This is a genomic window from Natronorubrum sulfidifaciens JCM 14089, from assembly GCF_000337735.1.
In the GTDB taxonomy this organism is placed as follows: domain Archaea; phylum Halobacteriota; class Halobacteria; order Halobacteriales; family Natrialbaceae; genus Natronorubrum; species Natronorubrum sulfidifaciens.
Genome location: NZ_AOHX01000025.1, coordinates 277,595 through 332,595 on the forward strand (window position 1 = coordinate 277,595; position 55,001 = coordinate 332,595).

Here is a 55,001-nt window from a genome sequence, read left to right on the forward strand (position 1 = left end):
CCTGTGCCGACCTCGAGGACGAGTTGGTCGTCGTCAGCGGGCAGTCGTTCACAGACTGCCTCGGCGAGTAGCTGTGAGTCCTCCGCTGGCTGATACACATCCGTCTCGATTTCTCGCTGCTCTCTGAGTGTCATTAGTCGTCCTCCGGAGTCATCTCGTGGTGTGGCTCTCGGCTCTTCTCGTGGTCGTCGGGCGAACGCTCGCCCGTCGCTCGCGCCCCGTCATCGGCGACCTGAAAGCCACCGGTTTCGGCCCGCCCGGACAGTTCACGCTGTGGGTAGGGGATCTTGATCCCTTCGTCGTCAAACGCCGTCTTGATGGCGTGAATCGCGGCCGTCCGCGCCTGTGCCTGTCGTCTGGCGCTTGGGTTGTCGATCCAGAATCGGACGCCAAGCACGACCGCCGAATCGGCGAACTCCTTGGTGACGACCTGTGGCGACGGGCCGTTCAGCGACTCCTCGAGGGCGGAGACCTCCGCGTTCGCGATTTCGGCGGCTCGTTCGACGTCGGCCGTGTAGTCGACGCCGACGTCGATCTCGACCCGGAGTCGGCCCCGTTTCGAGCGGTTCATCACCATACTCGAGGAGATGAGGTCGTTGGGGATCATGATGTACTCGCCGTCGAACGACTGCACGCGCGTGTTGACGATCGAAATGTCGGTGACGATCCCCTCGTGGTCTTCGACCTCGATCCAATCGCCGATCTCGAACGGCCGATCGAACATCAACACGAAGCCGGCGATCACCGTGCCAAGAGTCTGGCGCGCGGCCATACCGACGACGATACCGAGAAACCCGGCCCCGACGAGCAGGCCACCGAGATCTTCGACCCAGACACCGAGGATGACGACGAGCGCCACCGACCAGATGATGACCTGTGAGATCCGATGGGTGACTTCGCGCTGGTGGGCCGTGACGGCCGACGCGGAGCCGAGGAACTCATTCAACACTCGTTTGACAAACCGCGTGATGATGAACGTCCCAATGAGGAGGATAAACGTCACGACCGCCTGAACGATAATCCCCTCACCGAGCCCGAGTTCTTCCGAGTAGATCGTATAAATATCGCCGGTCAGATCCCACACCCCGAGCACGACGGCGAGTGTCCCGGCACAGGCTCCGATGAGAACCGCTGTCGACAGGATATCGCTGTACAGCGGCTTGGTCCGCTCGTTAAGCCAGTCCTGCAGTTGCCGATAGGAAAGCAACACGAGCAACAACACGCCGACCGCTGCGAGCGTCACCGCGATCCGGAGATTCGGCCCGAACGCGTCCGCCAGTCGGTCGAGTGCAGTCAGTATCACGGACATCAGTTTGTGTTCGTCTCTCGAGCGAATGAGCCGTGCAGCTACGAGTATCCGTCGGTCGGATGCGACGCTGCGAACGGTTCACAATCGATCGTTCGAACGACTCATACGGGCTGCTGTCCGTCAGTTCCGGCGCGACTGTTGCTCCTGCAGTCGCGCCGGGAAACAGGACAGCAGCCCGTATCACTGCCCGTCGCCGATCTCGCTCACGTCGGCGGCGAGTTGGGCCAATGCCGCAAACTCAGCGGGAGCCATCGCGCCGGCCCGCTTTCGAAGGACGTCTTCACTGGCTGCTTCGACGACTGCGTCGGGCTCCTCGAGCCCCGAAATGTGTGCCGTGTTTCGAATCGCGTTGCGGATCGTCTTCCGGCGCTGGGTGAACAACGCCTTGACGAATCGCAGGAAAAAGTCCTCGTCATCAACCTCGTACTCGGGTTCGCGAGGCTCGAGTCGAACGACGGCGCTTTGGACCGCCGGCGGCGGCGAAAACGCCTCCTTGGGGATCGACTCGACGAGTTCGGCGTCCGCGTAGTGTTGGGTCGACACCGAGAGGCGGCCGTATTCGGCGGTGCCGGGCTCGGCGACCATCCGCTCGGCGAACTCCTGTTGGAACATCAAGACGAGTGGCCGCCCTTCGGGGAGCAGCCGGAACGTGATCTCACTCGAGACGCCGTAGGGGAGGTTCGACACCGACGCGGTAAAGTCGGGTAACTCGACCTCGAGGGCGTCACCTTCGATCACGGTCAGTTCGCCAGCGGCGACCTCGTCGGCGAACTCCTCGGTGAGAAACGCGGCGAGTTCGCGGTCACGCTCGACGACGGTCACTTCGTCAGCGATCTCGAGCAGTCGGTCGGTCAACACGCCCGTCCCGCCACCGATCTCGAGGAGGTGGCTCGTGTCGGCGTCGAGGGCCGTGAGATAGGTCGGCAGTCGATCGAGCACGCGATCGTCGACGAGAAAGTGCTGGTCACGGTCCGGATCGCCACGGACGCCCGCCCGGGCGATCAGTGCGTCTGGATCTCTCATTGCCGTCGCTATGGTTGGGGACGGTGTAAACGCACTGTCTTGGCCGCGAGAACCCGACTACTGATTCTGTTCTTGCTCGCGCCGGCCGACGAACGTCCGATACTTGAGATCGTCCTCGCGCAGTTCCTCGAGGATGCGTTCGACCAGGATTTCGTCTGGATCGTGCAGTCCCGAAACGCGTTCGGCGAGTTCGTCGAAGCTCTCGAACGGCTTGCGTTTGCGCTCATCGAGGATGCCGTTGCGGAGTTTCTTTCCGATCCCCGGCAGCAGATTCAGCTGGTGGAGTCGCAACGTGATCGGCTGGGCGTCGTTGTAGAAGTCGACGAAGCGCTCCTCGTACTCCGCGACTAAGTCCGCGACGACGTACTCGAGTTCCGACTGGGCACCCGAGGAGAGGGCATCGTACCCGACGCGATGGCATTCAGTGACGACATCGCGCTCGGCGGCCGGTTCGACGACGACCTCGCTCCCGATGGTCAATCGCTCGTTCTCGTCGAACGCGACCTGATAGAGCTGGAAGTCCTCGATACCGACAGCGTACCCTGCCGGTGACTTCGCGTACTGCGGTCGGCCGTCGTCAGACAGCCCGTGTGCGAGGTAATCCAACACAACCGCGCGCCGAACATCCGTCTCGTCACCATCGGCTTCGCTCATTGGCTCACGCTACGGCCACGGCATACTTAAAGAGTCGGCCGACTCGCAACGGATACGACAGCCTCGAGGCCGATGCGTGGCTACTGACGAGCGCCGTCAACACTCGACGATGGACGGACACGAATACGAGGCCACCGATCGAGACGACCCACAGTATCGTCGGTCGCTGACATCCGTGGCACCGAAACCGACGGTCTCACGCGTACTTCGCGATGACGTTGAGAATCTCGTCGAGTTCGTCCCCCGACAGCGAGTACCGTTGCTGTGCGTACACCGATCGGAGCTCGTCTCGATTGCGCGGCAGGAGGTTGGTGATCTTGTACGCCGTCGCTTCGTCGACTTTCTCGAGGTCCTGTAGGTCGTCGACGAGCGCTTGGGCGTCCTCGGGTTCGAGGACGGTAAAGCGGTTGACGTGTTCGATCGCTCGGGCGAGTTCGTAGCGGAGCTCGCGGTCCTCGTCCAACGCGCGTTCGGCTTCGATGTCGGCGAGCAGTTCCTTCGTTTCCGAGACCGTCAGGAACTCCTCGTCGACGATCTCTTTGAAGATCGTCATCCTGTCTCAGATCCGGCTCTTTTCTTGGTTCTGGGCGCGCAGGTGGGCTGCAGTGACGATCAGCGTCTTCTCTTTGCCGCGGTCGTTGATCTGGACCTTGAAGGCGTCGCCCTGTTTGCCGACGACTTCGCCGGTGCGGCCGTCGAAACGTGGGTGGTAGCGTCCGTCAGGAACGCTTGGGTCGATCTTCAGGTGGACTTTCTCTCCAGCTTCGTACTCCTGAATCGCTCGCTGTGGCGGCGACGAGCCGCGGTCTCGAGGTTTGTTCGCGAGCTTTCGTCGGGATCCCTGACGAGGGCCATTAGAGTTCGGCATAGTCGTACGCCCCTCTTACTTGGTGATGGTTATAAAACGCACGTCTTGTCTTTCCTCATAGTGTCGTTCACCCTGAGCAGTTGGTACACAGCCGCCAGTGGCGGCCCACGGCGGCGGACGAATACCCATTTGAGCGTGGCGCTCGTCGCCTCGAGCATGCACTCCGACCACGAACGCGGCGCGGGCGTCCACACGCTCCCGATGACGATCGAGTACGGCCGCACGATGACGATCACGCCCACGGCCGTCGAGACCGACCGCGGCCTCGTCCTGATCGACGTCGGGCCAGCGGGTGCCGTCGACGGCATTCGAACCCACCTCCGGTCGCTCGGCTACGACCTCGAGGACATCTGGCTCGTCGTTGTGACTCACCACGACGGCGACCACGCGGGCGGTCTCAGCGACTTGCTCGAGGCCGTCGACGCGGTCGTCGCGACCCATCGTGAGGAAGCCCCGTTCGTGACGGGCGAGCGTGACCCGATCAAGAGCGACGGCGACCGGTACCCGCCAGTCGAGGTCGATCTGGAACTGGCCGACGGCGTTCGCATTCCGACGCTCGCGGGACCGATGGAAGTTATCGAGACGCCCGGCCACACGCCGGGCCACTGCTCGCTGTATTTCTCCGAAGGGAACCTGCTGCTCGCGGGCGATGCACTCGTCGCGGACGGCGACGAGCCGCTTGCCGGCCCGAAACCCGAGTTCACACCCGACATGGACCGCGCACTCGAGTCAGTCGCCGACCTCGCGGCCCTCGAGATCGACCACGTCGTCTGCCATCACGGCGGCTACGTCGATCGGGGCAGTGAGACGATCCGAGAAATTTCCGAGCAACGGCGCGACTGAGACGGACAGCAGTCGTCGTGCCAGCTCACTCTTTGACGATATGCCCGTCGAGGTAGTTTCGCGTCTTGTCGATGGTCGATCGAGTCACCTTGAGGAACGTACAGACGCGGTCGCCGTCCTCCCGGCGGTCGTCTTCAATCTCGATCGTGAGTCCCTGCCCCTCGAGGTGCTCGAGCAAGATGTCGACGGTCTCGTGGCTGGCGCGGACGGTGTGGCGCTCGCCGACGGGTTCGCCCGCGTCGACGGTGTCGATGGTCTCGCGCATCGACAGTAAGATGGCCTCGCCGAGTTCGTGGGCGCGCTCGCGGGCGACGGCGTCGGATTCGTCCCACTCGATGCTCTGGAACCCTTCCCGAATGAGTCGCCGGAACATGAACGGCTGGCCGTAATCGAACGGCAGCGAGAACGCGTAGGCGAGATCGCCCTGATTCGCGGCCGACGTCGTATACTTCAACTGTGCCGTGCCGTCCGGCGATTTCATGATGACGCCCTCGCGGTCCTCGGCGTCCAGTTCCTCGATGATGCGACGGATCTCGGCCGCCGCCGCGTCGACCTCGAACTGGCCAAACAGTCGCGTCTGCGGAACGTCGAACGTGTCGTAGCGCTCGCGCCGGGTCTCGACGGGCAGCGGCTCGCCAGACTCGCGGTCGCGCCAGTCGAACGCTCGAAACGCGATCGAGTCGACATCCGGGTAGTCGTGGGCCGTGTAGGGGTTTTCGGGGCCGATCATCTCGCCACAGACCATCGCCTCGGGATACTGCTCGAACAGGGCCTCGAGGTCGACCAGTCGCTCGAGGATGCGGGTCGTAAACGGGCAGATCATCCCGCTTCGCGAGAACGCGAGGCGCTCGCCATCGAGGCGGACGACGCGGACGTTGTAGCCGTTTAATTTCTCTTCGACGGCGATTCGATCGCCGGGCTGGTCGGCAAAGCGCTCCGGGACCCCCTCCGAGAGGACGAGCGTTCGTGGCACCTTCGGGAAGCCACGGACGACCGTGCCGTCGATCAGGCTGGTGCCGCGCTCGACGCCGCGACGGTAGTCCGGGACGTGGCAGTACGTCCGTCCATCGTCGGTTCGTTCGACGAGGTGGGACTCGAGGTCCGCGAACGCGTCCCGGCTCATGCCGAGCAATCTGTGGTACTCGGTGTCTGTCATCGCCGATATTACGCCGCGTGGCGGGAAGAAACACAGTCCAACCGTCACACGAACTGATCGAAACGGCTCGAAGCGGAATTCTCATCGGTGTCCGGTCACAAGCTGTCCCGTATGCGACTCGAACTTCGCGTCTGTCAGCACTGTCTCGAGGGCGACGACGGCCACGGCGGCGAGCAGAAATCGCTCCTCTTGCAGGACATGGTCAACTGCGCCGAAAAGATCCAAGAGCACAAAGACGTCCTCGACCTCGATGCCGTCCACATCCGACGCGTCCGGGACGACGAGCAGGGGAAACCCGAGGCGCTGCCGGTCGTCGCGGCGACGATCCAGAACAATCAGATCGTCTTGAACGACACCCAACTCGTCGCGGAGGGCCAAGACGGGAACATGTTGCTGTATGCGAACCCGGACGACATCCTGACCGTGCTTGCGGGCAACGTCGACGAGATCAGCAAAGCCGTCCACGAAGACGTCACGGTCGACCTCTCGCCGACTGGAGCGGAGATCATCTCCGACGCCGGGCTCGGTGCCGACCCCGAACGCCAACCTTCGAACTGAAACGGCTCTCTCAGCACACTCCACTTATTTGTCCGCTCGAGTCGAACACACTGGTATGTCCACCGAGGCGTTCAAACAGCGGTTCGTCCTCGACACGTCGCTTTTTCTCACCGAGGACATTCGCCAGCCAGACGAGTCACTGCAAGCGGCCGTCTGTCGATTGCTCGAGTTGATCGCCAACGCACGCCTCAACCTCGGCATCTCCTGTTATATGCCGCCGACGATCCACGACGAACTCACGACGATGCTCGAGGCCCGCGACGTCGACGACGAGGTGTACTCGAAGCTGAACACGTGGGTGATCCGCAAACATCCCGACCGGTATGCAGTGTCGATCCCCGCAAACGTCGTCTACAGCTTCGTCGACGAGATGAGCAACCGCGTCGACCGCGGCCTGCGCGTCTCCGAGCAGGCCGTCCGGAAGGCAGAACAGACCGAAGGCGACCCGCTCGAAGAACACGAGCATATGACCGACGTCGACGCCGTCATCTCGAACCTGCGCGATAAGTACCGCTCGGCGATGCGAACCGGCGTGCTCGACTCCCGCGAGGATTTCGATCTCTTGATCCTCGCGCGCGAACTCGAGGCCGGCGTCGTCACTGAGGACAAAGGCATCATCGGTTGGACCGAGGACTTCGGCCTGCGCTATATTCGTGGCCGGGAGTTTCCAGACCTCCTCGAGCAGTATCTCACTGCTGTCGAACCCGACTCCAAGCGGACGATCGACTGATCGGCGGGCCGTGTCGACCGCAGTCCGTCTTACAGACGCGGTGGCGAGGCCCCGTTTCGGTCGCGTCTGACGAGCCAGTACGAACAGAGGAAACCGATGGCGACGGTGCCGGCGAGAATGCCGAAGGCGATCCGATAGCCGAACTCGGTGTAGGCGACGGTGCCACCGACGGTCTCGCCAGTTCGATAGGCGTCGAGGGCCACCCCCATCACCGTCGGCAGAATCGTCCCACCGATAAAGCCCGCTGTGTTCACGGTCGCCGTCGCAATGCCGCTTGCGCTGGGGGGATACCGTTCTTTGACGACCGACAGCGAGAGCATCGCCGCGCCGAACAGAAAGCCACAGGCCAGATAGGCGACAGCGATGACCGCAAGCGGCGGCTGCCCGAAGACCGGAATCGTCGCGAGTGCGACCGCGAACAGCCCGATACCGACCGTCATCGGCACCAGCCGCCGCTCGAGTCGGTCCGAGAGCCACCCGATCGTCGGCGGCCCGAGCAAGACCCCAACCGACGCGAGCAGCGTGAAGTACGACGCCGTCGTCACGTCGAGTTCGTAGACCACGACGATGTAGGGCACGCCCCACATCCCCACGAGCGTCAACATCGCGCCGTTGCCCGCGAAGAAGACGATCGACAACAGCCACTGATCGAGATCGCGCGCGAGCGCCCGCAATTGTTCGCCCAGTTCCGCAAGCGTCACCGAGGGCTGTTCGGGAACGCCCGCGATCGGCTCGAGGCCCGCAGCGGCCGGTGACTGGCGCGCGAGGACGAAGACCGAGGCAGCGGCGACGAGCCCGACGAGTCCCAGTCCGAAGATCGTCGTCCGCCAGCCGATCTGCTCGACAGTGACCGCCAGCGGCGTCGTCGCAAGGATCGCACCGAGGCCGGCGACGCTCCCAGTCAGCCCGGTCATCGTCGCGAACTCGTCGGCGCGATACCAGTTGGCACAAAAGCGTAGGATCGAGACGAAGATGACGCCGCTGCCGAGGCCGATGAGCGCCCGTGCGGCGAACGCAGTGAGATAGCTGTCGCTCATCGCGAAGCCGACGGCACCGAGGCTCAACACGATGCCGCCGATCGAGCCGACGTAGCGCGGTCCGACCCGATCGGCGAGCACGCCTGTCGGGATCTGGATCGCGGCATAGATGAGGAAAAACGAGGCATGGAGCGTGCCGAGCTGTGCCGCCGTCGTCCCGAAATCGGTGGTCAGCCGTTCCGACAAGACCGCCGTCGAGAGCCGATGGAGATTGACGAGCAAGAAGACGGTCACTAACGCACCCCACGCGAGCCACCGTCGTTTAGTGGGATCCGACAGAACGTTCACGTGAAGTGTCTTTCACGAGGGACGTGGTAAGCGTTCGGAGACGGGCAAAACGGTCACGGGAATGTGAGTCGGCCGCAGAGACTCGAGGCCGACGGCCCAGTCTCGGAATCATCGACAGTCAGTATACGGCACATCGCACGACGGTCATGCGATGTGTGGACACGCCGGTTCAGTTGCCACTGTCCAACGCGGTTTCGGGATGAAAAACGGCCGACACTCGGTCCGGCTTCAGATACGGCCGACGTTCTCGACGCCGACGCTTTCGACACCGTCGACGTCTGCGAAGTTCTCTTCGACGGTCTCCGTCCCACCCGAGCCGTCAGGGACGATTACGGTTGGGTAGAGGGCGATGAGGCCGAACGCAACGTTTTCGCGCTCGACACCGTTGATTTTGGCGCCCTCTGGAAGTGCGCTCTCGAGGCGCTCCTGAAGCGCATCCAGATCGATCTCGGGGCTGTCCGGCATGACCTTGATTTTGGCAGCGACTTTTCCCATGTTCAATCCTCCTTATGGTCCGGTGAAACCGCAGTCGTTGCACTCATAGAGGTTGCTCTGCTTGCGGCATTTGGCACAGCGGTAAATCTGTGCGCCACAGTCGGGACACTTGAACGCAGCAGCGTTCGTGCCTGCGATGTTGATCCCACAGGAGACGCAGGATCGCGTGTTTCGATCGTCCGTCGTACTCATACCCATCCTTTCCCGCCCGCCGTTTTTAACCGTTGTCTTTTGTGGGACTCGGGGCGTGTTTTCACAGACAGAGAACGCGCGTCTATATACATGAGGGTGCACGCGGAAGAGGTGTACAGAGGTTCGGTGGCGTACCGCCGTTCGAACCTCTGCCTCTGACATTCTGGCTCGGACTGTAACATTCAAACGGCGAGCGGTACTACTGCGAGTGAATGCGCCTCGACGACTACATCGAGGATCTCGAGCCCGACGAGGAAGCCGAGCGACGGCGCCTCGCAAAGGAAAAATCCTACGCGATCACGGACCACATCGAGACGTTCGAACAGCGGTTCGACGACGCGCTCAGTGGCGATACCCTCGTGGGCTCGACGGCACCGTCGATCTTCGTTGGGCGGTCGAACTACCCCGATATTCCCGTCGGGCTGCTTTCGCCTGTCGGCGACGAGGACGCCGCCGAGGAGTACGTCACTGACGGCGACTGGTACCAGCAGGGCCACGGGATCACCGACGTCCTCCAGCGTCGGACAGGACTGTTGAACTCGAGCAAGCACGCAAACGTCGACTCGCCGTCGATTGCGAGCCGGCTGGCACCGTCGGTCCACGACACCTGGGACGGCTTCGTCGGCATCCAGCGCGAGGTCGCCATCGCCGGTCGGCCGGTCGATCTCGAGATCGGGCTCGACGGCAAACCCGACCTCGGCCTCGATGCCGGCACGGATGTCGCGACACCTCGTGGTCCCCGTGCCAACGCCCGAAACGCCGAGTTGCGAGAGAACCCCTACGTCCCCAAACCCGTCAAGAAGACACTCGAGGACGACGACTGGCAGGCCCAGGGCGCGATGACCTACCTCTATCGCCGCGGCTTCGACGTGTATGAGATCAACACGATCCTCTCGGCGGGCGCACTCGGGGAGACGAAACAGCGCCGACTCGTGCCGACGCGGTGGTCGATCACCGCCGTCGACGACACGGTCGGCCAGTTCCTGCGCGGGCGCATCCGCAACGCGTCGAGCATCGACGAGGTGCAAGTCTGGGCCAACGAGTACATGGGCAATCGCTACTGGGTCATCCTCGCACCCGGCAACTGGGAGTTCGAACTGGTCGAGATGAAAGCCCCCGGCAGCATCTGGAACCCGAATCCCCACGACGACGTCTGGCTCCAGAGCGCCAGCGAGGGGTACGAAGGGCGCTCGAGCTACGTCGAGGAGACGGCGGGGGCCTACTACGCGGCCCGACTGGGCGTGTTGGAGTACCTCGAGTCGATCGGCCGACAGGCCAAATGTCTCGTCTTGCGCGAAGTCTCGGACGACTACTGGGCCCCCGTCGGCGTCTGGCAGGTCCGTGAAAGCGTCCGCAACGCCTTCGAAGGCCAGTACGGCGAAGCCGAGACGTTCCACGACGCAGTCAGCGAGGTCGCGACACAGCTCCCGATCACGTACGCGCGTCTCCAGCGCAAATCGGAGCTTGCAGCCGGTCTCCAGTCGAATCTGAGTGCCTTCTCGAGGTCAACGTAACAGTTGGGGCGTCGAACCCACGGCGGCGACTACTGTCCGACAGTATAAGCCGTCCGAACGCGTTTGGGGTCGTATGTCCCTCGCGCTCGTCAGCGCTGAATTTCTCACCGCGATCGCGATGATTCTCTTGCTCATCGGCGTCCCGCTGTTCGTCATCGCCATCATCGCCGTCGTCACGGGCTATCTCCAATACGACGCCGAGCAGTATCTCGAGGACCTCGAGACCGACGCCCCGACACGGGACGACAAGTAGCTCGCACAGTCAATCTGCCCGGTCGGACTCCGGGAGTCGTTGCTCGGACGCAGGAGTGACGGTCGATGCCGCCGCCGATTGGGGCTCAGAACTGGGGTCGTCCTCGTCGTCCTCGAGCGAGACTCGATTGAAGACGTTGAGGCCGGCTTTGAATACCGCGAGCAAGACAGGACCGAGGAACAGCCCCATGATCCCGAGCAGGTAGATCCCGCCGATGACGCCGACGATGACGACCGCCGGGTGGAGCCCGGAGCCGCGGTCGACGAAGATCGCTCGCAGGTAGTTGTCGACCACCGAAAGCACGGCAACCCCATACAACAAGAGCAACGCGGCACTGAACGGATCGTTTGCGATCACGAGATACCCCACAGCGGGCCCCCAGACGAGCCAAACACCGATCGCCGGAAGGAAGGAGACGACGATCATGATGACCGTCCAGAAAGCAACGTTCGGCAGCCCGAGCAGGTAGAATCCGAGTCCGCCGAGCACGCCTTCGACGACGGCAACGAGGACGTGGCTGTTGATGACGGCCCACGTGACGACGCTCACCTCTTCGAACAGTTCATCCCGGATAGTCGAGTCGATCGGGGCGACCTCGCCGAGCCACTCGACGAACGTCCGGCCATCGATGAGCAGATAGTACAATAGGAAGAGGAAGACGATCAGCCCGAGCCCCATCTCGACGCTGGTGTTGACCAGCCCGATTACCTCGAGCACGGCGAGTTCGACGGCACCCGACAGCGACGATTCGATCTCCGCGAGGACGGCCGTCTCGAGGGCATCGAGTTGATCCGGCTCGAGGCCGAACTCGTCTCTGGCGATGTCGCGAACGGTCTCGACGGCGATCGTCTCATCGGCGGTATTCAGAAAGGAGAGCAGCGTTTGCAGAATAATGATCGAGAGAACGAGCAAGGGGACGAGAACGGCAGCGATGGCAAACCCCGTCAATAGCAGCGCTGCAGGGCGCGGCCCAAGTCGAGGACGCAACCGTTCATAAGCAGGGTACAGTACGAACGCAAGGAGGGCAGCAGCCATCACGTACTGCAACAGCGGGGCGATCATCAGGGTCGCGATCACGCCGAGAGCGACGAGGAGGAGGGCGAAAAACGCGGTTCGGACGTCCATACGAGACGGTGCGCCGTATCGTACGTAAATCTTGACATCTCGACGTTTGGCACAGTCCGACGACAGGAAACCGTATCAGTCCGTTTGTGCAGCCTCGGTCGCCTCGAGTTCCGCGAAGGTCTGTTCGGTGAGTTCGCCGGTTTCCTCGAGGATGTCGTCCCAGGCGTCGTTGTCCGGGGCCATCCCGAGCAGGCGGGCGATCCGCATGATCGAGACGTGATAGACGCGCTGGCGGCCGGGGGCTTCTTCCCAGATGACTATGTTGCAGGGGAAGAGCCCGCCGATCTGTAACGACTGCTCGAGCGCCTTGTTCGCAACGGCGGGGTTGCAAGCGCCGAGGACGTAGTAGGGGTCGCGGTCGGCGTCGACTTTCTCGTTCAACAGCTCCGATGGGGAGAACTCGACGGGGATGCCGAAGCCGGCGTCCGTACAGACCTCACGGACGTGTTCGATGGCGTCCTCGTGGTCCATCTCGAGGACGACCTCTTTCTCGCCGTACTCGTCCGGATCGATCGTGGCAGGGTCAATTGGGAGTGTCACAGTCGAATCAACGCCCGGACCTTACTAAAATACCGCTCACCCGGACATGGGGGCTACAGTGGGATCGGCAGCCACTCGAGTCGACTCAGTACTGGCTGCGGATCGAACAGTGGGTCGTGTAACACGAGCCAATCGAGCAAGACGAGTCCGGCCCCGTGGGCGACCACGGAGGGGAGAATCGAGTTCGACTGGTAGTCGACGGCACCGAACAGGATATCCGTCGGCCCCGACAGCAGGAACTCGATCGGCGGTTTGCCGGCGTGGTGAAACATGTAGACGACGGGGCTGATGAGCACCGCCTTGAACCCGATCTCTTTGACGCCGACACAGAGCAGGCCGCGGTAGTACGTCTCAGCAGCCACGGCGAGCAAGAACAGCTGGACTGCGTGTGGGAGAAACGTTGCGAGCGCACTCGAGGTCGGCCAGATCGGATAGTACGCACGGATCGTCGGCAGCGTCGATCCGATGAGGTAAATCGGCAGGACGAACAGGGAGAGTAAGACGGTGTTTCGAACGGCGACGCGGTTGATGTTCCAGCCGATGTGGTTGCCGTGGGTCAGCCCCAGTGCGAGCGGCCCCCCGATCAACACTAGCCCGTCGAACACGGCCCGGCGCTCGAGGTCAGGTGGGACGTACTGCATCCACACGAGCGTCAGCACGGCACCGGTGAGTAGCGACTTCTGGAACCACGACAGGCGATCGAACTGATCACGAACCCAACCGCCGGCGCTGCGTGCTCCCTCTGTCGCCACGGCTCGTTACTCGTCTGCGGTCGGAACTGGTCCAGTGGCGATGACGTCCCGGACGTGGGTTTCGAACTCCTGATGGCGCTGGAAGTACGTCTCGCCGATCTCCTCGAGGATGCTCGACAGCGACTGTGGCCCGTCGGGCGTCCGAATCTCGCTGTCGCCCTCAAGGCGGTCGACTTCGCTCTTTTCTTTTGGCCACGTCAACCGCGACGTGACGCGGGCGAGGGGGGCACCCTCGACGGGGGTCTGGTCTCCGAGCGTCACAGCCGGCTCCTCGTCGTCCTCGTCGCTCATATGCCTTCGTTTGCGAGCGCGTCGATTCAAGCTTTCGTTTCCGGGGGTCGTCGATACCTCTCTATCCTTCGAAATGTGTCTGACGTACCGTTTTGTGACGGGACGTACAATCACCGTGCATGACAAGCCTGACCGAGGCCTACGACGGAAGCGCACGGGAGGTGGCGAGCCCCAGGCGACTGTATACGGGGACGGCACTCGTCTTGTTCGGTGCGATTCTGGCCGTCGTCGCCGTGCTCGTGGCGACGACCGACCTCTTGGGCGAGTACGCGATCGCGCTCTCGGAGGGGATGGCACCCCAGTTCGCGACCGTCCGCGCTGCGGGCGTGCTCGCCGGGCTTAGCGTCCCCATCGTTCTCGTCGGCGTCTTCGTCGTCTTGCCCGCCAGCCGCCGCGTACAGGCCACCGCCGCGATCAGTGCGAGCCTCTGTCTGCTCGGTGTCGCCCTGTTCTGGCATGCCTACCCCGAACACTGGCGCTACGGCGGCGACCAACTCACCCTCGAGGTCTCGGTGATCTACCTGCTCGGACTCATCACCGCGATCTGGTGTCTGTTCGCCGCCGTCGCGACGTTCAAGCGGCGAAACGATCCGGGTGGCATGCTCGAGATGAACGTCACGCGCCACAACACGACCGTCGTCAAAGCCGACGAGTCAGACGACGACTCGAGCGGTCTCGGCGGCATTGGCTTCCTCGGTGGGACGCCGGACGGCGAGGTCGAGACTCAGACCAACGCAACTGACGCCGACGGGACCACGCTTTCGTACGACGATGCGTCAGTCCAGTCGACACCGACGTCGGGGTCAAACGCTGGAACTGGGGCCGACACTGGCCGCACTCGAGGGCGGGCCGCCGGCGTGGCGACCAGCGACGGCGGCACGGCCGCCTCGGATCTCTCCTCGCCGCTCGACGCAGGTGACGGCTACGACGCAGAGATCGTCGACGCACCGACGGACGAACCGGCTGAACCCACGGACCGCTACTGTGGTAACTGCAGCCACTTCGAGTACGTCCGCTCCTCGGATGGAATGGTTCCCTACTGTGGCCACCACGAGACGGCGATGGACGATATGGACGCTTGCGAGGAGTGGACGCCGAACAACCAGTAACGCGGTCGAAAAGCGACCGCACAGCCGTCGATCGCGTTCTATTCTCGTTCTCGATTCGGCAGTTCTCGAGTCGTCACAGCCCCCTGTGACGCCGATCTAGAAGCCGGCTGCCTGTCGCCCCATCTCGAAGCCCCACTGAGGGACCTCGTAGACGATTAACGCGACGAGCAGCAACTCGAGGACGGTGATAATCACCGTCACCAGATCCGCGCGATTGCTGCTGACGGTGACGCCTGTCGGGAGCCCGTACTCCGTTTTCGTGAGTGGGTAAAACAGCGCGATACCGCGCCTGCTGCCCGCCATGTCGAGGACGTAATGGGTCAACACGCCGATCCAGACGTATTCGAGGTTGCCGAAGACGTACGGGAAGGCAAGAAAGGCGGCCAAAAGCGGCAGATTGTGCAACGTCTTGCGGTGTTTCCCGAACGCGGTGTCGATGTCGGGCACCATCGCGCCGAGCGTGACCGGCACCCCGATCGCGACGATCGTCCGAAACGTCTCGAAGTCACCAGCCGGCTCGAGTAAATACCCCAACCCCAGACTCAAAAGCACAGCGTTGAGAACGTGTCCCTTCTTGTTCATCTACCCGCCACTGGCGGTGCGAGCCTCGAATAGTTTTCTTTCGGGGACTGTCGTCACGACGAACCGGTCGACGGTCGGATCAGTGCTGGTCGCTGCGTTCTGCCCGTGCGTCGATCGCTTCGAGCAGGTCCTCGAGTGCCTGTTCGACGGTCTGTGCGCGGACGGCGGCGCGGTCGCCGTCGAAAACGTAGCGGGAGACGGATGCGAACGACGACTCGCTGCCCCACGGGCCGGCGTAGGCGACGCCGATGTAGACGGTTCCGACCGGGTCGTCCTCGGTCCCGCCGGTCGGGCCGGCGATTCCTGTCGTCGCGACGCCCCAGGTAACGTCGGTGACATCCCGAACACCTTGGGCCATCTGGCGGGCGACGGGTTCGGAGACCGCGCCGTGTTCGTCGAGTGCTTCACGACTGACGCCGAGGTGGCGGCGCTTGGCGTCGTAGGCGTAGGTCGTCAGCCCCGCGTCGAAGTAGTCGCTTGCGCCCGGCACGGCCGTAATCGCCGCGCCGATCAGGCCACCAGTACAGGATTCGGCGACGGCAACGGTCTCCTCACGGTCTCGGAGTGCGTCGCCGACCGCCATCGGACGGTCGCGGTCGATGTCGTCGGTCATGTTCGTATGCGAATCGACGCGGTGTGGGGACGTGAAAGCGAGGGTCGACGCCGCCAGCCATCGGTGCAAAACGGAAAGAACGACGGTCCATCCCCTCCGTGCTTCCGATATGGAGTACGAGACGCCGCTGTTCTTTCACGTGATGGAGTATGCGGGCCGGGCGGACCGCGACGTAATCGATATGGTCAGCGGAAATCCGGACTGGGAGCCGCCGCAAGCGCTCCGCGATGGCCTCCACGAGTACGCCGACCTCGAGCCGGAGCAGTTCCAGTATCCGCCGAGTCACGGGTTGAGCGAGTTGCGCGAGGAGATCGCTGCCCGCCGGGGCGTCGACACCGAGCAGGTCGTCGTCACGAACGGGGCCGGCGAGGCGAACTACCTCGCGATGGCGCGCGCACTCGAGCGCGACCGCGGCGACGAGATCATCCTGACGGACCCGGTCTACCCCTACTACCCCGGCAAGACGACGATGCTCGGCGGACAACAGCGGTTCGTCCCGACGGCCGAGACGGGCCAACTCGACCCCGCCGACGTCCGCGCTGCTGCGAGCGAGGAGACGGCGGCGATCGTTGTCAACTCGCCGAACAACCCGACGGGCGCGGTCTACCCCAAAGAGACGATCGAGGCGCTGGTCGAAATCGCCGAAACGTACGACGCGATCCTCGTCAGCGACGAGGTGTACGACCACTACGACCTCTCGGGGACGTTCTCGAGTGCGCTGGGCGTCGACTCGGAGCACCGAATCGTCACGAACGCGTTCTCGAAGTCGCTGGCGATCACGGGCTTTCGTGTCGGGTATGCGATCTTCCCGTTACACCTCGTCGAGAACGCCAAGAGCCGACACATGCTGGTCAACGTCGCCGGTAGCCGGCCCAGCCAGTACGCCGTGTTGCAGGCGCTACGCGAGACGGGACCGGACTACTACGAACAAAATCGCCAACTCCTCCGCGAGCGCGTCGAGACGTTCACCGACGCGCTGGACGCGGCGGGTGCAGAATACACGACACCGCAGGGGGCGTTCTACGTGCTGGCGCGGTTCGACGGCTATCCGGGCACCCTCGAGAACGTCGAGCGCCTGATCGACGAGGCTGGTGTCGCCGGGATGCCCGGTGAGGCCTTCGGCAACTCGCGCCGGGAGTGGCTTCGGTTCGCGCTCGTCACACCGCGCGTTGAGGCGGCTGCCGAGCGACTGGCTGCGTACTTCGGCTGACTGATCGGCGAGCTATCGCAGCGTGCCTTCCCACGAGCAGTCGGTACACGCGAACAGGCCAGCGCCGTTGGTCGTCTCGCTGTCACAGGCCGGACACTCGAGCGAGCCGGCAGTACCGATCGCGCCAGACGCCTCGGTCGGCCGGAGGACGCCTCGAGCGGTGGGTGTTGGGAGCGAGAAGCCGGCTCGCTCGCCTTCGTACGGGAACTGTTCGTTGTCTGTGCGGTCGGTCGTCGAGTCAGCGGCGGTCTGAATGAGCTGGGATGTCATGGGGTCGGTAAAACGGTGATGATTCATCACCGCTGTCGTCTGCATGGAGAGCCAACGTTCTCCTAATTAATGTTAGGGCTAAAACAATTATGATGATGGGAGGAACAGCAGTATGTCCTAGTACATATTAGGTCGATATTATATGCCATGATTGGAACAGGGTAGCACACCGAGCCTCTCGCGTGTGGCCACAATCGGCTGAGACCGACGACTACTCGTGTGGGGGCGGGAAAACAGCTGGTATGAGTGGAATCGACGTCGAACCGGTCGACGAGAAAGGAGAAGCCGCACGGACGGACGACAATGCACACACGATCGAGGTGACACCAACCGACTCCGTCGCGGACGACACGCGGGAGGCGATCGACGTGGAGCCGTCCGACGAGCCGTTCGACGGCCCCGATTACGTGCTCTACGGGGGAAAAGGCGGTGTCGGGAAGACGACGATGGCCGCCGCGACGGCCCTCGAGAGCGCTCGTGGCGGGACCAGTACGCTCGTCGTCTCGACGGACCCGGCACACTCGCTGTCGGACACCTTCGAGACCGACGTTCCTGCCGAACCCGGTCGCATTCGTGACGACATCCCGCTTTATGGGGCCGAGATCGATCCGGAACGGGCCATGGAAAACGGGCAGGCAGCCTTCCTCGGCAGCGAGGATGGCTTCGGTGGCGGCGATGGCGGTGGCGGAAGCCCGATGGGCGGACTCGGCGGACTGGGCGACATGCTCGGCGGCGAGGAGTCGCCGATGGACGCCCTCTTCGGCGGCGCGATGCCCGGTGCCGACGAGGCCGCCGCGATGCAGTTGCTGCTCGAATATCTGGACGACCCGCGATTCGAGCGCGTGGTCATCGACACCGCCCCCACGGGCCACACCCTCAGGCTGCTCCAACTGCCCGAACTGATGGACTCGATGATGGGGCGCATCCTCAAATTCCGCCAGCGAATCAGCGGGATGTTCGAGGGGATGAAAGGGATGTTCGGCGGACAGGAGCCGCCGGAAGAAGAACCAGACCTCGAGGACCTCGAGGTACTTCGCGAGCGGATCGAACGCCTCCGAGCGGCCCTTCGTGATCCCGCACGGACGGATTTCCGTATCGTAATGGTGCCCGAAGAGATGAGCGTCGTCGAATCCAAACGCCTGCGCCAGCAACTCGACGAGTTCGGTATCCCGGTCGGTACCGTCGTCGTCAACCGCGTCATGGAACCGCTCTCGGACGTGACCGACGACGTCCACGGCGAGTTCCTCCAGCCGAATCTGGACGACTGTGCGTTCTGCCAACAGCGCTGGGACGTTCAACAGTCCGCGCTCGCGGAGGCACAGGACCTCTTTCGTGGAACCGACGTTCGACGCGTTCCGCTGTTCGCTGATGAGGTTCGCGGCGAGAAGATGCTCGAGGTCGTCGCGGCCTGTCTGCGCTGAGCGAGACGGCCGGTCGCGACGAGCGGCGAACCCGTGGTCCGGGCCCTATTCGTCGTCGACTGGAACAACGGTGACCGGTCGGTCACACTCGAGGACGACGTCCTGCGTGACGCTGCCGAAGAGCATTTTCCCGACCGGCGACTGGTCGCCGCTGCCGAGGACGACCACGTTACTGTCCCGTTCCGTCGCGGCCTCGAGGATCGCCTCGGCGGGTTCGCCGGCCGTCTCGTGGACCGCGTACTCGATGTCGGCTGCCTCGAGACCGTCGACAACGGCCTCAACCGACGCTGGAATGCGATTGCTCTCTCTAACGTTCGTTGCCATCGTTTCCGTATAGGTCTCGGAAAAACCGCCAGCCGCCCACTCGGCGTCCGGCGTCGTTTCGTCGTGGACGTGGACCACATCGACGAGCACGTCCTCGGCAGCGGCGGGGAGTTCGAGGACCGCATCGACCTGCGCACGCGCTCGCGATTCGTTCGTATCGACCGGTAGCAAGATCCGATACATGTGTCGTCGTTCCGTCTCCGGCCCTAAAAGGGGCTCTTTCTCGACGGCGATCCCGTTGCAGTCGTTCGGTCTCTCAGTTCTCGTGACGGTCAGTGACTCTTCTCCTCGCCGTCCCACTCGCCGCCGATGCGGTCGACGCCCATCATCGCCTCGCCGGGGTGTTCGGTGAAGACGACCTTCAGATTTTCGTCGGGAACGTCGAACGTCTCGCAGAGGTACGTCATGGTGGCGAGGGCGAACGCGCGCTTGCGGTCGAACGATCGGCCCTGCCTGATCTCGGCGTCGAGAAACACCAGCGGGCCCTCGACGGCACGCCCGAGATGGAGGGCGGCCGCGTCGTGTTCGCGTATCGTCACCGCGACGTGACCCGCCGTCGTCGCCATCTCTGTCGTGTACAGGTCCGTCACTCGATCCGCGAGCGCCGTCTTCTCGTCGGCCGACAGCGACAGCGTCGTATCGAACTGTAACAGGGGCATACCTCGAGTTCACGAGCCGCCGGTTTGTGGGTTCCGACGATCGGTCGTCGCTCGAGCAACGATTCGTGTCGTTCGTGGTCGGACCGAGACCCTCATGCTAGAATCAAACTAGAGTATTGTTTACTCGGTATCTTTCCTCATACCCGAACAATGGTGATAGTTACTCGCGCAGATCGACAGAATTTATACGATCTATTCGGAACAAACGGGAAAAATGGTGTACGATAATTCGAAAACACTTCAAAAGTTCATTCAGAACATCTGGTGCTATCTGTGGCAGCTCAACGCCCAGACGAAGGCGTATCTCTCGCTCGATGGACCGGCCATGGTCAAAGACATGGACGGCGTCTCCGAAGAGGAACAACGTCTCGCGGAGAAAGCGTTCAGCGATGGTGGCCAACCGCCGAATGGCACCCACGAGTCTGGTGCAAACGGGGGTAACGGTGGCGGACAAAACGGCGATGACGGCTCGCCGTTCGACGTCGACGGCTCGTACGGGCTGCGCCAGAAGCTCGGCTTCGTGCTCGGCCCGATCCTGTTCGCGCTGATCTTCCTCGCACCGACACCAGCCGGCCTCGAGCCCGCAGGGCAGGCCGTCGCGGCCGTCACCGCGTGGGTTGCCGTCTGGTGGATGTCGGAAGCGATCCCGATCCCTGCGACGTCGCTGCTGCCGATCGTCCTGTTCCCGTTGACCGGCGCGCTCCCGGTTGCAGAGACGACACCCTCGTACGGCCATCCGCTGATCTTCCTCTTTATGGGTGGCTTTTTCCTCGCCATGGCGATGCAACGGTGGGGGCTCCACAAGCGTATCGCACTGCGGATGATCAAGATCGTCGGCACGAAGCCCTCGCGACTTATTCTCGGCTTCATGATCGCCACGGCGTTTCTCTCGATGTGGGTCTCGAACAGTGCAACCGTGATGATGATGGTTCCCATCGCGCTGGCGGTCATCTACCAGACCGCGGATCTGGTCGACGAGACCGGCCTCGAGATCGACACCAGCGAAGGCAACTTCTCGTTCGGGATCGCACTCATGCTCTGTATCGCCTACGGCGCATCCGTCGGTGGCGTCGCGACGCTCATCGGCACGCCGCCGAACATCCTCTTTGCCGGTCAGGCAGGCGAACTCTTCGGGACAACCATCGGTTTCGCCGAGTGGATGCTCTACGGCGTTCCGATCTCGATCGTCGGCCTCGTAACCGTCTATTTCTACGTCACCCGGATTGCGATGTCACCCCAGTTCGACCAGTTGCCGATGGGTGCCGGCACGATCGACCGCGAACTCGCCGCGCTCGGCTCGATGAGTTCGCCGGAACGACGGGTGCTCGTCGTCTTCATCGGCATGGCCGTCGCCTGGATCGGCGCGAGCCTGCTCGAGCCGCTGGCCGGAATTACTCCACCTGACGACGTCGACACCATCGTCGCCATCGGCGGCGCGTTAGTCCTCTTTACCCTGCCGACGAAGACCGAGGACGGCGACCACACGTTCCTGCTCGACTGGTCGAACGCGGTCGACATCCCGTGGGGTGTCATCCTCCTGTTCGGTGGCGGTCTCGCGATCGCCGCCGGCTTCAGCGAGACCGGCCTCGCAGTCTGGATCGGTGAACAGCTCCAACTGCTCGAGGGCGTCTCGATGGTCCTCATCCTGCTGGCCGTCGTGATGATGACGATCTTCCTGACCGAAGTCACCTCGAACACGGCGACGACAGCGATGTTGATGCCGATCCTCGCCGGGGTCGCAGTCGGGATCAGCGTCCACCCATACGGGCTGATGATCGCCGGCGCAACCGCAGCCTCGTTCGCGTTCATGCTGCCGGTTGCGACGCCGCCGAACGCGATCGTCTTCGGCAGCGGCTACATTTCGCTGCCGCAGATGGCCCGCGTCGGGGCCGGCCTCAACGTCATCGGGATCATCCTGATCACGCTCGTCGCGGTCGTCTGGCTGCCACTCGCCTGGGGGATCGACATCACTGCCATCCCAGCCGAGTTCCTCGAGCAGTGGGACTCGTAACGACTGCGTCCTGACTCTGCGGCCCACTGTTTTCGATTCGACCGCAGAGACCTGCGAAATCGCAATCTCTCAGCTTGAGCCAGCTTCGAGTCCGGGTGTTGCGGTGTGTCGACTCCGCCGAGTGCGTCGGGACGGCACCGAATGCGGTGGTGTGACTGCCAACTGCACACTACAGCAGCGTTGGTCTGCTGTCGCCGCCACAAAATAACCAACGGTAACGGGATTCCGACCGGCTGAGAACTGGCGTCGAGGTTGATACCCCTGTTGGAACATGGCACAAACGAGACGGAATGCCAGACTCGGACACCCCAGCACAGCACCAAACAGACGCAATTCTCGAGGAACTCGCCGACTCGAGTCCGGCGACGACCGTCGAACTGGCAACCACGCTCGAGACCCATCCGATGACTATCGAACGCCACTGTCAGACACTGCAGCGAGACGGCCGCATTCGTCGCTGTACGGGCGGGATGTACACGCTCGTCGAAACCGGGACGGAGCGACTGCCGACGCGACTCGCGGACTGACTGATTTGTCGGCGCACTCAGACCCTACTGTCGCTCGAGGGATGGCTCGCTCTTGCTTGTCTCGTACTCGTTGGCTGTCCCGACAGCGGACGGCGACGGCTCGCCGCCCCGAAGTTCGGCCGTTGCACACTCGAGACAGTAGTGATTGTAGCCCACGGAACGCGTGTAGACGGGAACGCCCGCAACGGCGTACTCCTCGCGGTAGCGCCGAACCATCCCCTGCTCGATTCGTGAGCCACAGGCGACACAGCGTTCGGAACACCGTTCGTCGGGCCGGATCACCCGCTGGTCGACGCTTCGGACCCACCCGAACTTCGAGGGCGCGTGACGCCGCTCGAGTCGTCGACGAAACCGTGGGTTGACGAAGAGACCGAACGCCGTCGTGACGAACGCGAGGCCGAACAGGATGGTCGCGCCGACTGCGGCCGAGGTCGTGAGCCCGAACTCGAGCAGGACGCGCCCGCCAGTCACGGCGAGCATGAGCCCGAGCACAACCAGCGACCAGCCAGCGATCCCGTACAGGAGGTCGGAGACGGAATCGGCGAGCGCGACGACGCCAGACGTTGAATCGGACATTTCGAATCAGCTAGCGATTGTTGAGGATCAGACATGAACGTTCCGCTAGCTCTCGCGGTCGGCGTCCTCGAGACGGAAACCGGATCGCGCTCAGACGAGCTTCCGCAGCAGCCGATAGCCCGCATCGCGAAGCGTGTCGGGCAGGAACCGGGCGTAGACACCGTACTGGGCGATTGCGCCGACCGGATACCGAGCCGGCGGTTCGGAGACGGTACTCGCCTCGAGAATCGCGTCCGCGACGTCCTCGGGCGAGGAGGCGAAGGGGCCGCCGTTGCCGCCGCCGATTAGCTGCATCTCGTCGTACAGTTCGTACAGCGTCTCGTAGGCCGGCGTTCGCTGGTCGCCGGGTAACTCCTCGTCGACGCGCTCGGTGAAGTTCGTCTCGACCGGCCCGGGTTCGATCACGGTGACATCGATGCCGAACTCCTCGACTTCCGCGCGTAACGCGTCGCTCATCGCCTCGAGGGCGTGTTTCGAGCCCGCGTACGCGCCCGAACCGGGGAACGAGATCCGGCCAATGACACTCGAGACGTTGATGATCTGACCCTCGCCTTGGGCACGCATATGCGGGAGTGCAGCCCGAACGAGTCGGTGAGGGCCGTAGACGTTGACGTCGAACTGTCGGTGGAGGTCGACCGTCGAGACATCCTCCATCGGTCCCATCTGGGCGTAGCCGGCGTTGTTGACCAGACAGTCGATCGAGCCGCCGAGTTCGACGGTTCGTTCGACGACCCGCGCGACCTGCTCGGGGTCGGTAACGTCGAGTGCGAGCGTCGTACAGCCCGCCTCCTCGAGTGCCTCGATATGGTCGGTGTTTCGTGCCGTTGCGAACACCTGCCAGTCGTTCTCGAGAAACGCCGTCGCGGTCGCCCGGCCAATGCCCGACGAACAGCCGGTGATCAGCACGCATTTCTTGCGGGTGTAGCGGTCGTCTCTCTGGTCTGCTTCGTGATCGTCCTCGACGACGGTGCCAGCCGGCCCGTCGTCGGTTTCCTCGACGTCCTCAGCGGTGGCCATACATGACTGGTTCGAGAGACGATACCTAAGTATCGACGGTTTGTCGCGCTCATCGGACGGTCCAATTGGCGTGAGTCTCGTTTCCCGAGAAAGCCTTGAGCCAGTGTTGGGACGACCAGCCCGAAAGCCCCCGAGCCAGTCGGCTCGCGCGCCTCGCTGCGCGCTCACTCCGTTCGCGTGCTTGCGTCGTCGTGCGTCGCCGACTGGCCCGGCCCCTTTCACTCCCACCCCCGCGGGCGGTTGGTTGGGTCACTGTTGCACACGGCTGATCATCACTCCTCGAGGCCGCGTTTCGCCTCGCCGGCGTAGCTGTCAGCCAGCCGGACGGGTTCGGGGAGCTTGTATGAGTCAGAAAGGGCGAGGACGATGTCGGCCGCGGTGTCCGGCCCGACGCGATGGCCGGGGCTGACGTACAGTGGGTTGATGTACCGATTCGACGACTCGTACTGGCGCGTCTGGACGGCATATCCAAGGAGGGTGCCATCGGGCGCATCGACCCGCGCGTTAGCCTCGATTGGCACGCGAGTCCCCGCTTCGAGGTTCTCGAGGTCGTCCTGTGGCGACCCACAGAGCAAGCTCTTGGCGACGCCGATAGCGGGCACGTCGCGGACGACACCGATGTGCGTCGCGATACCGGCCTGTCGGAAGTGGATGCGCCCGCTGCCGTCGAAGAGAAACAGATCGGGCTCGACGGAGAGGGCCTCGAGCGCCTCGAGGATCGGCCCACCCTCGCGGAACGCGAGCAGGCCCGGAATGTAGGGAATCTCGAGTGGCGTCACGGCGTGGACACGTTCGAGCACCTCGCCGCCTTGCATGGCGACGACGGCGGAAAGCGCGCGGTCCTGCTCGCCGTCGGTGTTCGTGAGAAACGACTGATCGACGCCAGCGACGATCGGGGTCTCGTCGGGACTCGAGGCCGCCGCGAGCGGATCGCCGAGCGTCGACGGATCGAACCGGAACTCGTCTTCGAAGACGGCGGCGTCCGCGATTTCACGCTGGAGGGCTTCCATCTCCGCGCGCTCGAGTCCGGAGTCGGGTGCGAGGTCGGGCCGGGGTGGGGCCATAGCTGCTCGAGGATTGACGGCGGGCGAAAATCAGTGTCGGGGTTCCAAACGAGGACTTAGAATCGACGGCGACCGCCCGGGCCACCGGGACCGCCAGGTCCGCCGGGCCCACCCGGACCGCCGCCGAGTTGGAACTGACTCGGCGCGCGGACGTTCTGGGTCCGTTTGACGTACTCACCGTAGCTGAGTCCGATCACCAGCCCGACAAGGTGGGCCATGTGGGCGATGTCGCCACCGCCGCCGGTGCCGATGAAGACGACGCTGATGAGCGCTGTTCCCGCCGTCAGCACCCAGATCGGCACGGGGAGGACGAAGTAGAGATAAACCGTCAGGCTCGGGTTCAAAACCGTGATCACACCCATAATCGCGAGTGCAGCGCCACTCGCCCCGACGACGCCTCCCATCCCCGGAGGAACGCCCTGATACATCTGAATCCCGATCTGGCTGAGACCAGCGACCACACCGCTGACGATGAACAACACCGCGAACTTCTTCGAGCCGACGTAGCGCTCGACGAGCGGGCCGAAGAAGAAGATCACGATGCTGTTAAAGACGATGTGCAGAAAGCCGCCGTGGGCGAAGATTGACGTGACCCATGTCCAGACGTACTCCGGATTCTGTGGCGTCAGGACGAACAGCGACCGCATTGCCATGGCGCCGAAAACAGCCTGCACGACCAGCTGTAACAGGAACGTGATCCACATCAACGCGAGGAACGTGTAGGTCATGTTCCCGCGGAAGTACGCCAGCGGGCCGCCCGGTCCGGTATCGATCGGGAGTTTGTCCATCAGACTCGAGGACTGCGCCGTGCTGCCACTGTTCCCGACGCTGTCGTCGAACCCGCTATCGAACACCCCCTGCGGATCGTTCCAGTTCTGCAGCCCCGTACAGCTGTGGTTTTCGGGGAGCCGGTGTTCCGAACAGTAGGTCCCCCCGCAGTGCCGACAGTTGTAGGGCATGCTTTCTTCCTTCCCACAGACGTCGCACGTGGCCATTGACCGGGGGTATGTGTGGCACCGCTAAGGGATTTGGGGTTCAGGCCGTCTCGTGAGTGTGCGCTCGCGACGACAGCCTCGAGTCGCCGGACTGTACATTTTTGCCCACCCAACCCGGATATCGGGACGTGCAAGCATACGAGCGCAAGCAGCTGCTCGAGCGGGTCGAACGCGAGAGTGCGACCGTCGGCGCGGACATTCCCGAGACGATCACCGTTCAGGGCGAAGATATCGATCTCCGAACGTTCGTCTTCGAGATCAAACGCCGCGAGACGGTGCCAGCCGGCGAACGCGACCGCGTCGAGCAGGCCAAACGGAACTTGCGACGCGAGCGAAACGACCGCATCGAACTGATCGAAGACGGCGATATCACCCGCGAAGAAGGCGAGGAACTCGCCGGCAGCATCATCGGGATCGATCGGGCACTGAACGCCTTAGAGAGCCTCGGTCCGACGAATCTCGAGCGCGAGCAGAAAGCCCAGCAGGCCGCCGATACGAAACGCTGGATGTCGTTCCTACAGCAAGCACTCGGTCGCGAGGACGACGGCGCATCACGGAGGGGGCGCTGATGGCGACCAACGCCGAGATCGCCGGCCGATTCGAGGAGTTCGCCGACTTGCTCGAGGCCGATGACGTCGAGTACAAACCCCGCGCCTACCGCCGGGCAGCCGAGAACATCCGCGCCCACCCCGTCCCGATCGCCGATCCCGTTGCGAGCGGCAACGAGGCCGTCCTCGAGGAGATCGACGGCGTCGGCGACGCCATCTCGGCCAAAATCGTCGAGTACGTCGAGACCGGGACGATCGAGGAACTCGAGGAGCTGCGCGCCGAATTGCCGATCGACATCGCCGACATCACCCGCATCGAAGGCGTCGGCCCCAAAACCGCGGGCAAACTGTATCGCGAGTTGGGTGTCGAGAGCTTAGACGACCTCGAGGCAGCCGCCGAGGCCGGCGACGTTCAGGAGATCAAGGGCTTCGGCCCGAAGACCGAACAGAACATCCGGGACAACCTCGAGTTCGCCCGCCAGATCGGCCAGCGCTACCTGCTTGGCGAAGGGCGACCCCTCGCAGACGACGTGCTGGCGTTTCTGGAGGGGCTCGAGGCCGTCGAACGCTGTGAGGTCGCGGGCTCGATCCGCCGGTGGCGCGAGACGATCGGCGACGTGGACGTGCTCGCGGCGACGGATGCGGGTGAGGACGTCGTCGAGGCGTTCGTCGACTGGGAGTCGGTCGACGGCGAGATCGAATCCGGTCCCGAGAAGGCGAGCGTCCGAATCGGCGAGATTCGCGTCGACTTGCGGGTCGTCGTCCCCGAGGAGTTCGGCTCTGCGCTGCAGTACTTTACGGGGAGCAAGGACCACAACGTCCGGCTTCGCAACTACGCGATCGATCGTGGGATGAAGCTCAACGAGTACGGCGCGTTCGACGTCAGTGAGATCGACGACCCCGATGCCGGGCTACGCGTCGGCGACCGCGTCGCGGGCGACACGGAAGCGGGGATGTACGAGGCGCTCGGTCTGCCGTGGATTCCGCCGGAGTTGCGCGAGGATCGCGGGGAGATCGCCGCCGCCGAGAACGACGCGTTGCCCGATCTGCTCACGCGAACGGACATCCGTGGTGACCTCCACACCCACACCGAGTGGTCCGACGGCAACACCTCTCTCGAGGCGATGGTCGAGGGGGCCGCAGACATGGGCTATGAGTACTACGGCGTCGCCGACCACGCCGAGGGCCCCGGCATCGTCGGCGGGATGGGGCTCTCGAACGCCGAGATTCTGGAACAGGTCGAAATCGTCCGTGAAGTCGACGCCGACAGCGAGATTGCCGTCTTCGCGGGTATCGAGGCCAACGTCGACGCCGACGGCGAGATCGGACTTTCCGACGAGGTAATCGACGCGCTGGACGTCGTCGTCGCCTCGCCACACAGCGGCCTCGATCAGGACGCCAAGACGGCGACCGAGCGCCTCGTCCGCGCCATCGAAAACCCGGCGGTCGACGTGCTGGGCCACCCGAGCGGGCGACTGCTCAACGAACGCTCGGGCCTCGAGTTCGACGCAACTGCCCTCGGAGAAGCTGCCGCTGCCAACGACACCGCCCTCGAGATCAACGCCAATCCACGGCGGCTCGATCTCTGGGGGAGCGCTGTTCAGGCGGCTCTGGAGAAGGGGGCACCGATCGCGGTCAACACCGACGCCCACCAGCCATCGACCCTCGAGTACATGCGCTGGGGCGTCCACACCGCGCGTCGCGGCTGGGCCGAACCCGATGACGTGATCAACACGTGGGCGCTCGAGGACCTGCGCGCGTTCTTGCACTGAGCCCCAATGCAGCTCCTGCTCGACGTCATGTGTGGCGGCGTGGTCTCGTATCTGCGGATGTGCAACCACGACACCGTCTACGCCGGCGACCGCGACCTCGAGGCCGATGGCGACCTCCTCGAGGTGGCTCGAGCCGAGGATCGAACGCTGATCACGAGAGACGTCCAACTCGCCTCTCGTGCCGATGAGTCGATCCTGCTCGAGTCACGCGACGTCAAGGACCAACTCGCCGAACTCGCGTCCGCGGGCGTGGAGCTGACGCTCGCAGCCGAGCCAGCGTTCTGTGGTCGGTGTAACGGCCCGCTCGAGGACGTCGATCGAACGGCGTCGACGCCCGCGTATGCACCTACCCCCGCCGAGGTCGATATCCGGCGCTGTCGGGACTGTGGCCAGTACTTCTGGCGTGGCAGCCACTGGGATCGGGTCGCAGAGACGCTCGCGACGCTCGAGTAACCGTGCCAACAGCCCGTGTACATCGACCCGAACGGTTTCATCGATCGCCGATGAAGGGCATCGTATGCCAGACGCCAACAACAGCCTCGATCGGGCAGGCAGACAGGCAGCGTACATCGCCAACGAGTGGAGTAACGATCCAGCGATCATGCAGACGCAGGCGCTCTGTTACGTTGGAATCCAACTCGAGCGAATCGCGGACGCACTCGAGGCGGAACACGCGAGCCAACACAGCGGTGAGAACGACGCGGATCAGTAGACGGAGACGTCGTCGAACCGACCGTCGTAGGCGATATGGTCCGGATGTGTCGGCTCGGTGCCCGACAGGAAGAGTCGGTCGACTTTCTCCCAAGTGTTCTCATAACAGAGGTGGGCGAGTTCGCAGGCCGTCGTTCGCCACCGACTGGCGCCGTTGTTGTAGACGATTCGGCGAGCAATGCCGTCCTCGAGGGCCGTAACGAGGTCGCCTTCGGTCTCAATTGCCCGCTCGAGGACAGTATGGGCGACCCCGACGGAACGCGGGAGATGGGCGTACGACGAGGTAAATGGTGGGTACGCCAGTTCGGCGGCGAGTTCGCGGGCCCGGCGATTGTGCGACGGGAAGTGTTTCGGATTGAAGATTTCGATGGCGTCGATGACGTTCATATACTGTCGCAAATCACCCTCATCAAGACTGACGGTGGCGAATTCGGGATGGGGCGCGAGCACCGCAGCACCCTGTCGTTCGAACTCGTCCATCGCCGCCTCGAGCGGAATGAAATCCGGCACCGGCTCCTCGAGGCCGACCGCGAGGACGTGTTTGCGGTTTCGCCACGAGCCGGTGAACACCTCCCGGGCGGGAACGACCAGCAAGTCATCGGTCGAATAGCTGGCTGCTTCCCGTCGGATCTCCGGGAGTCGAGTGAAATGTGGTGCGTAGATGATGATGTCGAGTCCGATCGCACGGGCTCGCTCGACGACCGCATCGTTGAGCACCTTCACGTGACAGTCGACTCGGGTCTCCGCTGCTATACCGTCGCTCACGGGTGCCCCTTTTCGGACAGTTGAGTTATGAATTCTGATTCTCGGTCACGCATGCAACATGTCGGTGGGCGCTCATACGGATTGCTGTCACTATGTCCCGCCGATCGCCTGCACGGGTCGGGGATCGCCGGTCAGTGACGACAGGAAACCGTCTCACTCGCCGGGCCACTCGTCGGCCTCGAGTGGCTCACCCGCGAGAAACGCCTCGATTCCATCGCGTGCAGCCGCCGTCGTACAGAGCGCCCCGAAGCGTTCGTTGGAGTACTCGAGGGCGTCGTCGTACTCTCGGTCGAACATCTCATAAACCGCTCGTTTACCCATCTGAACCGCCGTTGGGCTCTTGCGTGCGATCGTCTCGGCGAGTTCGAGGGCGGCCACACGGTGCTCGCCGTCCGGGGCGACACGATTGAGCAGCCCCCACTCGAGGGCCGTCTCGGCGTCGATCAGTTCGCCGGTCAGGACCAACTCGAGCGTTCGCTTTCTGGTGAGGGCGTTCATCAGTGGGACAGCTGGACCCATACAGAACAGGCCGACCTTGGGCGCTGTCGCCCCGAACTGGGTCCCCTCGGCGGCCACGGCCAGATCACAGGCGGCGACCAGCCCGATCCCGTTGGCGGCCGCATGGCCGTGAGCCGCGGCGATCACCGGCGTTCCGATCTCGGTTACGGTCTGGAACGGTGCTTCCATCACGGTGACCCACTCCTCGTACTCCGCTTCGGTCTCGTGGTCGCCGTGCTCGGAAAGGTCGATCCCAGCCGAGAACGTCTTCCCGGCCCCATCGATGACGATCGCCCGAACCTCGGAATCCGCCTCGAATGCGTGTAACGCGTCGTCGAGGTCCCGTGCGAGCCTCGTGCTGAACGTGTTCATCGCCTCGGGCCGATCGAGGGTGATCTGTCCGACGTAGCCGTCGCGGCTGACTGTCACTGACTCGAACTGCTCGGTGGTCGCTGGATCACTCGACATGATAGTTCACGTAGTTATGTGTGATGACAACACGCACTATGAATCGATCGGTCGGCCGCTGGCGCTGTGTTCGACACGAGTGGCCGAACCACGTCGATTTGGGGCGCTCGAGTCCCAGCAGCGCGCCAGCCCGACACGACGACCACGACGGCACAAGACGAATGGCTGCGAAAGGATCATTAGGCACGCCACTCGAACAGTTCAGTGAGAGTGAATGGCCTGGGAATGCGGAATCGACGGCTGTGGAGCGGTGTTCGAAGACGCCGAGTCGACGATCGTCCATCAAGCGACGGAACACACCCGACAGGAGTGTCAAGTCTGTGGCACGGTCGTTCCTGACGGGTATCTCGCGATTCGACACGCGTTCACCGAGCATAGCCGCGCCGAATACGTTCGTGCCTACGGCGCGAGCTCCGAAGAAGTCCGCAACCGGGAAGAGCTGTTAGAGGCGATCGACGACGTCGCGGATATGGAAGCGATCGCCACCGAACTGAAGCGATAGGGACGCTCGCGACGGCGCACCCACTCTACACGGCAGTTGCGTCACCCCTCAAACGGGGGCTGAAAAAGGCTCGACGAACGACCGTTCGTCGCTGTATTCACCGTGGCAGAGCCGCGCTGACTGCTTGCCGAGCGCGTTAGCGCTCGTCACTGTCTGCTTACGGGCGTGTTGCGCCCGTTCGCATGGTCCGACGAACTACCGTTCGTCGCTATCGAGCACGCGAATCTGGTCCCCACGAACCGTCACGGGAATCGGAACCGTTGCCTCGTACAGTTCGACAGTCACCTGATCTTTGCCTTCGTCGATGCGCTGGACCTGGGCTTTCTCGCCTTTGAACGGACCAGCGATGAGTTCGACGATGTCCCCTTCGGCGATTCCCTCGACGTCCGGCTTCGGCGAGAGAAAGTGCTCGACCTCCGAGATGTCGGAGGTGCCGGGCACGATACTCCGGGCGTGGGGAATGTCCTCGAGGACACGGTTTAAAACCGCGTTGTCCTCCGCTTCGACCATCACATAGGAGGTCAGCGAATCGGGTGCGAGCGCGGCGTGAATCTCCGGCTCTTCGCGGTTGATGATCATGTCTGCGACGGTGCGCTCTTGGCTCGCCGTGGTCTTAACTGCGTAAATTCCCATCAGAAACCACCAGTCAGGAAGACCATTACGACTCCGATAAGGAAGCCGATCAGCCCGATGAGCAGGATTCCTGCGCCGGCGATTTTTGACACCTGAAGGAACTCCTCAGTCGTGGGTGTCGTCGCCATCTTCAACACCCGAACGTACGAGGTCAGGTCGTACGGAACGTCCATATATGTCTAGTTACAGCGCTGCTTCTTTTATCTGTCTTTCGTGTCTGCTGGCACTCGAGTGCGAGACTGCTTTCCCACCAGTATCGAGAGCCGGCCGTCCGGATCGATCAGGGCAGATCGACATCCGGCCGGGGCTCGAGGGTGAGATCGACCGTCTGGCGCTCGCCGTCGCGAATAACCTCGATCGTGACGGTCTCGCCGGGAGCCGTTTCGAGGGCGAGCGTCGACGAGAGCTGGCTCTGGTTGGGAATCTCCCGATCACCGATCGCAACGATCACGTCGCCGTCGGTGGGGACGGCGTCACCGTCGACGGTAGTTATGCTGGCTGCCGGCTCGAGAACCCCGTCCGCGGGCGCGTTCGGCGCGATCTCGGTGACCAGCACGCCCCGTGGCTGCTCGAGGTCGTTGGCGTCGGCGATTAGCGGTCCGACGGGGAGGACGCTGACGCCCATGTAGGGATGGTCGTACGCGCCATCCTCGATCAGTGCGGGGACGACGCGGTCGGCGAGTAACCCGGAGATCGCAAAGCCGATGGCCTGTCCCGCCCCGGCGAAGACGACGCCGACGACATCACCCTCGAGGTCGACGAGTGGGCCGCCGCTGTTGCCGGGGTTGACCGGCGCGTCGGTCTGGATCGCCGCCGGGATCGAGAACCCGGTCGGACTCGGGAGTGAGCGGTCGATGCCGCTGATGATGCCCTGTGAAATCGACGCGTCGAGGCCGAGGGGGTTGCCAAGCGCGAGCACTTCCGCGCCGATTTCGGGCGCGCCGTCGGCAAACGCGAGGCCGCCAGGGCCGTCGGGCATGTCGTCGACGGCGAGCACGGCGAGGTCGCTGTGGATATCCGTCCCGACGACCGAAACCGTCCGCCACTGTTCGTCACGAAACTGGAGTTCGATTTCGCTTCCGCCGGCGACGACGTGGTGGTTGGTCACGACGTGCTCGTCGTCGATGACGAACCCGGAGCCGAGCCCGCCGGCCTGCTCCTCGTCGGTCCCGAAGACGTTCACGAGCACGACGTCGTCGATGGTCTCCTCGTAGACATCGACGTAGAGGCGTTCAGTGTCGGGTACACCGTCCTGAATCGCACCACTCGAGTCACCCGTCGTCGCCCGGAGACGGGACTGCGCGGACGCGGAGCCACTGGCACCGAGCGCCGTGACGGTCCCGGCAGCCAAACGCAGCGCTCGCCGGCGAGTGATGGTCTCTTCAGTTGGAGACATGCCCGTTGCCACCTCGAGGAGCCCAATAAATCATTCACCAGCACGCCCACCTCACTCGGCCGGTCGGACCGACCCCCGGCCGCTGCCGGCCGACGCTTATTGACGCTGGCGAGCGAGAGTGACGTATCCGAACCGCTCGCTGACCGTCTCCCTACAGCACTACCCTCAGATGGAGTACCCACCACTTCGTGACTACGGAATCATCGGCAACGACGACCGCTGTGCACTCATCAGCCGTCAGGGGTCAATCGACTGGTGTTGTTTTCCACATCTCGAGTCGCCGAGCGTCTTCGCTCGGATTCTCGACGCCGATCAGGGCGGTCAGTTCGCCGTGTACCCGACCGCCGACCACGAGTCGAATCACTGCTATGCCGATCGAACGAACGTTCTCGAGACGACGTTCGAAACCGAGCGCGGACAGGCGACCGTAACCGACTTCATGCCGATTCGAGCCGGTGGAATGCCAAGCGATGAGCGCTTTCAGCAGGCGATCTACCGTCGTCTCGAGTGCGATCGGGGATCGATCGAATTACGACTCGAGTTCGAACCGCGGTTCGACTACGCCCGCAGAGAGGCGACGCTGGAGCCGACGGCCGACGGTGTCCGCGCCACGAGCAGTGATGAGCCAGCGGGCGACGACAGGGCCGAAGCCACGGACAGGGAGGCCGATACTGGCAGCGAGCAGCTTCACTTGATCGGTGACCTCGAGTTCGCAATCGATGAGACGGAATCGTCGGCGACGGGAACGGTGTCGCTCACGGCGGGCGAGCGGTGCTGGGTTGGTGTCCAGTACGGTGGCCGAGAGCCAATGGCGTCGGTTGATCGACAAGCCACGCTCGACGAGACGAAACGATACTGGCGCGAGTGGCTCGGCTCCCGTGATGAGGTCCCAGCGCCGATGCCCGAGCGCTGGCACGAGATGGTCGTCCGCTCGGAGCTGCTGTTGAAACTGCTGATCCACCACGAGACGGGAGCGATTCCAGCCGCCGCGACGACCTCGATCCCCGAAGCGATCGGCGAGCCACGGACCTGGGACTACCGATACAACTGGATTCGTGACGCGAAGTTCACCGTACAGGCGTTACACGATACGGGTCACCGACAGGAGGCCCGCGACTACTTCAACTGGTTTGCGGACATCGCTCGACGCGATCCAGCGGAGATTCAGCCGCTGTACGGTCTCCACGGCGAGACAGCCATCGAGGAGCACACGCTTGAGCATCTCTCGGGCTATCGCGATACGGGACCCGTCCGGATCGGAAACGGAGCCGCCCCACAGCGGCAACTCGACGCATACGGGACGATCGTGCAGGCGATCTACGAGACGATCCAGTTCGACGAAGACATTCCACTCGACAGCGACGACTGGAATGCGATCTGTGACATCGTCAGCTACGTCTGTCGACACTGGGACGAGCGTGATGCCGGTATCTGGGAGTTTCGAGACGAACGGCGGCACTTCCTTCACTCGAAACTGTTGTGCTGGGTCGCACTCGATCGGGGAATCGCACTCGCAACCGAAAACGACTTCGAGGCACCTCTCGAGGAGTGGCGCGAGAACCGTACCGCCCTCCGCGAGGCCATCGAGGACCGCGGATTCAGCGAGAACGCAAACAGCTTCGTCCAGCACTTCGAGACCGACACGACGATCGACGCGACGGCCCTCTTGATACCGATCTACGAGTTCCTCCCGCCCGAAGACGACCGCGTACAGGCGACGATCGACACCGTTCTCGAGCAGTTGACGACCGACGACGGACTCGTCGTTCGCTTCGTCGACAGCGATATCCGCCGGGACGAAAAGAAGGCGTTTTTCCTGTGTTCGTTCTGGCTGATCGACGCGCTCGTCCTCTCGAACCGTCTGGATCGCGCCCGGGAGTACTTCGAGCATCTGCTCGAGTACGCGACACCGCTCGGCCTGTACTCCGAAAAGGTCGATCCCGAAACCGGCCAGTTGCTGGGGAACTTCCCACAGGCGTTCTCCCACCTCGGAGTGATAAACAGTGCCACGTACCTGACGCGTGCGCTCGAGTGCGATGGCGAGGTCACGCCGGCGGATTTCAATCCCGCAAACGTCGAAACGCTGTTTCGCCGCGGCGATTCACCGGAGCCGTAACCGACGGCCGGGACCCAAGCTACGCTTCGTCGAACAGCGCAAATCGAAGATTTGCTGGCTTGACTTCGCTTCGCTCAGTCAAACAGCTCCTCGCCGTCGATCATGTGTTCTTCGACAGCGTCCATGTCGAGGGAGACACCCAGCCCCGGTTTCTCGGGGATTTCGATGTAGCCGTCCTCGATGACGTCTTCCTCGACCAGATCTTCCCACCAACCGAGTTCGTAGGAGTGGTACTCGACGGCAAGTGAGTTCGAAATCGCCGCGCCGACGTGGGCACTGGCCATCGTCGCAACCGGCGAGGCGACGTTGTGCATCGCGACAGGGACGTAGTACATATCCGCGAGGTCGGCGATCTTGCGGGTCTCGCGCATGCCGCCGACTTTCGGCATGTCGGGGGCAATGATGTCGACGGCCTGTTCCTCGAGCAGGCGACGCTGGCCGTGTTTGCGATAGACGTTCTCGCCGACGGTGATCGGCGTCGTCGTCGACTGGGTGACCGCCCGCTGGACGTCGTGATTCTCCGGCGGGACGGGGTCTTCGAGCCACCAGACGTCGTACTCCTCGAGGCGTTTTGCGAGCCGCTTGGCGCTGCCGCCGGAGAACGTCCAGTGACAGTCGAAGGCGACGTCGGCCCGTGAGCCGACGCGTTCGGTGATCGCCTCGACGATGCTGGCTTTGTGCTCGATTTCCGGCGCTCGGAGGTGGCGGTTCGCGCGATCTTTCTCGTGGCCCGACGGGACGTCGAGATCGAATTTCAGCGCGTCGTAGCCGAGGTCGTCGACGACCCGTTCGGCTTCGTCGGCACACGCGATCGGGTCGGCTTCGTCTTCGGTGTGACAGTCACAGTAGACCCGGACCTCGTCACGATACTTGCCGCCGAGCAGTTGGTACGCCGGGACCTCGAGGATCTTGCCCGCCAGATCGTGGAGCGCGACTTCGATGCCCGAGATCGCGGTGACGGTGACGCCGCCGATCGATCCCTCGCCGGACATCTTCTGTACGAGATGCTCCGTCAGGCGGTCGATATCCAGCGGGTTCTCGCCCTGCAGGAACGGCGTCATTCGTTCGATCAGTTCGGGCGCGCCTGCGCCCCAGTAGGCCTCGCCGGTGCCGACGATGCCGGCGTCCGTGTAGATTCGGACGAGTGTCCACGGGAAGTTCCCGTCGACCATCGTCGTCTGGACGTCGGTGATCTCGATGTCGCGCCCGCCCCCGCGCTCGCGCGTGACGTTCATCGTCTCCGCGGAGAGGTCTCGCATCGTATACTCCGCGTTCGGATCGTGTAGTTGCGTGTAATCGACACCCATGTTTGAATGATAACTCTGAATGTAGTAGTAATTTCTGATTGTCTCGGCCCTATGCGCTGCCGAGTTCCACGGCCGTCTTTATAACATCGTCGCCCGTTTCGAACGCGGCCTCGAACTCCTCGAGTCCGTAGACTCCAGTGACGAGGTCGTCGGTGAACGACTCGGGGAGCTGTGAGAGAGTGTCGACTGCGGATTCGAAGTGGCCGCGATGGGAGTTGACGGTCCCAAGCAGCGCCTTGTTGTGAAGGACGAGTTCGCGGTGGAGTCGCCCGCCGTCGACGTCGAACTCCCACGGTTCGGGGACGCCGAGCAACACGCCGACGCCGTTCGGTGCGAGCGCGTCGACCGTCTCGAAAGCGTGTTTGGCGTGGCCGGTCGCCTCGTAGACGAGGTCCGCGGGTTCATGCACGGACGGAATCTCCGGCACCGGCGTTTCGCGGGAGTCGACGTACGTCGAGCCGAGGTCCTCGATGAGGTCGATCGTTGGATGTGGGCGGTCACGGCGGCCGAGACAGTAGGTACGGTCGATGTCGAGCACCGTCTCGAACATCGCGAGCGTAATCAGCCCGAGCGAGCCGTTCCCAAGGACGAGCGCCGACTCGGGTTCCCACTCGAACGCGGAACGGGAGGCAACGGCGTGTTCGACGGCTTTTTCGGTGATACTGATCGGCTCGACTAAAAAGCCGAGCGAGGCGAGTCGTTCGGGAATCGGCACGAGATACTCCGCCGGGCTGGTGAAATACTCCGCCATGAACCCGTGTGCGCCGACGATACCCCGTTCAGCGTACTGGCCGTCGGGTGCCATGTCGGGCTCGCCACGCTCGAAGTACTCGTTCGTTCCATTCGGCTCACGCCGAACCGTCGGGACGACGAACTCGCCGTCCTCGAGGTCGGTGCCGTTCGACTCTTCGACGACGCCGACGGCTTCGTGGCCGAGCACGAGTCGATCCTCGCCGTCCGGTGGCTGGCCGTGGTGGCCCGCGATGACTTCGTGGTCGGTCCCATCGACACCGACGCGAAGCGTGCGAACGAGCGCTTCGCCGGGGTTCGGTTCGGGACGGGGTTTGTCGACGAGGACGGGTTCCCCGGCCCCGGGTTCGACAGCGATCGCTTTCATATCTCGATCTACATCTCCAGCCGATAAAAGATTTACCCTATTCGTAGTAAACATTTGAATAGTGCTGCGCTATCGGCAGTACCTCTCCGGAGACGAATATGATCCAGCACCTGTTCGAGCGAACAGGCGTGTGAAGGCCACACAAGCCGTGTCTTCCTCGGGAAAACTGTGCGAGTGGCGTAGTGAATCGAACGAGCGTGCGAGCGCGCAGGCGAAAGTCGACCGCCGAAAGCGACTCTCTCACGGGAGGCCACGGCCACTGCTCACGAGCTAGCACGCCCGCTGCCGGGTTGTCCACCGTCAGACGAGTGAGTACCCAATCGAGTGTCCAGCCTGTCGTCCGTCGACAGTTCATGAACGACAGCGCACTATCGCGAGTACATTTTGAGTTTCTGACTTATCCGAGAACGGGTGGACACGCCTGACGCGACTCGAGTCGCCCGTCGATCACTCGCCTCGAGCGCTGTCGATCGCGTCGACGAACGCAGCGGCCGTCTCCCGAACGCGGTCCATATCACCGGCAGCGATGGCGTCGTCGTCGACGATCGCACCACCTGCGCCGACGGCGACGGCACCGGCCTCGAGGTAGTCAGCGGCGTTCTCACGCGAGATGCCTCCCGTTGGAATAACGTCGACGTCACCGAGTGGCCCTCGAAGTGCGCCGATGTGGCCCGGTCCCATCGACGAGGCAGGGAACAGTTTGAGCACGTCCGCACCGGCATCCATCGCGGTCACGGCCTCCGTTGGCGTCATAACGCCCGCCGCACAGAGCACGCCGTGTCGGTTACAGGTGCGGACGATGTCGGCGTCGGTGTGTGGCGAAACGACGAACGCCGCGCCCGCGTCGATCACCGACTGTGCAGTTGCGGCGTCGAGGACTGTCCCAGCGCCGACGATGGCGTCCGTATCGGCGAGTTCTCTGTCGATAGCTGCGATCTTCTCGCTCGCACGCTTCCCGTCGGCCGTCACCTCGAGGGCGTCGACGCCCCCCGCATGAATCGCCCGCGCGACCGGGACGATATCGTCCTCGTCGACACCACGGAGGACGGCGATGACGCCGCCGTCGACGAGTCGATCTCTGACGCGACGGGCGTCAGTCATTGGCCTCCTCCGAACGGGAGTCGGTGTGGCTTTGGTTCCGTCGTCTGGCCGCTCGATCGCCGGTCTGTGGACTGCCGTCCCATCATAGTGGTCCGTTCGCCCTCTGTATCAATAAATTTACTCTCAGCCGAAAAATGAGTCCGGTGTGCGGTTCGGTTTTCGAATCGCACGGCATACGGCTCCCGTGTTGCCCGATGTCCGGGCATCGGATGGACTCAGCTGCCACCACAACTCTACTCGCTGTCTTTCGGTCGCCAGTGGCACGGTCTGTGTCTGGCGACGACCCACTCCCGAGGCAGTGTTACTCCGCCAGTGGCGCGGTCTGTGTCTGGCGACGACCCACTCCCGAGACAGTGTTACTCCGCCAGCGTCACGTCCAGATACTCCTCGAGGGCGTCGATCAAGCCACCGCCGATGCCAGCCTGCGTCGCTCGTCCCTGTTCGACCGCGAGGATGTCTTTCTCGCGTGCGCCGAGTTCCTCGGCGAGTTCCTCACGCTGCAGGCCGGCATCCCGGCGTGCCTCGACCAGCGCCTCGCCGTAGCCGGAGACGAGATACGGCAGCGGGTCCTCGTTGTAGTTCGTCCCCTCTTTTTCCCAATGTTTGGAGTCGCCGTCCCAGACCGGGTTTGCCTTGGCGACGTTCTGTGCTGCCTTTTGTTTGCGGCTTGGCCCGTCGCTCGAGCCACCGTGGCCGCCTTGGGACCCGCGTTGTCCCCCGCTCGAGCGGCTCTGGTTGTCGTCGTGTGGCGCACAGTCCGGACAGACCTCGAGTTCGGCACCCGCAACGGAGGCGAGTCGAAGCGAATCGCTTTCGGCACCACAGAGTTCACAGTTCGTCCCGCCGCCGCCGGAGGACGACCCCGTCGAATACTTAGCCATGGTATCCTTTGGCAACTGTCGCATTTCAAATCTCCGCTCCGAGCGGTCCCGTGTCATCCGAGCGCAGGGCGGGATGAAAAGAAAGGGCTTTTGTAATACCCGTGGCTACGATTGAGTGCAGTAAGACAAAGACCGCGAGCGTGGGTAGCCAAGCCAGGCCAACGGCGCAGCGTTGAGGGCGCTGTCCCGTAGGGGTCCGCCGGTTCAAATCCGGTCCCACGCATCGCATTGGCGGGGTTCCCGTCACCAACGATGCAGGTGATTTCCCTTCGCGGACATCACCCACGCATAACTTCTGAGGAAACTACACCACAGAGCAACAGCGCTGTTCGCTCGAGTCAACTCCCAGTCGCCGAGCGACGGCCGACAGCTCCGCAAGCCGGCAGTGTCGTCAGGGGACAGTAACCCCTTTCCTGTCTCGGTCGAACGACCAGATATGGAGTACGTTCCTCGAGAGCGCGTCAACGCTCTCACCGCGGTCCTGAGTATCGTCTCGCTTGCGGTGGTATTCGCGGCGGCAGGGGGCCGAATTCCGGCCTCGACGGTGCCGACCGCGCCACAGTGGTTCCTCGACGCGATTCCCCACCTCAACGTCGCGATCAGTGTGGCGGCAATCGGGACGATCACGCTGGGCTGGCGGGCGATCCGCCGCGGGAACGTCGACAGACACCGCGTTGCGATGGTCGCCTCCTTTGGGCTATTCGTGGCCTTCCTGACGTTCTACCTGTATCGGTTAGTCGCGACCGGCGGCCCGGAGCCGTTCCCCGGCCCCGACGTCGTCTACCAGTTCGTCTACCTGCCGGTGCTCGCGGTTCACATCCTGCTGGCCGTCATCTGTGTCCCGCTGGTCTACTACGCGCTGTTGCTCGCCACGTCACGCCCCATCGAGGAGCTGTACCACACCAGCCACGCCCGCGTCGGCCGGCTCGCGGCGAGCCTGTGGCTGATCTCGTTCTCGCTTGGCATCGTCGTCTACGTGCTGTTACACGTCGGCTACTAACTCGCTTGGATGACCCTCGGTTCTCATCGATAGTGGACCTCAAGTAAGGTGGCCTTGGCTACCTCAGCGGCAAGTACAGAGTAAACACGAAGCATACTACCGCTCTACCGCTGTAACTCCGCTCAAGACCAAGCGTTGCCTGGTGCCTCTTCGAGATCGTAACAACTGAACCGACGTACACACGCATCGCATAGCGAACGGGTCACATCGTTCCCCGCTCGCCAGTTCGCGGTTCTCGCTCCGACGGCCGCGTCGCCCCGCGCTCCCGTCGTGCGATGCGGTGTGCAGTGACTTACAGTGGCTCCCGTAACTCAGTACAGTCAGCATGAGCAGGTGCCTGAAAGCCACAACGGATCGGAAGTTAACACATATATCCGACACCGTGTATCCCTACTTTATATGCAATTCTGTGACGAGTGTGGTTCGATGATGCACACGGAGGGCGATACGTGGGTGTGTCGCTCCTGTGAGAACGAGGAGCCGCGGGACTCACAAGCAGACGCGGCGATGGCGACCCAGGATGGGCAGTTGGACGACGGGGCACCCGCCGTGGCCGACGCGACCCAGGGCTCCACCGAGACGATGCAAGAGCCCTGTCGGGCGGACGACTGCGACAGCGATCGGGCCTACTACGAGTTGATGCCGAAGCCGGGCGGCTCCTACGAGGTTCGGCTGTTCACCTGCGTCGAGTGCGGCCACAAGTGGCGCGAGTCCTGACGGCGCATCTCGCGAACCCCGCCGCTTAAATATGCACAGACCGCCACATCAGACTCTCAACTCTCGGGGTTACTCGGTCTCAAGTGGTGCCACACATCGACTCCAAACCACCTCCCACAACGTTCTCGAGGCTCTCAACAACCGCTGTCACAAGAGCCTTTGTTAGGATGTTTATTCCCCCGATTATCGGTGCGGTATACGGTCTGCTGTAACGATGTACCGGCGCAACCGCGAACGTCGGCGGTCACGTCGGACCTGACCGACAGCTGACCGCCTCAGTCGTCTGCCTGCAACGCTTGCCCGCCGAGATCCGGTCGGCTGACGTCGCGGTCGGTTGCTTCGCCGTCGATGTCGTAGGGGTACTCTCCGGTCACACAGCCCAGGCAGAGGTCGATACGATCGTTGCCAAGGACTTCGGCGACGGCGTCGGTCGAGAGATACGCGAGACTGTCGGCAGCGATAACGTCACGAATCTCCTCGGTCGTCTTGTCCGAGGCGATCAGTTCCTCGCGAGTCGCCATGTCGATACCCATGTAACACGGGGCGACGATCTCCGGCGCACCGATTCGGACGTGGACCTCTTCGGCCCCACAGTCTTTGAGCAGTTGGACCAGTTGTGTCGACGTCGTCCCGCGGACGATGCTGTCGTCGATGACCGTAACGGTCTTGCCCTCGATGGTGGATTTGATCGGGTTGAGCTTCAGCCGCACTGCGCGCTCGCGTTCGTCCTGGGTCGGCATGATGAACGTCCGGCCGACGTAGCGGTTTTTCATCAGCCCTTCTGCGAACTCGACGCCGTCGTCGTCTTCGGCTCGAGGCTCGCCGTCGGCCATCGTCTCCGTCGCTGCGTCGGCATAGCCCGACGCGAACGCCCGTCCGGAGTCGGGGACGGGCATCACGACGTCGGTCTCGACGCCGCTTTCTTCCCAGAGCTTGCGGCCGAGGTTCCGGCGTACCTCGTAGACCAGCGTCTCGTCGATGACGCTGTCGGGGCGCGCGAAGTAGACGTGTTCGAAAAAGCAATGGGCCGTGTTCTCGTTCTCGACGAGCTGGTAGGAGTCGAACCCGTCGCCGTTTTCCTGCAGAACGACGAGTTCGCCCGGCCGGACGTCGCGGACGAGTTCGCCGTCGAGCGTGTCGATCGCCGCCGATTCCGAAGCGAGGATGTAGCCGTCCTCGAGTTTCCCGATACAGAGTGGTCGGTTCCCCTGTGGGTCCCGAACCCCGAGAACGGTGTCGTCGTGGCTGATCGTCAGCGCGTACGAGCCGTGAATCCGCCCCATCGTGCGCTTGACCGCGCGGACGAGGTCTTCCTCGAGTAAGTTCCGCGCGAGGTCGTGGGCGATGACCTCGGTGTCGCCGTCGCTGGTAAAGGCGTGGCCCACCGCCGCGAGTTCCTCGCGGATCTCGTCGGCGTTGACGAGGTTGCCGTTGTGGCTGAGGCCAAGCGAGCCGCTTTTGAACGAGACGGAAAACGGCTGGGCACACGAGGAGTCGACGGAGCCGGCCGTCGGATACCGAACGTGGCCGATCCCCGCCCACCCGTTGAGCGTGTCGAGATCGTCTTCATCGAAGACGTCGCCCACGAGCCCCATATCGACGTGGCTGTGTTGCTGGAAGCCATCGTGGGTGATGATGCCAGCGGATTCCTGGCCGCGATGCTGGAGTGCATAGAGCGCATAGTACAACGGTCGTGCCGCGTCTCGACCGTCCAGTGAGACGCCGACGACGCCACACTTTTCGGTCATCCCTGTTCGCCGGGGAGTTTCGCCCCGCCCATCAGTCATGGAAGTCAGTAGGGCACCCAGTCGATAAAAATCCCCGTGTTTGTGCTTCTCCATTGGCTGTCCTCCCTCAGTAATATTCACGTTCATGGATATTCCGACAGGAGTCGGCCACGGCACACGAACTCCCACTCTATCCCCTCTGAGCGAGAAAGACTGACGGGACTGCTCCCTCTCGAGACCGATCCTCGGTTCGAGACGGGGCCGAGACCAGCGACGGACACGATGTGCACGTTGAGTGCGATCGGTCTGCGCCGTCTGCTCCGGCAGTCTCAAGGGCGTCGCCTCGAGTCTCTGTGTATGCGACTCGAGGAGTACTGGGGAGTCGGTCCGAAGACGAGTGCGACGTTGGTCGAGCAACTGGGCAGAGAGCGGGCGAGACAGGCGATTGAAACGGGGGATGTCCGCACGCTGTCGGACGCCGGCCTCGCCCGTGGGCGAGCGACACGAATCCTCCGCCGAGCGACGGGCGGGAGCGGGATGGATGTGTTGGCGACGAGTGACGCCCGCGCGGCGTACAAGCAACTGCTCGAGGTCGTGGTCGAACACGCCGTCACCGAGCGCGCGGCCGACCAGATACGCGTGTTGACGCCGCTTTCGAGCCGGGAAGCGATGGCCGAGCGACTGGACGACGTTCTCGCGGCCCGTGAGGCGTGGGCCGCCCTCGAGGACGACGACCGCGACACCGTCCTCGCCGCCTACGACCGCTACGACGACCGCGACGGGAGCGAACACGCCGCCGTCGAAACCGCACTCGCCTTGCTCGAGGCCGGCGTCGATTCGGGGCCGTTCGAAGCCGTCGCCACCCTCGAGCAAGAGCGACTCACCGATGCGGCACGGGCACTCGCCGCCCTCGACGACGGGCGTGTCAGCGCCGGCGCGGACGACGAACTCGATCGGCTCCGAGCAACACTGGGTGCAATCGAAGATATCGACGCCAACGCCGCCGAGTTGCTCGAGGAACTCCGCTCGGACGGCGTGCGTGATGTGGGGCAGTTCCGTGAGGCCGTCGAGGACCATCTGCTGGCCGAGACATCGGTCACGGTCGACCGGGTTCGAGAGGCGATGGCGAGCGACGCGGCCGATGCGACGGACTTCATTCGAACCACGCTCCGAACCCTACGGGCCGATCTGACCGCGGCGATCGACGAGCGCGAGACAACGGTTGCCAGCGACCTCGAGGAGACGCTCGAGGCCGCTCGACCGGCCGTCGATCGGGCCGTCACAGCGGTCGACGACATCGCGCTGTCGCTGTCGCTCGCGCGCTTTGCGCTCGCCTACGACTGCACGCGCCCGGCGTACGTCGAAGGTGACGCGGACGCCGCTGCCATCTCCGTCGTCGGCGCACGAAACCTCACGCTCGCTACGGACGGCGCGGACGAGTCGGTCCAGCCGGTCACCTATGCGCTGGGCGAACACGGCGTACACACCGTCCCCGAGGGCGTCAACGCGGTGCCCGGGACGGAGCGCGTCTCGGTCCTCACCGGGGCCAACAGCGGCGGGAAGACGACGTTGCTCGAGACCCTGTGTCAGATCGTCCTGCTCGCGATGATGGGGATTCCCGTTCCGGCCGAGCGCGCCGAAGTGACGCCCGTCGACGCGCTCGTCTTCCACCGCCGCCACGCGAGTTTCAACGCGGGCGTCCTCGAGTCGACACTGCGCTCGATCGTGCCGCCGCTGTCGGCGGAGGGGCGCACCCTGATGTTGGTCGACGAGTTCGAGGCGATCACCGAACCCGGCAGTGCGGCGGAGCTGCTCCACGGACTCGTCCGCCTCGCCGTCGATCAGGACGCACTCGGCGTCTTCGTCACCCATCTGGCCGACGACCTCGCGCCGCTCCCGGCGGAAGCGCGCGTCGACGGCATCTTCGCCGAGGGATTGAATCCCGACCTCGAGTTACAGGTCGACTACCAGCCGCGTTTCGACACCGTGGGCCGGTCGACGCCGGAGTTCATCGTCTCGCGACTCGTCGCGAACGCCACCGATCGCCGCGAGCGAGCGGGGTTCGAGACGCTCGCGGAGGCGGTCGGCAACGAGGCGGTCCAGCGGACGCTGGCTGACGTACGCTGGCGCGAGCGCGACTAGGGGCGATCATCCCAGTTTTCGCCGTTGCTATCCCAGCCGTCGTGATCCGTCTCTCGGTGTGGGCCGTCCTCGAGCCACCTGTCGGCCGTCGGCGTATACGGTTCGGTCGACGCTGCGTCGTCGGCTCCGGTATAGGTGTACACCGTTCCGTCTTCGTCCTCACAGACGCGCGCCTCGAGATACGTCTGTGCCGCACGCCGCGAGAGCGCCCCCATCTCGATGAGATCAGCGAGCGCCGTCTTGGTCGCACGGAACCACGTTCGCACGCGACGGTCGGCAGCCTCGCCGTCGACGGCGATGATTGCGCCACGGCCGCCGTCGCGGCCATCCCCCCACTCGAGCCAGCAGACGTGGTAGGCGGCGACGTCGTACTCGGCACCGGGGGCGACGAGATACAGCGCCTCGTAGATACAGGGATCGAGGAAGTTCGTCAGGATACGGTCCCGAGCGATCGAATCCGCGAGGAGGTCGGCGTTGACCGCCCCCGACGCGAGCGGCGTCTCGGCGCTGATCCGCTCGCCGAGTGAGCCGTCTTCGCCGCCCCAGTGGCTGTATCGCAGATCGTACAGTCGATCCGGCCGCCGGTAGGCGACGAGTGCTCTATGCCCCATCGGCCTCTCGTCTCGAGCGTCCCGAATAGCTGTGTGCAGTTCTCGAGCGACCGGCGACGGTGATCTGAATTTCCATCGCGGATGCTGGCCGCTCGTTCGTACTTGAACCTGCGGCCCGGGACCGAACCCAACGCGAACTGCGGCCCGAACCGTTCAGTCGGCAACGGATGGGGCCGACTCACTATCGCGTCGCTTTAACCCGTGCTTCGGCGCGGCGTTTGACGGCGTCGTTCATGGCGCTGAACCCGGCCTCGAGTGCCGCTGCATCGAACAACACCGGCACGAGCGCGCCACGAACTGTTTCGCGGTGCAACAGCCGTGTTCGCTCGCCGTCGCCGATCGGCTCGAGGTGAAACTCGTGGTAGCCGTCGAAGACGAACGGGACGACGAGCCGGCCGAGCCAGACGAGACGCCGATGCTCCTCGACGCCGACGACCTCCGGCCTGAACGTCATCCCTCGCGAACCCGGCGGTTCGATTCGGACCCGGAGCTGTTCGCCCTCGATCGGCTCGCCCTCGATGGCGCGTACGAAGGGGTTCCACTCGGGGTAGCTCTCGAACTCGAGGAGGACGTCCCAGACGACCTCGGGCGGGGCGTCGATCTCTTCGAACACCTCGATCTGATTCATGCTAGCAAGCCACGTTCCTGAGTGACATCCCTGTATCGGTGTGTCGGCAGCGCGCTGACGCCCTGGCCCGTCGACAGCGGCGTCTCACTGGTTCGCTCCGGACGACGGGGCCAGCAGGGTTGCTCTCGCGGGCGCGTTCGACCGAGCGCAGTTCGACGCCGAACGGTTGAAGGTGAAGACGACGAAGAGAGTCGTATGGAACGAACGGGGACGATTCTTCGGGGTCGCGAGTTCGAGCCTGTCGAGGGACGGGTCGTCATCGACGACGACGGTCGAATCGAGGCGATCGAAGAGACGTCCGTCGACAGCTCGAGCATCATCGTACCGGCGTTCGTCAACGCCCACACCCACATCGGCGACTCGATCGCCAAAGAGGCCGGAGGCGGCCTCTCGCTCGAGGAACTGGTCGCACCGCCGGACGGGCTGAAACACCGCCTGCTCCGGGCGGCCTCGCGAGAAGAACTGGTCTCGGCGATGCACACATCACTCGAGTTCATGCAACAAGCCGGCACGGCGGCCTGTCTCGATTTCCGCGAGGGTGACGTCGAGGGCGTCGACATGCTCGCAGACGCTGTGTCCGACCTCGAGATCGATGCGTACTCGTTCGCCCGTGGCTCCGTCGAGGCGATGGACGCGGGCGACGGCTTCGGTGCAAGCGGTGCGAACGACGGGACGTTCGACCGAGAACGGCGGGCAACCCGTCGCGCCGGCAAGCCGTTCGGCATCCACGCCGGCGAGGTCGACGCAAGCGACATCCATCCGGCACTCGACCTCGAGCCCGACTTTCTCGTCCACATGGTCCATCCCGAACCGGTCCATCTCGACCGGCTCGCCGACAGCGAGATCCCGATCGTGGTCTGTCCGCGCTCGAATCTCGTCACGGACGTCGGCCTCTCGCCCTATTCAGAACTGAACGAACGGACGACGCTCGCCCTCGGAACGGACAACGTGATGCTCAACTCTCCTTCGATGTTCCGGGAGATGGAGTTCCTCGCCAAACTCTCCGAGCTGCCGGCGGCGGAGATCCTCCGAATGGCCACGATCAACGGGGCCGAGATCGCCGACCTCGAGTACGGGCTCATCGAGCCGGGGCGGGAGGCCCGATTGCTGGTGCTCGATGGCGACTCACCGAACCTTGCGGACGCGAGGGATCCGGTTCGAGCCGTGGTTCGACGGGCTGGCGTCAGCGATATCGAAGCGGTTCAGTTCGGGCTTTGACCAGCGTCCGCGGGCGCACACTGGCGGCCGCGCCGTCGAACTGACGGGTCGGTCAGGGCACAACAACGCTATTATACCCAACTGACGTATGTTACCACACATCGAATGTACGACTGTATCCTCGTTCCGACTGACGGATCACCGGAGGTCGAGCGTGCACTCGAGCACGCGTTCGATCTAGCGCGCGCACACGACGCGACGGTCCGTGCGATTTACGTCGTCAACGTCGCCGGCTATGGGGGCCTCCCCATGGAAAGCGCACTGGAGGGGATCAGCAGCGCGCTTCGGGAGGAAGGAGCGGTCGCCGTCCGTCGAGTCGAGGACCTTGCACCCGAGGATGTGACGGTCGAAACGGCGATCCTCGAGGGATCACCGAGTCGTGTCATCGTCGAGCAGGCCCAGCCCGGCCGGTGTGACCTCGTCGTCATGGGGACCCACGGACGTGGCGGGATCGACCGACTCCTCCTCGGCAGCGTCACCGAGCGCGTCGTCCGGCAGGCACCGGTGCCGGTGTTGACGGTCCACGTCAATCCGGACGACCGTGGAACGCAACCAAACCAAACGGATCACCGCGTCGCTCCCGAGTAGCGACCCGGGCCGACCGTTCAGATCCACTGTCCCGATCACGAGCGGTGGGGTCGGTGACCGGCGGTCAGTGACGACACCAGTCCGTCTCAGACGGGGCGCAGGTGTTCGCAGTCGCCCGCCGAGACCGTTTGCTCGCCGTCCTCGGTGGCGACCACGAGCGCACCGGCGTCCGTGACATCGACTGCCTCGCCGACGACATCGCCCGCAGCTCGTTCGATCCGAACCCGCTGGCCGAGTGTCAACGCGAGATCACGCCACGCCGGCACGACCGACTCGAGGTCGTGTCGAGAGGCGTCGAACTCCTCTAGGACTCGTTGGACGAACAGCCGTCGGTCGACGTCGCCCGCTTCGTCGCGGATCGTCGTCGCGCCCTCGGGGAGGCTGTCGGCGTCGATGTTCGCGTTGATCCCCATGCCGACGGCGATCCACTCTACGCGATCCATTTCGCCTTCCATCTCCGTGAGAATCCCTGCAAGCTTTCGGTAGTCACCGTCCTCGCCGACCGGGATGACCACGTCGTTTGGCCACTTGATCCGGGCGTCGACGCCGGCTTCGCGGATCGCTCGCGCCATCGCGACCGACGCCGCGAGCGTATACAGCGGCGCTTGCGCCGGCGTGATCTCCGGGCGGGTAAGGACACTGACCCAGACGCCACCCGAGGGAGCCGACCACGCGCGCTCGAGTCGCCCGCGGCCGCCGGTCTGCTCGTCCGCGAGAACGGCCACGTCCGCCGCCCCCTCGGTTGCCAACTCGCGCGCTCGAGCGTTGGTGCTCCCGATCGACTCGTGGTACTCAACCGAAAACGGGGCCTCGAGTCCGTACTCGACGGTGGGGCCGGTGTAAGCCGTCACGTCGACCAGTTCGTAGCCGGTTGGCCCGCTCTCGATCTCGAAGCCAGCGTCGCGAAGTCCGTCGATCTGCTTCCAGATCGCCGCTCGAGAGATGTCCAGTGACTCGGCTAGCTCCGGTCCCGAGACCGGCCCGTCCGCGAGCGCCTCGAGGATCGACCGCTGCGTCTCATTCATGCCCTCGAAAGGGGGGCGCTCGTACTTGAATCGGCGGGATCGTCGCCGACAGATCGATAAAGAACCTGTGCGACTGCTATAGTAGCCACTGCAAGTCAATGCACACCAGACCGCACGACGGCTGTGCGGTCAGTGTATAAATCGTTTCAGTTGTTACTATAGAGGAGTTGGTCGGCGATGATGTTCTTCTGGATCTCGCTCGTTCCGTCGTAGATCTTCGTGATCCGCGCGTCTCGATAGAACCGTTCGACCGGATGGTCAGAGACGTAGCCCGCGCCCCCGTGAACCTGCAGTGCGTCGTCGGTGACCTCGACGGCGCGTTCGCTCGCGAAGAGTTTTGCCATTGAGGCCAGTCTCGTCGCCTGATCGCCGTCGCCCGACTCGAGGCTCGCCGCTGCTCGATACGCAAGCGATCGCGCCGCTTCGACGGTCGTGGCCATCTCGGCGATCGTGTGCTGGATGGCCTGAAACTCCGCGATCGGTCGATCGAACTGCTCGCGTTCCTCGGCGTAGGCGATGGCTTCCTCGAGGGCGGCCTGTGCCACCCCAGTCGCCTGCGCGGCGACGTCGACTCGAGCGGGGGCGAAAAAGTCCATCAGCTGGTAGAAGCCACGGTCGACCTCGCCGACGACGTTTTCAGTGGGGATTCGAAGGTCGTCGAAGACGATCTCGGCGGTGTCTTGGGCTTTGATCCCTAACTTGTTCGTGATGGGCGTCGCCTCGTAGCCGTCGACGTCGGTCGGGGTGAGAAAGGCGGTGATCCCGCTGTGGCCCGCCTCGGGCGTGGTCTTGGCCATGACGATCGCGACGTCCGCGACGGTGCCGTTCGTGATCCACATCTTCTGGCCGTTGATCACCCACTCGTCGCCATCGCGGCTGGCTCGCGTCTCCATGCCGGCCACGTTCGAGCCGTGTGCCGGCTCCGAGATGCCGGTCGCAATGGGTGTCTCGCCCGCCGTCACCTTCGGCAGCCACGCCTCGCACATCCACTCCTCGCCGTACTCAAGGAGCATTCCGGTGCCGAAGTCGGCGGCGGAGATCGAGCCGCCGACGCCGGGATCGGCCCGCCACAGTTCCTCGGTCACGATCGCCGTCGCGATCGCGTCCATGCCCGCACCGCCGTATTCAGTCGGGACGTGGGGTGCGACAAAGTCAAGGTCGGCTGCCTCAGCAAGCAAGGCCGCTGGATACCGTTGTTCGCGTTCGTACTCGGCGGCGATCGGTCGGATCTCCTCGCTGCCGAACGCACGGACCGCGTCGCGGATCGCCTCGTGCTCTGCCGTGAGTTGGTAGGACATATCACGACACTCGAGTGCCACCATCGTCAACGCATCGACGGGATTCGCCACGGAGTGAGTGGAACAAAGAGACGGCTGTCTGGTGGGACTCGCTGTCTCGTTCAGTTACGCAGTTCGCGCAGCTTCTCGCGGCCCGGCGCGATCAGTTCGTCGAGGTAGGTCGCAAGCGTCCCCTTCGCGTCGGCGGGGTGGAGTTCGCCGGACTCGAGGTCGTTGGCCAGCGTTTCGTAGGCCTCGTAGGTGAGATTCCCGCCGTACTTCTCGGGTCGTTCGACGACGATCTCGTCGAACCGTGGGAAGACGTGGTACTCGAACAGTTCGAGGACGGGGTTCTCGAGGTCGTCCTCGGGGTCGCGCGTCGGCGGACAGAACGCGGAGTTGACCTTCTCCTCGAGTTCCTCAGTCGAGTCCTCCATCGAGATTGTCACGCCCTCGCTCGAGGACATCTTCCCCTCGCCGGTGGTGAGGTCGGCGACGATGGGGGTGTGCAGACAGGGCCGAACCTCGTAGTCGAGCTCCGGGAGCTTTTCGCGGGCGAGCATGTGGACCTTGCGCTGGTCTAAGCCGCCGACAGCGAGATCGAGATCGAGATACTCGATGTCAAGGGTCTGCATCAGCGGGTAGACGAGATGGCTGACTTTCGCGGTCTCGCCGCTCTGGAGTTCGGCCATCGCGCGCTGAGCGCGGTTCATCGTCGTCGAGAGCTCGAGTTCGTGCAGGTCGAGGGTGTAGTCCTCCTCGAGTTGGAACGAAGAGCCGTAGACGAACTCAGTGTTTTCCTCCTCGAGGCCGTAGGCGACGAACTGGGCTTTCATCTGTTCGGCCGTCTCGCGGATCTCCTCGAAGCTTCCCTTTCCGTTCAGGTAGGCGTGAACGTCCGCGAGCAAGACGACGACCTCCAGGCCCGCCTCCTGAAGATCGATGAGTTTGTTCGCCGTCAGCAGGTGCCCGAGATGGAGGACGCCGGAGGGTTCGTAGCCGACGTAGACGCGCTTGCCTTCGGGTTCGGCGGCAAGGTCGCGTACCTCCTCGTCGGTGACGACCTCCTCGGCGTTTCGCATAATCAGGTCGTACGTGTCCATATGTAGACTGAAACCGGAGCAGGAATTTATAGTCGATGAAAGCCCCTCGAGCGAGCGACCATCGCAGCGACCTCTCGACAGCGCTCGAGGTCGCCGTATGGCGAGTGCCTGCCCAACACCTTTTCCGCCGCCAACCGTACTCCAGCCGACCACATGGGCTACCGAGAGGATGCGATCAACGCCGTCCGTCGGACCGTGATTCCACAGCTCCACTACCTGTTCAAGGGGAGCTTCGACGGCTACGCCGTCAGCCACACCACGGCCGACGAGTACGCCCTGACCGCCCACTGTTCGGAGGCGACGATCGAGGAGATCCTCGAGGAACTGGGCTTTTCGCGCAACCCCATCGCGTCGCTGAAAGTCCGCATGGACGGCAACACTGCCGAAGGCTCGTGGGTCTGGCGTGCGTCCCCACTGGCCGACAACCAGCTTCATATCGTCCTCCACGAACTCGAGGACGCCGAGAAAGTCGACGTCTACGCCCACTGGGAGTGCTCTTGGATTCGCCATCCCTACAGACACTACATCGCACGCGGCTACGACGCCGAGAAAGGCGTCGAACTGGCCCGCCGCTGGCTCGTCGATGCCGGCGACGAGCGACTCAACGGCTCCAGTGGCATCGCCTACGAGATCGATCACTCGCTGTCACGGCGCGCAAGCGAGTATCTCTCGGTGTCGTACTATCAGCTCGAAGAGCGCCTGACAGCACTTAGATCCTGGCTCCCCGTCCTCGACGGGGACAGAAATAGGGTTATCGACCGCGACGGTGAACGGGACGCCGTCTCACCGACGATCACCGACGAGTTCTGATCGCTCGTCGTCGCCTGCTCACAACTCGCCCGACCGAATCCGAGCTTCGGCCTGCTCGAGTGCCGTCTCACGGTCGAACGTCTCGATAATCGACTGCAGTTCGTCCTCGTCCTCATCGGCCAGCACTCGCGCGTGCTCGGTCATGTTCGGCACCGCACGGATGATGTTGTCCACGATCGGGACGTCCGCGACCTGTGGCGACCGCGAGAGTGGGTTGAGGTCGATGACGATCTCCGTTTTGTCCATCTCGTTCAACGCCTCCGCGCGGTCGCCGTCCTCGAGTGGCACCACGACGACGTCGGCCGCGTAGATGCCGTCTTCGTCCACCTTTGCGCGCTGGTGATCCAAGTTCGGAATCCGCGCGTCGGCCTCGAGGCCCTTGACGTCTTCAGCACCGTGCTCGCGGAGGTGATCCGCGATGGCTTCGATCCGCTCGGGCGTGCGGTTGAAGAGGTTGATCTCGAGGTCGGCGCCCGTGGCTTCGGCCAGTTCGACCATCTCGCCGGGAACCAGCGCCGCCACGTTGCCGTTGATCGAGAGCACAGGGTGATCGGCGAGCAAGAGGTGGGCCGCGGCGACGCGTTCGGCGTCGTCCGCACTCGGGATCGTCGCCTCGCCCAGCAGGTAGTCAAACGCGCTCCCGCGCCCCTCGGCGTGCATTCCCTGAAGGTGGGTGATCCCCTTCTCGACACCTTTTTCGATTCGATGGCGGGTGAGCAGGTCCTGGTATCTGGGATGGTCCTCCGGAATCTCCTCTTCGTGTTCGACGTCGGCGGAGACGGTGTCGTAATCGGTCACGATCGATCACTGGCTTCGGTCAATAAAAAACGGCCCGATCGCTCGACGGTCGACTCCCGTGGGCCGTGGGGCAGCGGTGTCCGGAGTCGATCCGATCAGTAGTTGGGTATAGGGTTTCGTTGTTCAGATAGGGGTTCTCGTCGATAGTCATAGATTTTCGGCACGGAGATCGAGCCACGGAAACGGTACATCTGGATAGAGACACCCGGCTGGCTACGAGAATCCCTAAGAGTTGCTCGTGAAACCCGTGGTAAGTACAGATCGATAACGGTCCAACACACCGACCGTGTTCGGGAGTTATTTTCGACTCCTGTTGGGATCTCGCTCACTCGAATTGACATCCGATGAGCCAACCGCTTTGGTTGCCCGTTTGGCTCCCTCGCGATCCTGAATCAGGATGGTCGGTGGTGCGAACGTTGGTTCGAGTTGCTCTGACCCGACTCTTTTCTGCCATCTATTCCCCGTTCGTCCCACCGACTGTCTCGAGGATTGTTTGTGCGTTCTCTCGAGTCCGCCCGTCGAACTCGTCGAGTCGGCGCTCGATCGGCACGCGTGCCGGTTCCAGCAGATCGTGATGGGTCTCGAGTTTCACGATCCCGTAGAGTACGTCCACCGCGTTGGCGGCGGTCGTCACGTCTCCGTCGAGCACGTGCTTGACCAGTACATCGATCGCGGGCTCGATCGCCGCCGGGTCTTCCTGGCCGAGAGAATACGTAGTCGTCCACGAGATCGAGACGTCGGGTTCGGTGAGCCGGCTGCATAGCTCGTGGAATACGGACGCCGCTGCAGCCGGATCCCGCTGTGCGATGGCCACGAATGGCTTTCGAACGCCCCTTCGTCCATCCGTTTCGACTGCCGCATGTAGGTGTTCCACCCAGTCGGGGAACGCGTCTGGTCTCCCGTCGTAGAGTGACCCGAGCACCGCGGCGACGTGTTGGCGTATGAGCCTGTTCGTCTGCGGTGCCATGAACTGATCGACGAGCAGATCGACAGCAGGGGCAACGGCATCGAAATCGACGGTCCCGATGTGCTCGATGACGCTCAGTGGCCATCTGCCCTGTCGATCATCGAGGGACTCTACGAACGTCCGGGCGTGTGGGAGGAAGGCGTCAGGATGGTGTTTGGCCGTCTTGGCGACCGCTTTCTTGATTTGGATCTGGTTCGGTCGATCCGTCGTCCACCCGTACTCGACGAGGGCATCGGCGTATGTTGCGAGGAGATCGGGACAGGATCGTTCGAGACCGCTGACCGCTCGGGCCGCTTGGCGCTGGAGCCCCCAGTGCTTGGAGTTGAGGCCGTCGATCAGTCGTTCGACGACGAGTTCGGTGAGCTCATCGTCGACGTAGTCCGGCCAGCACTGAAGCCCCTCGTCCACGACTTCGTGCTCGGTCTCCGAAAGGACAGCCGCCGCGTTGGACCGAACCCGGTTGTCCGCGTCTGCAAGGTGGGCAGTAGCTGCCTCGACGATTCGTTCCACGTCGACCGGCTGCTGGTGCTCATTTCGTTCGAGCTGCGTGAACGATCGGTGGCCAAGCG

62 protein-coding genes and 1 tRNA gene (2 of these 63 running past the window's edge) are annotated in these 55,001 nt (G+C 63.6%); 23 read left to right on the forward strand and 40 right to left on the reverse strand.

The genetic code is table 11. The annotated features are described in order from the left end of the window. From C495_RS02610 to C495_RS02635, 6 genes are all read right to left on the reverse strand, one after another. A protein-coding gene (locus tag C495_RS02610) for a HemK2/MTQ2 family protein methyltransferase (protein ID WP_008159729.1) crosses the window boundary here: on the reverse strand, positions 1–134 show its start. Its footprint begins 445 nt before the window's first position; 134 of the gene's 579 nt are visible here — the first part of the coding sequence; it begins with the start codon at positions 132–134; its stop codon lies beyond the left edge, outside the window. Next, positions 134–1,309: a mechanosensitive ion channel family protein gene (locus C495_RS02615; RefSeq protein WP_008159731.1), complete on the reverse strand. Its 1,176-nt coding sequence runs from the start codon at positions 1,307–1,309 to the stop codon at positions 134–136. The genes C495_RS02610 and C495_RS02615 overlap by 1 nt, the downstream gene beginning before the upstream one ends. Positions 1,310–1,489: 180 nt before the next feature. After that, positions 1,490–2,332: a 16S ribosomal RNA methyltransferase A gene (locus tag C495_RS02620; RefSeq protein ID WP_008159733.1), complete on the reverse strand. Its 843-nt coding sequence runs from the start codon at positions 2,330–2,332 to the stop codon at positions 1,490–1,492. Positions 2,333–2,389: 57 nt separating this feature from the next. After that, complete coding sequence (locus tag C495_RS02625) at positions 2,390–2,986, reverse strand: DUF655 domain-containing protein (protein WP_008159735.1); 597 nt, start codon at positions 2,984–2,986, stop codon at positions 2,390–2,392. 196 nt (positions 2,987–3,182) lie between these two features. Beyond that, positions 3,183–3,539: an RNA polymerase Rpb4 family protein gene (locus tag C495_RS02630; protein ID WP_008159737.1), complete on the reverse strand. Its 357-nt coding sequence runs from the start codon at positions 3,537–3,539 to the stop codon at positions 3,183–3,185. A 6-nt stretch (positions 3,540–3,545) separates the two neighbouring features. Further along, positions 3,546–3,854, reverse strand: a complete 309-nt coding sequence (locus C495_RS02635) for a 50S ribosomal protein L21e (RefSeq protein WP_008159739.1) — start codon at positions 3,852–3,854, stop codon at positions 3,546–3,548. Positions 3,855–4,010: 156 nt separating this feature from the next. On the opposite strand from C495_RS02635, the gene C495_RS02640 reads away from it, so the two are divergent. Beyond that, positions 4,011–4,697 carry an MBL fold metallo-hydrolase gene (locus tag C495_RS02640; protein WP_008159741.1) on the forward strand — a complete coding sequence of 229 codons (687 nt, stop codon included), beginning with the start codon at positions 4,011–4,013 and terminating at the stop codon, positions 4,695–4,697. A 25-nt stretch (positions 4,698–4,722) separates the two neighbouring features. Here the strand turns inward: C495_RS02640 and C495_RS02645 are convergent, their stop codons facing one another. Further along, a complete protein-coding gene (locus C495_RS02645; protein WP_008159743.1) occupies positions 4,723–5,853 on the reverse strand; it encodes an RNA ligase in 1,131 nt (376 codons plus the stop codon). A gap of 111 nt (positions 5,854–5,964) precedes the next feature. Here C495_RS02645 and C495_RS02650 point away from each other — a divergent pair, with 111 nt between their 5' ends. Then, complete coding sequence (locus C495_RS02650; RefSeq protein ID WP_008159745.1) at positions 5,965–6,411, forward strand: hypothetical protein; 447 nt, start codon at positions 5,965–5,967, stop codon at positions 6,409–6,411. A 55-nt stretch (positions 6,412–6,466) separates the two neighbouring features. Next, positions 6,467–7,141 carry an RNA ligase partner protein gene (locus C495_RS02655; RefSeq protein WP_008159747.1) on the forward strand — a complete coding sequence of 225 codons (675 nt, stop codon included), beginning with the start codon at positions 6,467–6,469 and terminating at the stop codon, positions 7,139–7,141. 29 nt (positions 7,142–7,170) lie between these two features. Here C495_RS02655 and C495_RS02660 read toward each other — a convergent pair whose 3' ends face one another. From C495_RS02660 to C495_RS17165, 3 genes are all read right to left on the reverse strand, one after another. Then, on the reverse strand, positions 7,171–8,466 hold the full coding sequence (locus C495_RS02660) for an MFS transporter (RefSeq protein WP_049890104.1): 1,296 nt from the start codon (positions 8,464–8,466) through the stop codon (positions 7,171–7,173). 228 nt (positions 8,467–8,694) lie between these two features. Further along, positions 8,695–8,961, reverse strand: coding sequence for an elongation factor 1-beta (locus C495_RS02665; RefSeq protein ID WP_008159750.1), 267 nt, complete (start codon positions 8,959–8,961; stop codon positions 8,695–8,697). 12 nt (positions 8,962–8,973) lie between these two features. Further along, a complete protein-coding gene (locus tag C495_RS17165) occupies positions 8,974–9,153 on the reverse strand; it encodes an HVO_2753 family zinc finger protein (RefSeq protein WP_006067470.1) in 180 nt (59 codons plus the stop codon). A gap of 212 nt (positions 9,154–9,365) precedes the next feature. Here C495_RS17165 and nreA point away from each other — a divergent pair, with 212 nt between their 5' ends. Both nreA and C495_RS02675 read left to right on the forward strand, forming a co-directional pair. Beyond that, complete coding sequence (nreA, locus tag C495_RS02670) at positions 9,366–10,667, forward strand: DNA repair protein NreA (protein WP_008159753.1); 1,302 nt, start codon at positions 9,366–9,368, stop codon at positions 10,665–10,667. A 73-nt stretch (positions 10,668–10,740) separates the two neighbouring features. Next, a complete protein-coding gene (locus tag C495_RS02675; protein ID WP_008159755.1) occupies positions 10,741–10,920 on the forward strand; it encodes a hypothetical protein in 180 nt (59 codons plus the stop codon). A 9-nt stretch (positions 10,921–10,929) separates the two neighbouring features. Here the strand turns inward: C495_RS02675 and C495_RS02680 are convergent, their stop codons facing one another. The 4 genes from C495_RS02680 to C495_RS02695 all read right to left on the reverse strand — a co-directional run bounded on the left by C495_RS02680 (position 10,930) and on the right by C495_RS02695 (position 13,628). Further along, complete coding sequence (locus C495_RS02680) at positions 10,930–12,045, reverse strand: AI-2E family transporter (protein ID WP_008159756.1); 1,116 nt, start codon at positions 12,043–12,045, stop codon at positions 10,930–10,932. 75 nt (positions 12,046–12,120) lie between these two features. Then, on the reverse strand, positions 12,121–12,585 hold the full coding sequence (locus C495_RS02685; protein ID WP_008159757.1) for a DUF302 domain-containing protein: 465 nt from the start codon (positions 12,583–12,585) through the stop codon (positions 12,121–12,123). Positions 12,586–12,638: 53 nt separating this feature from the next. Further along, complete coding sequence (locus tag C495_RS02690; RefSeq protein ID WP_008159759.1) at positions 12,639–13,337, reverse strand: CPBP family glutamic-type intramembrane protease; 699 nt, start codon at positions 13,335–13,337, stop codon at positions 12,639–12,641. A gap of 6 nt (positions 13,338–13,343) precedes the next feature. Beyond that, positions 13,344–13,628: a DUF5789 family protein gene (locus C495_RS02695; RefSeq protein WP_008159761.1), complete on the reverse strand. Its 285-nt coding sequence runs from the start codon at positions 13,626–13,628 to the stop codon at positions 13,344–13,346. 119 nt (positions 13,629–13,747) lie between these two features. Between C495_RS02695 and C495_RS02700 the strand changes: the two genes are divergently transcribed. Beyond that, on the forward strand, positions 13,748–14,737 hold the full coding sequence (locus tag C495_RS02700; RefSeq protein ID WP_008159763.1) for a DUF7139 domain-containing protein: 990 nt from the start codon (positions 13,748–13,750) through the stop codon (positions 14,735–14,737). Between the two features lie 96 nt (positions 14,738–14,833). Here the strand turns inward: C495_RS02700 and C495_RS02705 are convergent, their stop codons facing one another. Beyond that, positions 14,834–15,319 (reverse strand): metal-dependent hydrolase, encoded by a 486-nt coding sequence (locus tag C495_RS02705; RefSeq protein WP_008159765.1) that lies wholly within the window; start codon positions 15,317–15,319, stop codon positions 14,834–14,836. A 79-nt stretch (positions 15,320–15,398) separates the two neighbouring features. Beyond that, a complete protein-coding gene (locus C495_RS02710; protein WP_008159767.1) occupies positions 15,399–15,932 on the reverse strand; it encodes a CinA family protein in 534 nt (177 codons plus the stop codon). A 109-nt stretch (positions 15,933–16,041) separates the two neighbouring features. Here C495_RS02710 and C495_RS02715 point away from each other — a divergent pair, with 109 nt between their 5' ends. Continuing rightward, a complete protein-coding gene (locus C495_RS02715) occupies positions 16,042–17,142 on the forward strand; it encodes a pyridoxal phosphate-dependent aminotransferase (protein ID WP_008159769.1) in 1,101 nt (366 codons plus the stop codon). Positions 17,143–17,154: 12 nt separating this feature from the next. On the opposite strand, the gene C495_RS02720 is transcribed toward C495_RS02715, so the two are convergent. Continuing rightward, positions 17,155–17,412, reverse strand: coding sequence for a hypothetical protein (locus C495_RS02720; RefSeq protein ID WP_008159771.1), 258 nt, complete (start codon positions 17,410–17,412; stop codon positions 17,155–17,157). 242 nt (positions 17,413–17,654) lie between these two features. Between C495_RS02720 and C495_RS02725 the strand changes: the two genes are divergently transcribed. After that, on the forward strand, positions 17,655–18,833 hold the full coding sequence (locus C495_RS02725; RefSeq protein WP_049890105.1) for an ArsA family ATPase: 1,179 nt from the start codon (positions 17,655–17,657) through the stop codon (positions 18,831–18,833). A 45-nt stretch (positions 18,834–18,878) separates the two neighbouring features. Here the strand turns inward: C495_RS02725 and C495_RS02730 are convergent, their stop codons facing one another. Together C495_RS02730 and C495_RS02735 are read right to left on the reverse strand one after the other, a co-directional pair. Next, a complete protein-coding gene (locus C495_RS02730) occupies positions 18,879–19,340 on the reverse strand; it encodes a universal stress protein (RefSeq protein ID WP_008159776.1) in 462 nt (153 codons plus the stop codon). An 89-nt stretch (positions 19,341–19,429) separates the two neighbouring features. Then, on the reverse strand, positions 19,430–19,816 hold the full coding sequence (locus tag C495_RS02735) for a tautomerase family protein (protein WP_008159777.1): 387 nt from the start codon (positions 19,814–19,816) through the stop codon (positions 19,430–19,432). 214 nt (positions 19,817–20,030) lie between these two features. On the opposite strand from C495_RS02735, the gene C495_RS02740 reads away from it, so the two are divergent. Both C495_RS02740 and C495_RS02745 read left to right on the forward strand, forming a co-directional pair. Then, positions 20,031–21,827 carry an SLC13 family permease gene (locus tag C495_RS02740; RefSeq protein WP_008159779.1) on the forward strand — a complete coding sequence of 599 codons (1,797 nt, stop codon included), beginning with the start codon at positions 20,031–20,033 and terminating at the stop codon, positions 21,825–21,827. 290 nt (positions 21,828–22,117) lie between these two features. Beyond that, positions 22,118–22,354, forward strand: coding sequence for a DeoR family transcriptional regulator (locus C495_RS02745; protein WP_008159781.1), 237 nt, complete (start codon positions 22,118–22,120; stop codon positions 22,352–22,354). Positions 22,355–22,378: 24 nt separating this feature from the next. Here the strand turns inward: C495_RS02745 and C495_RS02750 are convergent, their stop codons facing one another. The 4 genes from C495_RS02750 to C495_RS02765 form a co-directional block, all read right to left on the reverse strand. Beyond that, positions 22,379–22,930 (reverse strand): hypothetical protein, encoded by a 552-nt coding sequence (locus C495_RS02750; protein ID WP_008159783.1) that lies wholly within the window; start codon positions 22,928–22,930, stop codon positions 22,379–22,381. Between the two features lie 90 nt (positions 22,931–23,020). Continuing rightward, positions 23,021–23,947 (reverse strand): SDR family oxidoreductase, encoded by a 927-nt coding sequence (locus tag C495_RS02755; protein ID WP_008159784.1) that lies wholly within the window; start codon positions 23,945–23,947, stop codon positions 23,021–23,023. Between the two features lie 272 nt (positions 23,948–24,219). Continuing rightward, entirely contained in the window at positions 24,220–25,011 is a 792-nt protein-coding gene (locus C495_RS02760) for an endonuclease V (protein ID WP_008159786.1), read from the reverse strand. Positions 25,012–25,067: 56 nt separating this feature from the next. Next, a complete protein-coding gene (locus C495_RS02765) occupies positions 25,068–26,006 on the reverse strand; it encodes a rhomboid family intramembrane serine protease (protein WP_008159787.1) in 939 nt (312 codons plus the stop codon). 128 nt (positions 26,007–26,134) lie between these two features. Here C495_RS02765 and C495_RS02770 point away from each other — a divergent pair, with 128 nt between their 5' ends. From C495_RS02770 to C495_RS02785, 4 genes are all read left to right on the forward strand, one after another. Further along, positions 26,135–26,575 (forward strand): DUF5788 family protein, encoded by a 441-nt coding sequence (locus C495_RS02770; RefSeq protein ID WP_008159789.1) that lies wholly within the window; start codon positions 26,135–26,137, stop codon positions 26,573–26,575. Then, positions 26,575–28,326, forward strand: coding sequence for a DNA polymerase/3'-5' exonuclease PolX (gene polX / locus C495_RS02775; protein WP_008159791.1), 1,752 nt, complete (start codon positions 26,575–26,577; stop codon positions 28,324–28,326). The genes C495_RS02770 and polX overlap by 1 nt, the downstream gene beginning before the upstream one ends. Before the next feature lie 6 nt (positions 28,327–28,332). Next, positions 28,333–28,779: a Mut7-C RNAse domain-containing protein gene (locus tag C495_RS02780; protein WP_008159794.1), complete on the forward strand. Its 447-nt coding sequence runs from the start codon at positions 28,333–28,335 to the stop codon at positions 28,777–28,779. Positions 28,780–28,843: 64 nt separating this feature from the next. Then, positions 28,844–29,038 carry a hypothetical protein gene (locus tag C495_RS02785; protein ID WP_008159796.1) on the forward strand — a complete coding sequence of 65 codons (195 nt, stop codon included), beginning with the start codon at positions 28,844–28,846 and terminating at the stop codon, positions 29,036–29,038. Here the strand turns inward: C495_RS02785 and C495_RS02790 are convergent. Further along, positions 29,032–29,802, reverse strand: coding sequence for a PHP domain-containing protein (locus C495_RS02790; protein WP_049890107.1), 771 nt, complete (start codon positions 29,800–29,802; stop codon positions 29,032–29,034). The two genes, C495_RS02785 and C495_RS02790, sit on opposite strands and share 7 nt — an antisense overlap. Before the next feature lie 153 nt (positions 29,803–29,955). Then, the gene (locus tag C495_RS02795; protein WP_008159800.1) at positions 29,956–30,768 is read right to left on the reverse strand and encodes an enoyl-CoA hydratase/isomerase family protein; all 813 of its coding nucleotides are present in this window, start codon (positions 30,766–30,768) and stop codon (positions 29,956–29,958) included. Between the two features lie 214 nt (positions 30,769–30,982). Between C495_RS02795 and C495_RS02800 the strand changes: the two genes are divergently transcribed. Next, positions 30,983–31,270, forward strand: coding sequence for a DUF7565 family protein (locus C495_RS02800; protein ID WP_008159802.1), 288 nt, complete (start codon positions 30,983–30,985; stop codon positions 31,268–31,270). A 195-nt stretch (positions 31,271–31,465) separates the two neighbouring features. Here the strand turns inward: C495_RS02800 and C495_RS02805 are convergent, their stop codons facing one another. From C495_RS02805 to C495_RS02815, 3 genes are all read right to left on the reverse strand, one after another. After that, positions 31,466–31,903 carry a transcription elongation factor Spt5 gene (locus C495_RS02805; protein WP_008159804.1) on the reverse strand — a complete coding sequence of 146 codons (438 nt, stop codon included), beginning with the start codon at positions 31,901–31,903 and terminating at the stop codon, positions 31,466–31,468. Then, positions 31,903–32,076: a protein translocase SEC61 complex subunit gamma gene (locus C495_RS02810; protein WP_008159807.1), complete on the reverse strand. Its 174-nt coding sequence runs from the start codon at positions 32,074–32,076 to the stop codon at positions 31,903–31,905. The genes C495_RS02805 and C495_RS02810 overlap by 1 nt, the downstream gene beginning before the upstream one ends. 107 nt (positions 32,077–32,183) lie before the next feature. After that, positions 32,184–33,299: a S1C family serine protease gene (locus tag C495_RS02815; RefSeq protein ID WP_008159808.1), complete on the reverse strand. Its 1,116-nt coding sequence runs from the start codon at positions 33,297–33,299 to the stop codon at positions 32,184–32,186. 169 nt (positions 33,300–33,468) lie between these two features. On the opposite strand from C495_RS02815, the gene C495_RS02820 reads away from it, so the two are divergent. Beyond that, the gene (locus tag C495_RS02820) at positions 33,469–35,415 is read left to right on the forward strand and encodes a glycoside hydrolase family 15 protein (RefSeq protein WP_008159809.1); all 1,947 of its coding nucleotides are present in this window, start codon (positions 33,469–33,471) and stop codon (positions 35,413–35,415) included. A gap of 74 nt (positions 35,416–35,489) precedes the next feature. Here C495_RS02820 and C495_RS02825 read toward each other — a convergent pair whose 3' ends face one another. The 4 genes from C495_RS02825 to C495_RS02840 form a co-directional block, all read right to left on the reverse strand. Next, a complete protein-coding gene (locus C495_RS02825) occupies positions 35,490–36,722 on the reverse strand; it encodes a mandelate racemase/muconate lactonizing enzyme family protein (protein WP_008159810.1) in 1,233 nt (410 codons plus the stop codon). 49 nt (positions 36,723–36,771) lie between these two features. After that, positions 36,772–37,839 (reverse strand): glucose 1-dehydrogenase, encoded by a 1,068-nt coding sequence (locus tag C495_RS02830; protein WP_008159811.1) that lies wholly within the window; start codon positions 37,837–37,839, stop codon positions 36,772–36,774. 447 nt (positions 37,840–38,286) lie between these two features. After that, positions 38,287–38,940 (reverse strand): bifunctional 4-hydroxy-2-oxoglutarate aldolase/2-dehydro-3-deoxy-phosphogluconate aldolase, encoded by a 654-nt coding sequence (locus C495_RS02835; protein WP_008159812.1) that lies wholly within the window; start codon positions 38,938–38,940, stop codon positions 38,287–38,289. 356 nt (positions 38,941–39,296) lie between these two features. After that, on the reverse strand, positions 39,297–39,845 hold the full coding sequence (locus tag C495_RS02840; RefSeq protein ID WP_049890108.1) for a helix-turn-helix domain-containing protein: 549 nt from the start codon (positions 39,843–39,845) through the stop codon (positions 39,297–39,299). 114 nt (positions 39,846–39,959) lie between these two features. Between C495_RS02840 and C495_RS02845 the strand changes: the two genes are divergently transcribed. From C495_RS02845 to C495_RS02855, 3 genes are all read left to right on the forward strand, one after another. After that, positions 39,960–40,044 (forward strand) — tRNA-Leu (locus C495_RS02845). A 213-nt stretch (positions 40,045–40,257) separates the two neighbouring features. After that, positions 40,258–40,821: a DUF420 domain-containing protein gene (locus tag C495_RS02850; RefSeq protein WP_008159814.1), complete on the forward strand. Its 564-nt coding sequence runs from the start codon at positions 40,258–40,260 to the stop codon at positions 40,819–40,821. A 399-nt stretch (positions 40,822–41,220) separates the two neighbouring features. Further along, positions 41,221–41,538: an RPA12/RPB9/RPC11 RNA polymerase family protein gene (locus tag C495_RS02855; RefSeq protein WP_008159816.1), complete on the forward strand. Its 318-nt coding sequence runs from the start codon at positions 41,221–41,223 to the stop codon at positions 41,536–41,538. A 275-nt stretch (positions 41,539–41,813) separates the two neighbouring features. Here C495_RS02855 and purF read toward each other — a convergent pair whose 3' ends face one another. Then, positions 41,814–43,286, reverse strand: coding sequence for an amidophosphoribosyltransferase (purF, locus tag C495_RS02860; RefSeq protein WP_008159818.1), 1,473 nt, complete (start codon positions 43,284–43,286; stop codon positions 41,814–41,816). A gap of 336 nt (positions 43,287–43,622) precedes the next feature. On the opposite strand from purF, the gene C495_RS02865 reads away from it, so the two are divergent. Continuing rightward, positions 43,623–45,407 carry a MutS-related protein gene (locus C495_RS02865; RefSeq protein WP_008159821.1) on the forward strand — a complete coding sequence of 595 codons (1,785 nt, stop codon included), beginning with the start codon at positions 43,623–43,625 and terminating at the stop codon, positions 45,405–45,407. Here the strand turns inward: C495_RS02865 and C495_RS02870 are convergent. Together C495_RS02870 and C495_RS02875 are read right to left on the reverse strand one after the other, a co-directional pair. After that, positions 45,404–46,018 (reverse strand): DUF6735 family protein, encoded by a 615-nt coding sequence (locus C495_RS02870; protein WP_008159823.1) that lies wholly within the window; start codon positions 46,016–46,018, stop codon positions 45,404–45,406. The two genes, C495_RS02865 and C495_RS02870, sit on opposite strands and share 4 nt — an antisense overlap. Positions 46,019–46,199: 181 nt before the next feature. Beyond that, complete coding sequence (locus C495_RS02875; protein WP_008159825.1) at positions 46,200–46,646, reverse strand: SRPBCC domain-containing protein; 447 nt, start codon at positions 46,644–46,646, stop codon at positions 46,200–46,202. Between the two features lie 195 nt (positions 46,647–46,841). Between C495_RS02875 and C495_RS02880 the strand changes: the two genes are divergently transcribed. After that, on the forward strand, positions 46,842–47,864 hold the full coding sequence (locus tag C495_RS02880; RefSeq protein ID WP_008159827.1) for an amidohydrolase family protein: 1,023 nt from the start codon (positions 46,842–46,844) through the stop codon (positions 47,862–47,864). A gap of 105 nt (positions 47,865–47,969) precedes the next feature. After that, on the forward strand, positions 47,970–48,452 hold the full coding sequence (locus C495_RS02885) for a universal stress protein (RefSeq protein WP_008159829.1): 483 nt from the start codon (positions 47,970–47,972) through the stop codon (positions 48,450–48,452). A gap of 86 nt (positions 48,453–48,538) precedes the next feature. On the opposite strand, the gene C495_RS02890 is transcribed toward C495_RS02885, so the two are convergent. From C495_RS02890 to C495_RS02900, 3 genes are all read right to left on the reverse strand, one after another. After that, positions 48,539–49,477, reverse strand: coding sequence for a biotin--[acetyl-CoA-carboxylase] ligase (locus C495_RS02890; RefSeq protein WP_008159831.1), 939 nt, complete (start codon positions 49,475–49,477; stop codon positions 48,539–48,541). A 146-nt stretch (positions 49,478–49,623) separates the two neighbouring features. Beyond that, complete coding sequence (locus tag C495_RS02895; protein ID WP_008159833.1) at positions 49,624–50,775, reverse strand: acyl-CoA dehydrogenase family protein; 1,152 nt, start codon at positions 50,773–50,775, stop codon at positions 49,624–49,626. Positions 50,776–50,876: 101 nt separating this feature from the next. Beyond that, positions 50,877–51,857 (reverse strand): tyrosine--tRNA ligase, encoded by a 981-nt coding sequence (locus C495_RS02900; protein ID WP_008159835.1) that lies wholly within the window; start codon positions 51,855–51,857, stop codon positions 50,877–50,879. Between the two features lie 153 nt (positions 51,858–52,010). Here C495_RS02900 and C495_RS02905 point away from each other — a divergent pair, with 153 nt between their 5' ends. After that, positions 52,011–52,667, forward strand: a complete 657-nt coding sequence (locus C495_RS02905) for a hypothetical protein (protein ID WP_008159837.1) — start codon at positions 52,011–52,013, stop codon at positions 52,665–52,667. 18 nt (positions 52,668–52,685) lie between these two features. Here C495_RS02905 and C495_RS02910 read toward each other — a convergent pair whose 3' ends face one another. Both C495_RS02910 and C495_RS02915 read right to left on the reverse strand, forming a co-directional pair. Beyond that, complete coding sequence (locus C495_RS02910; protein ID WP_008159839.1) at positions 52,686–53,465, reverse strand: 4-phosphopantoate--beta-alanine ligase; 780 nt, start codon at positions 53,463–53,465, stop codon at positions 52,686–52,688. A 454-nt stretch (positions 53,466–53,919) separates the two neighbouring features. Beyond that, positions 53,920–55,001, reverse strand: the 3' portion of a protein-coding gene (locus tag C495_RS02915) for a HEAT repeat domain-containing protein (RefSeq protein WP_008159840.1). Its footprint extends 718 nt past the window's final position; 1,082 of the gene's 1,800 nt are visible here — the last part of the coding sequence; its start codon lies off the right edge, out of view; its stop codon occupies positions 53,920–53,922.

Coding starts and splice junctions, on each gene's coding strand:
- C495_RS02615 (WP_008159731.1), bottom strand. CDS start 1,309: ATGTCCGTGATACTGACTGCACTCGACCGACTGGCGGACGCGTTCGGG.
- C495_RS02620 (WP_008159733.1), bottom strand. CDS start 2,332: ATGAGAGATCCAGACGCACTGATCGCCCGGGCGGGCGTCCGTGGCGAT.
- C495_RS02625 (WP_008159735.1), bottom strand. CDS start 2,986: ATGAGCGAAGCCGATGGTGACGAGACGGATGTTCGGCGCGCGGTTGTG.
- C495_RS02630 (WP_008159737.1), bottom strand. CDS start 3,539: ATGACGATCTTCAAAGAGATCGTCGACGAGGAGTTCCTGACGGTCTCG.
- C495_RS02635 (WP_008159739.1), bottom strand. CDS start 3,854: ATGCCGAACTCTAATGGCCCTCGTCAGGGATCCCGACGAAAGCTCGCG.
- C495_RS02640 (WP_008159741.1), top strand. CDS start 4,011: ATGCACTCCGACCACGAACGCGGCGCGGGCGTCCACACGCTCCCGATG.
- C495_RS02645 (WP_008159743.1), bottom strand. CDS start 5,853: ATGACAGACACCGAGTACCACAGATTGCTCGGCATGAGCCGGGACGCG.
- C495_RS02650 (WP_008159745.1), top strand. CDS start 5,965: ATGCGACTCGAACTTCGCGTCTGTCAGCACTGTCTCGAGGGCGACGAC.
- C495_RS02655 (WP_008159747.1), top strand. CDS start 6,467: ATGTCCACCGAGGCGTTCAAACAGCGGTTCGTCCTCGACACGTCGCTT.
- C495_RS02665 (WP_008159750.1), bottom strand. CDS start 8,961: ATGGGAAAAGTCGCTGCCAAAATCAAGGTCATGCCGGACAGCCCCGAG.
- C495_RS17165 (WP_006067470.1), bottom strand. CDS start 9,153: ATGAGTACGACGGACGATCGAAACACGCGATCCTGCGTCTCCTGTGGG.
- nreA (WP_008159753.1), top strand. CDS start 9,366: ATGCGCCTCGACGACTACATCGAGGATCTCGAGCCCGACGAGGAAGCC.
- C495_RS02675 (WP_008159755.1), top strand. CDS start 10,741: ATGTCCCTCGCGCTCGTCAGCGCTGAATTTCTCACCGCGATCGCGATG.
- C495_RS02680 (WP_008159756.1), bottom strand. CDS start 12,045: ATGGACGTCCGAACCGCGTTTTTCGCCCTCCTCCTCGTCGCTCTCGGC.
- C495_RS02695 (WP_008159761.1), bottom strand. CDS start 13,628: ATGAGCGACGAGGACGACGAGGAGCCGGCTGTGACGCTCGGAGACCAG.
- C495_RS02700 (WP_008159763.1), top strand. CDS start 13,748: ATGACAAGCCTGACCGAGGCCTACGACGGAAGCGCACGGGAGGTGGCG.
- C495_RS02705 (WP_008159765.1), bottom strand. CDS start 15,319: ATGAACAAGAAGGGACACGTTCTCAACGCTGTGCTTTTGAGTCTGGGG.
- C495_RS02710 (WP_008159767.1), bottom strand. CDS start 15,932: ATGACCGACGACATCGACCGCGACCGTCCGATGGCGGTCGGCGACGCA.
- C495_RS02715 (WP_008159769.1), top strand. CDS start 16,042: ATGGAGTACGAGACGCCGCTGTTCTTTCACGTGATGGAGTATGCGGGC.
- C495_RS02720 (WP_008159771.1), bottom strand. CDS start 17,412: ATGACATCCCAGCTCATTCAGACCGCCGCTGACTCGACGACCGACCGC.
- C495_RS02725 (WP_049890105.1), top strand. CDS start 17,655: ATGAGTGGAATCGACGTCGAACCGGTCGACGAGAAAGGAGAAGCCGCA.
- C495_RS02730 (WP_008159776.1), bottom strand. CDS start 19,340: ATGTATCGGATCTTGCTACCGGTCGATACGAACGAATCGCGAGCGCGT.
- C495_RS02735 (WP_008159777.1), bottom strand. CDS start 19,816: ATGCCCCTGTTACAGTTCGATACGACGCTGTCGCTGTCGGCCGACGAG.
- C495_RS02740 (WP_008159779.1), top strand. CDS start 20,031: ATGGTGTACGATAATTCGAAAACACTTCAAAAGTTCATTCAGAACATC.
- C495_RS02745 (WP_008159781.1), top strand. CDS start 22,118: ATGCCAGACTCGGACACCCCAGCACAGCACCAAACAGACGCAATTCTC.
- C495_RS02750 (WP_008159783.1), bottom strand. CDS start 22,930: ATGTCCGATTCAACGTCTGGCGTCGTCGCGCTCGCCGATTCCGTCTCC.
- C495_RS02755 (WP_008159784.1), bottom strand. CDS start 23,947: ATGGCCACCGCTGAGGACGTCGAGGAAACCGACGACGGGCCGGCTGGC.
- C495_RS02760 (WP_008159786.1), bottom strand. CDS start 25,011: ATGGCCCCACCCCGGCCCGACCTCGCACCCGACTCCGGACTCGAGCGC.
- C495_RS02765 (WP_008159787.1), bottom strand. CDS start 26,006: ATGGCCACGTGCGACGTCTGTGGGAAGGAAGAAAGCATGCCCTACAAC.
- polX (WP_008159791.1), top strand. CDS start 26,575: ATGGCGACCAACGCCGAGATCGCCGGCCGATTCGAGGAGTTCGCCGAC.
- C495_RS02780 (WP_008159794.1), top strand. CDS start 28,333: ATGCAGCTCCTGCTCGACGTCATGTGTGGCGGCGTGGTCTCGTATCTG.
- C495_RS02785 (WP_008159796.1), top strand. CDS start 28,844: ATGCCAGACGCCAACAACAGCCTCGATCGGGCAGGCAGACAGGCAGCG.
- C495_RS02795 (WP_008159800.1), bottom strand. CDS start 30,768: ATGTCGAGTGATCCAGCGACCACCGAGCAGTTCGAGTCAGTGACAGTC.
- C495_RS02800 (WP_008159802.1), top strand. CDS start 30,983: ATGGCCTGGGAATGCGGAATCGACGGCTGTGGAGCGGTGTTCGAAGAC.
- C495_RS02805 (WP_008159804.1), bottom strand. CDS start 31,903: ATGGGAATTTACGCAGTTAAGACCACGGCGAGCCAAGAGCGCACCGTC.
- C495_RS02810 (WP_008159807.1), bottom strand. CDS start 32,076: ATGGACGTTCCGTACGACCTGACCTCGTACGTTCGGGTGTTGAAGATG.
- C495_RS02815 (WP_008159808.1), bottom strand. CDS start 33,299: ATGTCTCCAACTGAAGAGACCATCACTCGCCGGCGAGCGCTGCGTTTG.
- C495_RS02820 (WP_008159809.1), top strand. CDS start 33,469: ATGGAGTACCCACCACTTCGTGACTACGGAATCATCGGCAACGACGAC.
- C495_RS02825 (WP_008159810.1), bottom strand. CDS start 36,722: ATGGGTGTCGATTACACGCAACTACACGATCCGAACGCGGAGTATACG.
- C495_RS02830 (WP_008159811.1), bottom strand. CDS start 37,839: ATGAAAGCGATCGCTGTCGAACCCGGGGCCGGGGAACCCGTCCTCGTC.
- C495_RS02835 (WP_008159812.1), bottom strand. CDS start 38,940: ATGACTGACGCCCGTCGCGTCAGAGATCGACTCGTCGACGGCGGCGTC.
- C495_RS02840 (WP_049890108.1), bottom strand. CDS start 39,845: ATGCGACAGTTGCCAAAGGATACCATGGCTAAGTATTCGACGGGGTCG.
- C495_RS02850 (WP_008159814.1), top strand. CDS start 40,258: ATGGAGTACGTTCCTCGAGAGCGCGTCAACGCTCTCACCGCGGTCCTG.
- C495_RS02855 (WP_008159816.1), top strand. CDS start 41,221: ATGCAATTCTGTGACGAGTGTGGTTCGATGATGCACACGGAGGGCGAT.
- purF (WP_008159818.1), bottom strand. CDS start 43,286: ATGACCGAAAAGTGTGGCGTCGTCGGCGTCTCACTGGACGGTCGAGAC.
- C495_RS02865 (WP_008159821.1), top strand. CDS start 43,623: ATGCGACTCGAGGAGTACTGGGGAGTCGGTCCGAAGACGAGTGCGACG.
- C495_RS02870 (WP_008159823.1), bottom strand. CDS start 46,018: ATGGGGCATAGAGCACTCGTCGCCTACCGGCGGCCGGATCGACTGTAC.
- C495_RS02875 (WP_008159825.1), bottom strand. CDS start 46,646: ATGAATCAGATCGAGGTGTTCGAAGAGATCGACGCCCCGCCCGAGGTC.
- C495_RS02880 (WP_008159827.1), top strand. CDS start 46,842: ATGGAACGAACGGGGACGATTCTTCGGGGTCGCGAGTTCGAGCCTGTC.
- C495_RS02885 (WP_008159829.1), top strand. CDS start 47,970: ATGTACGACTGTATCCTCGTTCCGACTGACGGATCACCGGAGGTCGAG.
- C495_RS02890 (WP_008159831.1), bottom strand. CDS start 49,477: ATGAATGAGACGCAGCGGTCGATCCTCGAGGCGCTCGCGGACGGGCCG.
- C495_RS02895 (WP_008159833.1), bottom strand. CDS start 50,775: ATGTCCTACCAACTCACGGCAGAGCACGAGGCGATCCGCGACGCGGTC.
- C495_RS02900 (WP_008159835.1), bottom strand. CDS start 51,857: ATGGACACGTACGACCTGATTATGCGAAACGCCGAGGAGGTCGTCACC.
- C495_RS02905 (WP_008159837.1), top strand. CDS start 52,011: ATGGGCTACCGAGAGGATGCGATCAACGCCGTCCGTCGGACCGTGATT.